We start from the raw sequence: 57,671 nt of genomic DNA, 5'->3' as shown, positions 1-57,671 counted from the left end.
GCTCACCGGGATCATCTACCTGTTCAAGCCGCAGCTCGACCCGCTGCTGTACCGCGAGCTGATGGTGGTCGACGCCGGCGAGCACCGGCAAAGCGCCGACACCCTGATGGCCAGGGTGCAGGAAACCTATCCACAGGCGCATATCGGCCAGTACCTGCCACCGGTCAACGCCGAGCGCAGCGCGCAGTTCGTGGTGCATGACGCAGGCCGCGAGCTCAACGTCTTCATCGACCCCTACAGCGCACAGTTGCTGGGCGAGCAGGACGGCAAGCAGAACCTGCAAGCCATCGCCCGCGCCCTGCACGGCGAGCTGATGGTCGGTACCGTCGGCGACCGGCTGGTGGAGCTGGCCGCAGGCTGGGGCATCGTGCTGGTGGTGTCGGGGCTGTACCTGTGGTGGCCGCGCGGGCGAAGCCGCGCAGGTGTGCTGTGGCCACGTTTCAGCGCCCGCGGGCGCGTGCTGTGGCGCGACCTGCACGCCGTTACCGGGTTCTGGGGCTCGGCGCTGTTGCTGTTGATGCTGCTCAGCGGCATGACCTGGACTGGCCTGTGGGGCAAGCAGTACGCCGATTTGTGGAACCGCTTTCCGGCGGCCATGTGGAATGCCGTGCCCAAGTCTGACAAAGCGGCGCGCGACCTCAACAACGCCCACCGCCAGACCGTGCCGTGGGCGGTGGAAAACACCCCGATGCCGGCCTCCGGCGCCCATGCCGAGCACGCTGGCCACCATGTGATGGACCAAGGCCCGGCAGCGCCTCAGGTGAGCCTGCAGCAGGTCGAGGATGTGGCAACCCGTGGCCAGGTCGAGCCCGGCTATAGCATCATCCTGCCGACCAGTGCCGATGGGGTGTTCACCATTGCCGTGTTCGCCGACGACCCGCGCAACGATGCCACCCTGCATGTCGACCAATACACCGGCAAGGTGCTGGCCGATGTGCGCTGGCAGCATTACAGCCCGGTGGCACGGGCCACCGAGCTTGGCGTGATGCTGCACGAGGGCAAGCTGTTCGGCCCGCTGAACCAGGTCATCATCCTGCTGGTGTGCCTGATGATCCTGCTGGGTTCGGTGAGCGGGCTGGTGATGTGGTGGAAACGTAGGCCCCAGGGCGGTTTGGGCGTACCGCCGCTGCGCCATGACCTGCCGCGCTGGAAGACTGCCGTTGCGGTGATGCTGGTGCTGGGTGTGCTGTTCCCGCTGGTGGGGGTGTCGATGCTGGTGATGTGGGTGGCCGACAGCCTGGTTGTGCGGCGCCGGGCGATTGCCAACGCCTGAGCACTTCCCCTTGTAGGAGCGGCCTTGTGCCGCGATGGGGCGCGCAGCGGCCCCAGCGATTGTGCATGATGCTCAGATCCCGGGGCCGCTTCGCAGCCCTTCGCGACACAAGGCCGCTCCTACACCCCAAAACCAGTGTCGATCTGTCACGCCCCTATCTGGAACGGGCGTGTTAGCCTTATCGGCTAGCTCGTACAAGAAGACTGACACTCAATGGAATGCAGCCAATGACCCAACCCTCTTCACCGCAGGCTGGCGACCAGCACCTGCAACGCAACCTGACCAACCGCCATATCCAGCTCATCGCCATCGGCGGCGCCATCGGTACCGGCCTGTTCATGGGCTCGGGCAAGACCATCAGCCTGGCCGGCCCGTCGATCATCTTCGTCTACATGATCATCGGCTTCATGCTGTTCTTCGTCATGCGCGCCATGGGCGAACTGCTGCTGTCGAACCTCAACTACAAGTCGTTCATCGACTTCTCCGCCGACCTGCTCGGCCCCTGGGCTGGCTATTTCACCGGCTGGACCTACTGGTTCTGCTGGGTGGTGACCGGTATCGCCGATGTGGTGGCAATCGCCGCCTACTCGCAGTTCTGGTTCCCCGACATGCCGCAGTGGATACCCGCGCTCACCTGCGTGGCGGTGCTGCTGTCGCTGAACCTAGTGACGGTGAAGATGTTCGGCGAACTGGAGTTCTGGTTCGCGCTGATCAAGATCGTCGCCATTCTGGGCCTGGTGGTTACCGGCCTGTACATGGTCATCACCGGCTTCCAGTCGCCGGGCGGCGCCACCGCGAGCGTGGCCAACCTGTGGAACGACGACGGCATGTTCCCGCACGGCATGATGGGCTTCTTCGCCGGCTTCCAGATTGCGGTGTTCGCCTTTGTCGGCATCGAGCTGGTGGGCACCACCGCCGCTGAAGCCAAGGACCCGGAGCGCACCCTGCCCCGGGCGATCAACTCGATCCCGATCCGCATCATCGTGTTCTATGTGCTGGCCTTGCTGGCAATCATGGCGGTAACGCCGTGGCGCGACGTGGTGCCGGGCAAGAGCCCGTTCGTCGAGCTGTTCGTGCTGGCCGGCCTGCCGGCAGCGGCCAGCATCATCAACTTCGTGGTGCTCACCTCGGCGGCGTCCTCGGCCAACAGCGGCGTGTTCTCCACCAGCCGCATGCTGTTCGGCCTGGCCCAGGAAGGCGATGCCCCCAAAGCGTTCGAGAAACTCTCGCGCCGCTCGGTGCCGGCCAACGGCCTGTACTTCTCCTGCACCTGCCTGCTGCTGGGCGCGGTGCTGATCTACCTGGTGCCTGATGTGGTCGAAGCCTTCACCCTGGTGACCACGGTGTCGGCGGTGCTGTTCATGTTCGTCTGGACGCTGATCCTGCTGTCGTACCTGAGCTACCGCAAAAACCGCGCGTCGCTGCATCAAGCCTCGAACTACAAGATGCCCGGCGGGCGCTTCATGTGCTACGTGTGCCTGGCGTTCTTCGCCGGCATTCTGGTGCTGCTGAGCCTGGAAGCCGACACCCGCTCGGCGCTGGTGGTGACGCCGATCTGGTTTGTGCTGCTGGCGGTGACCTACCAGTTTGTACGCAGCAAGCATCATGCGCGTACCGCAGTGCGTAATGGCTAAATTCAAGTAGGGCCGCTGTGCGGCCCCTCACTACGCTCTTGCAGGCGGGTATCGCGCCAGGAGGGTCGCGCGAGATATTCATACACGCGTCGCCCCTCACCACCTCAGCCTTTCAGATTCCGCTCAGGCATCGACCTGATACTTTTGCCAGTTGTCACCCTCGCGCTGCTCTCCCAATACTCCCAACAGTGTCGTATCGCAATGACGATCTGCATTCACCTGGGAGCACATCCGTATGAGCAAACAATCCGCCAAAGCCCACACCTACGCCAAACTGTTCCCAGAACAGTTGGCCAACCCCTGTGACCCCGATGCACCTGAGTCGAACACCGGGCCCATCGCCTACCTGCATGCGTTGTACCAGCAGGCCCTGGAGCTGGAGCAAACCAGCACCTCCAGCGCCCGCCAGTTACTGGCGCAACGCCGGCCGGACATCGGCGAACTGCTGCTCGACCCCGCGCAGCTGGAGCAACCGGCCAGCGCATTGGCCCTGGCCATCCGCAGCCTCGCACGCAATGCCCAGGCTCGCGCAGGCGCCACGGCCTATTTGCCCGAGGTGCTGGCGAACGCCGGTCAGCATGCCAACCTGCCGTATAACTATGCCCACGAACAGATCAAGGCACTGCTCAGGCACAGGAAGATCCCGCACTTCGAATTGCTGCAGAAGGCAACGTACAGCTACCCCGGTTTCTGTTACCAGAACCTGCGAACCGATGAGCTGCGCCAGACCATGCGCAACGCCAGCGGCTTCGGCCCGGCGCTACAGGCACTGCTGCTGGAGGAAAAAGCACTGCGTCTTACTGGCGATCAGTGGCGCAAATGGTATGGCATGGACGATCTCGACGCCGAAGCCGCGAAAGCCGCACTACTGGACGTCGAAACCTTCTGCCAGCGAACCGGCCTTAGCTTAGAGCAGGTGCTGGAGATGCTTACCGTGGCTGGGGTCGATGACAACGCGAAGTCCGCCAACACCCTCGTGCACGATGCCCGCGCCTATCGCCCCGCAAACGCCCCGACCATCAGCAGGTTCCACAACGGTGCGGCCTACATCAATGCGCGGAGAAAGACACGCCTGGCGATCAAAGATGCGAACACAGGGGCCGGCATCAAGGCGCAGTTCGACATGATCGATTACGACTGTTTGTCACGCATGTACCAGATGATCCACCTGCAAAGGGAACTCGGGTTGCCTTTCAGCGTTGTGGATCATTTGCTGATGTCGATCCTGGGTGCCATAGGACAAGTCAAGTTGTTCAAGGACTGGCATCTGACGCCTGCCGCCCTGCGCGCCTTTGGGGTGTATCGCTACCTGAACGAAACCTATGGCATCAGCGCCGAACAGTTCAGCGCCCTGGTGTGCGAGATCTGCCCATATGGCGTTGGCGATCAGGTCGCCATGCTAGACCGGGTGCTGGATGGCCCGGGGGCAGGCCGGCCCGACACGCTCGACACGTTGATACTCGACGGCCGAACGCTCGATCCAGCCGATGGTGCCGACGGCCAATTCAAAGTGCTACCCGCGTTTGCCAAGGCAGTGGGCGCAGACGAACAGACAACCCTGGCTTATCTGGCACGAGCCAAGCAAGCGCTTGGGGCAAGTGAACTTTCTGTATCACTGCCGCTGCTGTCCTCTCTATACCGCCAAAGCCGCCTGCATCGGCTGTTCAAACGCTCCCCCCAGGAAGCCAGCGCTTTGGCGGCATTGCTGGCCACCACGGGTTGCGACGTGATGGCCCAGCTGGCCGGAACCCCAGTTATCGACGATCAGGCAGCCACGGATATGCTGGATACCTTGGTCGCCTTGAGCAACCTCGATCAATGGCTGCGCGAGCAGCGCATCGCACCGAGTGCATTGTTGGAGGCCTTAGCACCTGTCCCGTCCGCGGAAGTGGCTCTGCACAGCAAGTTGCTGAACACCCTCAAAGAGCAGTCTCACGCCATCGAAGAAGTGCTTTCGCCCAGGAGCACGGCTAACCGGCAGCAGGAACTGGCTGCTCAATTGCTGGTAAGTGTGTTTGGCTCCCAACCCAAGAGTTCTGGGCTTACCACACAACATGCCCTGCCGCTCCTGCGTTGGGCCGATACCTGGGCAAAGAACGTTCTGGAGGCAGCCCGCGCAATTACCGATGTGAACAGCACGCCTGAAGCAAAGCGCACAGCGACCCAATTGTGGTTCAAGCTCGAGCGCCGCTGCGCATTGAGCATACTGTTACGCTTGAGCCCGGGTGCAATACATGCACTCTGTGACCATCCTGAGTGGTTCGACTTGGAGAAGGGCTCCTTAGACGATGTGAACCTGGACCTTTGTTATCAGCTCAGTCGCTTCGGCGAATGGGTTGAGCGGTGCAAGATAGCAGGCGCAGATGAACCTGATGCCATCGACTTTCTATCCAGGCATCGCGCCAGCACGGCAGAAACTAAAGTGGCAGAGGCGGCCAAAGCATTAGCGGTGTTGATTGACTGGGACGAAAGCGAAGTCAGGGATGCCTGCCCCTGCGTTCCGACCAAACAATGGGTCGAGGATAACAGGCCGACATTTAACGACTTCCTGGAAACATTGTCCGAAGCAGGGCTCAGTAAGTACAATGAATATGACCTCTCCTATCTGTTTGCTTTGTTCGTCGTTCGTCCGGCAGGCGCCTACCGTTACGCCAACGAAGGCACTCAAGACTTTATCGATAAACTGGCAGACTTCACCATCAAATACCCCGGGCCTCTCCTGCTAACCCAGGACCAATATAAAAGAGCTTACTTTCCGGAAAAATGGAAAGCACGAGCTAGAAAATTCCCTACTTATCGGTTTTCTCCACTTACCCTCGAAGCGCTGGCTGAACGCCCTCATACGGTCAAGCGCGAAGTCGGTATCCCTTGCGTGCCCTGCACGATCAGCGACATCGACTTCATCCTTCGCCTGAAAACACTCAGCAGCAGAACCGGCTTGGCATGCTCGTCACTACTGGGCCTTACCGAACTAGACGAAACAGCGCCCTACCTTGAGTACGAAAGCATCAGCCAATTGCTACTGGCGGGTGCCGATGACGGGCTTCGTGAATGCGTCGACAAGCAGACCCGCGAACACTGGCGCGATGCGCTTGCTGGTTACCTCATCGCATACTGGCCCACTGGCACAGCCACCACCGAGGCCACCTTCACCTCGCTGGACGACCTGTCGAGCTATTGCTTGTGCGATATCCGTGTCAGCAGCGCTGTCAGCACTACGCTGCTCAACCAGGCCATCAGCAGCCTGCAGTATTACCTTTCACAACTGTACGCAAAGTTGGAGCCCGGGTACGACGAAACCACACCTTCAGCTGCCAGCCTAGTGCAGTGGCAGAGCAAACTTGGGCTATACGCTACATGGAAGCGCGACAGGGACCAACGCAACCACCCGGCCAACCTCATCTACTACGCCAACCGGCCCAACAAGAGCGTGGCATTTCAAGAGCTGGAGGCCGAGCTCAACCAAGGCAGGATGGACACCGCTTTGTTGCAAACGGCCATTTTCAACTATCTGACCAAGTTCGAGCGAGTCAGCAACCTGCAGGTGGTCAGCGGTTATCTGGATGGTCATGACCCCAAGCGCGACACCTATCACTTGATCGCCAAGACCAATACCACGCCCTACGAGTATTACTGGCGAACTCTCGACATGGGGATGCGCGACAATAAGGAGCGGTTGAGCCCCTTGGCCTGGAGCGAATGGCAGAAAGTCGGGCTGGCTGCAACCGACGAACTCTCCAAAAGCACCGACAACTACGACGCCATACGCCCGGTGGTCATTGCCGGGCGTCGCTATGTCTTCTGGGTGGAACGTAGCAGCACTGACTTGCCGGACGGAGAAGATGCCACCAAAACCCTGAAGCAGAAACGCAAGTTTTCCGTGCGCTACGCATTCCAGAAAAGTGATGGTGCGTGGAGTACAAGCAATGAGCTGATGCGTCTTGATGGCTTCGACAGGGAAGGCAAGTGGAACCCTGATAACTTTGCGAAAAACATGGACTTCAAACCCGGCCTGATTGTAGTGGTCGACAATGCAGCCGCTCTTCGAGGTGACCCTTGGCTAGTCACGCTGCTGTACGACACTAGCAAGCCAGAGACAACCGAGTTGAAAAAGGGCGTTGACTTCTACATCGAAGCACGCGACCTGCTGCTTATAGAAGAAAAGCCAATTCACTCCCTCTACTCGGCGTCAACCATCAAGCATTTACTAAAACGCTATAAAAACAGGTCCACTCTTCAACACCCCTATACCGGTGCGCCCTTCAGCGTGAGCTGCGAACCATCCCCCCCGCTTCAGAACACAGACATATTAGTGGATGTGAAAGCAAGGGTTGCCTCTGACGCTGACAACATACTAGCTGTAACAGTGAACCGTAGCGCCAAAGACAAATCCGGATATTCCAATTATGCACAGCTCGCCATCTATCTCGCCAACGCCCCTGAAGCACCACTGAAATCCGCCGATTACAGACTGCAAGACCAAGGACACAATCAAGCACAAATATTCGAGTTAGACATTGAACGGGACACTGGATACATCCTTAAACTCACCATGGGCAAAGCTGACTCGCGGGTTTCCCTCGACTATAGCGTTACGGTCAAAGCGCTTAAAACCGATGAACTCTGGGCTGTATCCATCGCCAGCAACACGGCTCAAGCGCAATATCTGGATCTGACAAAAGCAAAAAGCCTCGCGCCTATTCTCAATACAGAAAAACTGCGTCTCAATACCCTGTTCGGCAAGCGTCTGGTCGCACGCGCCAGCCAAGGCGTGCAGCGAGTACTAGCCTGGGATACGCAGACACTTCAAGAACCCGGGTTGGATGCCCCGGCATCCACAGTTGAACTAGACTTTCATGGCGCCAACGCCCTTTACTTTCGCGAGCTGTTCCTTCATCTACCCGCAATGGTTGCCATGCGTCTTACTGAGCAGCAACAATTCGAAGAGGCGCAAGACTGGTACCTGCGTTACTTGTTTAACCCCTACCGAATCGCGTCCGACGAAGCGGGGCGCCCTGCACCGTGGTGCACGCGCCCCCTGTCGCAGGTGGGCACCCTGAGTTCGACGCTTCACCAGGGGGTAGACCCCATAAGCCATGTCTTCGTACTAGCCCGGCATTATCAGCAAGCGATCTATCTCGGCTTCCTCGAGAACTGGCTTGCGCAAGGCGACCACTACTACCGCCAACTTACGCTGAGCACGCTCAACCAAGCCTGGCTGTGCTACCAGCAGGCACTCAAGCTGCTCGGCCCGTTACCCGAGGGCCACAACGCATCGCGCTGGACAGCGACCACCTTAGCCTCACTCGACTCCAATGCATTCCGCACGCCGCTCAACCGTCGGGTACTGGAGCTGAGCAAGACACTCCAGAACAGGCTACACAACCTACGCCATGGGCTCACGCTGGATGGCAAGACACTACCGCCACTGGACTGGAGCAGCGAGGGCCAGGAGGCGTTTGACAGTTCGCAGGGCGGCGTAAGCAACCTGCCCATCACTTATCAAGACCGTAAACAACCAGTTCCCCACTATCGTTTCCGCCAATTGTTACCCAGCGCCAAAGCTGCGGCCCAGCAGTTGTCCGACTTTGGGCGGCACTACATGAAACTGATGGAGGATGAGTCCAACACCACCCTTGGGGCGCAGCTCAAGGAGCAGGACATCAAAATGGTCGACTTTACCATTCGTATGCAGAAAGAGGCCATCAGCGCAATCCAGGCCAGGAAGAAAGCATTGCTGCTCAGCCGAAACAAAGCCGCCGCACAGAACGATTATCTTAGTCATCTCATCGATGTCGGTCGCTCGCCAGAAGAGGAGGCCGCCACAGGGCTTACCTGGTCGGCAAACAGTGCCTTGCTGATGAGCATACCGTTCGAACTGGCATCAGGTTTGACGGAAGCCGCCGTGCCCACGATCTATGGGATGGCCATTGGCGGCAACAATGTGTCGGCACCAATGGCCAGAGCTGCCCAGGCGCTATATGCCACAGCGGATGCAGCGAGCATGATCGCTGATGAACTCCAGACCCAAGCCGGCTACAACCGCCGGGCAGCCGAGTGGGCATTCGACAAGAGCCAGGTTGAGTGGGATATCAAGATCCTTGACCAACAACTCGACGAAACCAATATCGAGCTCAAGGCCAGCACCATTGCCCTGGCCCAGTGCGAACAGGATCGGGTCAACCTGAAGGAAGCCTATGTGACCATGACCACCGGCTTTTGCATCATCCCGGTCTACAACTGGCTGGTGGCGCGCCAGGAGCATCTCTACGGTGCAGCGTACGATGCCGTCCGCTCCTTGTGCCTGGTGGTAGAAGCTGCGTGGCGCTACGAGATCGGCGACTATCGACGCACCAGTTTCATCAATACCACGGCCTGGCGGAACAATTACAAAGGCATGCTGGTAGGCGAATCCCTGCTGGTGAACCTGCAGCATATGGAAAATGAATACCTGCTCAAAAACGAGCGACGTCTGACCATCAAGAAATCGTTCAGCCTGAAGGCCCATGCGGGCGAGCCCGCATGGGCCAACGTGTTCAAAAAGCAGAACCCGCCCCCTGCATCGCTTGTATATAGTTTCGCGTTCTCGGCCAGTGACTTTGACAAAAATTACCCAGGCCACTACCTGCGCCAGCTCAAGTACGTGTCGGTGACCCTTGTGCTCAATACCAACGCAAGCCTCGACGAACTCTGCGCCACCCTGACCCAGACGGGCAGTACCATCTTGCTCGAGGCCGACAAGGATGCAGCCCGCTCGCTGTATCCAGCCAAGATCGGCGTATCCGAAATCGACCAGAAGGAAGTCGATGATGCCGGCAAGGATCACATGCGCGTCATGCGCAATCCGAGCGTGAACCAACAGATCGCACTTTCATCGACGGTGGCCGAGGATGGGTTGGGTTATGACCCAGGCACCTGGGTCTACGAACTGATGTTCCACGACGGCCGTTATCTGCCCTTCGAGGGCACGGGTGCCATTTCACAATGGACCCTGGAAATTTTAGGCAGCGAGAAACTGCTTGCCGACCCTACGGTGATTGCCGACATCAAGTTGAACATGGTCTATACGGCCAAGGCAGGCGATGACGATTTCAGGGCACATGCCAGCAAACTGCGCAGGTCTGAGTAGACACAAAAGATTCAGGACAACATCCCGATGCAGCCCCCTCCGTTGACTTACCAAGCCAAGGTGGACTTGGACAATGATCACGGCAGACGATGACGAAACCTGCGAGGGCCGCTGGTCGGCCCACCACAGCGCCCTAATACCTCGCACAACCCCCTCTACCACGCCCCTCCCGCCCCTCGGCACAGCCCTTGCAATCTCCGACTCAGCCATCACCACAACAATCACATCGCAGAGAGCACATATTGTTCATGTTCGTCTGAACGCTGATCCTGCTGTCGTACCTGAGTGAACTGGCCTAATGATCCCGGACACCTCTTAAGGGCGATATGATTCGCCCATTCAGGAGGTTCCATGCCAGAGAGAAAGACCTATACCCGTGAGTTCAAGCAACGTGCTGCAAGCATGGTTCTTGATGACAACTGCTCGATTCCTGACGTCTGTGCATCGATGGAGGTCGGCCGTACCGCCTTGCGTCGTTGGGTGGACCAGGTGAGAAAAGAGCGCCAGAAAGGGCAGCCAGTTGCAGGTACCAAAGCAATCAGCGATGAGCAGCGAGAACTTCAGCAGTTACGCGCCAAGGTAAAGCGCCTGGAGACCGAGGCCGAAATCTTAAAAAAGGCTACCGCTCTCTTGATGTCGGATCCCTATCGTTTTTCCTGATCGAGGAACTGAGAGAGTCAGGCTTTTATCCGACTAATCAGCTTTGCAGTGCTTTTGGCGTTTCCCGTAGCGCGTTTTACGACTGGGTCCATCGCCGCTCCAAACCTAATACCGAGCGTGATGCGCTGAGGGAGAAGGTTGTACAACTGCATACTGAAAGTAGAGAAAGTGCCGGTGCAAGAATGATCTCTCAGTGTTTGAAAGCGCAGCAACTCAAGGTTGGAAGGTATCTTGTGGGAAGGCTGATGGCCGAGGCGAATGTGGCTAGCAGGCAGCGTCGCCGCCACCAATATCGCTCCAGGGGCGTCGAGGCATTTGTGGCGAAGAATCTCCTTGAGCGCAACTTCCAACCTACAGCCGTCAATCAGGTGTGGTGCGACGATGTTACCAGCCTGATGGTCGGGAAACGCTGGTATCACTTGGCGGTGGTCATTGATCTGTTTGCCCGCCGAGTTGTTGGCTGGGCATTTTCTCTGATCAATGATGCCAACCTGGTTAGCAACGCGCTGACTATGGCGGTCGGCGTTCGGGGCGCACCTGCGGGTTTGATGTTTCATTCGGATCAAGGCTGCCAATACACCAGTCAGCGCTTCCAGTCCGAGCTGCTTAAACATGGCATAACTCAAAGCATGAGCCGCAGAGGCCAGTGTTGGGACAATGCGCCAACGGAACGATTGTTCGGCACGCTCAAGTCAGAATGGGTGCCTGCCAAGGGCTATTCAGAGATCGAAGAAGCTAGAAGCGACATGACTAACTTCTTCATGCGCTACAACCGAATCAGGCTCCACAGCTACAACGATTATCTGTCGCCAATAGCCAAGGAGCTGCAGGCGGCCTAAACACCGTAATCGGTGTCCGGAAAAACTTGACCAGTTCAAGGGCGGCTCCTCCAGAAAATGCCTCGTACCCTCCTTGTTGATGTACAAGGTGCCACGCCGCCCAGGCCGGTCGATGATTGCCGTTATCGCCCCGTCCTTGTCGCTGACCATCACCACCGAGCCCTCCACCAGCCCCTTGGCCGGCTCGATCAGATTGCCACTCTCGATCGTGTAACCCTGGGCATTTTCTTCTGAATGGCCGGATACATATTGGTAGGTACCCAACTCTTGCTGCACCACGCTCAACGGGCTTGCTCCTGCCTTGGGATCCTGCGCATGGGCCGTGGATATCAGCGGGCAGACGACGAGCAGCAATGAACAGAGTTGCACAAGGCGATGACGGAACATGACGAGTGTCTCCACACAGGGATGAACACTGTCGACGATAGGAAGGGCTCCGCCGCAGCGCTACTGGCAAAACTATCAGGTACCCATAGCGTGCAAGCGCCCGCCCCATCTTCGCGCAGCTCACATCAATGAGCGCGAAGATGGGGCAGGCGCACTGGCTCGTGCCCGGCGAATGCTCCGCGATAGAGCGCTTGCAGCCTTCGGCACAGCCTTTGCACCTGCCGTTCTGCGATTTGCCAAATCAACAACGATCTCATCGGAGAGAGCACATGAAGCGTCGCAGTCTGATCAAGGCCTTTACCCTCAGCGCATCGATTGCCGCGATGGGCCTGAGCTGGAGCATCCAGGCCGCCGAGACCATCAAGGTCGGCATCCTGCATTCGCTGTCCGGCACCATGGCGATTTCCGAGACCTCGCTCAAGGACATGGCGCTGATGACCATCGATGAGATCAACGCCAAAGGTGGGGTCAACGGCAAGATGCTGGAAGCGGTGGTGGTGGACCCGGCGTCCAACTGGCCGCTGTTCGCTGAAAAGAGCCGGCAGTTGCTGACCCAGGACAAGGTCGCGGTGGTGTTCGGCTGCTGGACCTCGGTGTCGCGCAAGTCGGTGCTGCCGGTGTTCGAAGAACTCAACGGGTTGTTGTTCTACCCGGTGCAGTACGAAGGTGAAGAGATGTCGCCCAACGTCTTCTACACAGGCGCTGCGCCCAACCAGCAGGCGATTCCTGCGGTCGAGTACGTGATGAGCGAGGACGGCGGCAGCGCCAAGCGGTTCTTCCTGCTGGGCACCGACTACGTCTACCCGCGTACCACCAACAAGATTCTGCGCGCCTTCCTGCACAGCAAGGGCGTGGCCGACAAAGACATCGAAGAGGTCTACACCCCGTTCGGCCATGCCGATTACCAGACCATCGTCGCCAACATCAAGAAGTTCTCGGCCGGCGGCAAGACGGCGGTCATCTCCACGGTCAACGGCGACTCCAATGTGCCGTTCTACAAAGAGCTGGCCAACCAGGGCCTGAAGGCCACCGACGTGCCGGTGGTGGCGTTCTCGGTGGGTGAAGAAGAGCTGCGCGGCATCGACACCAAACCGTTGGTTGGGCACCTGGCCGCATGGAACTACTTCGAGTCGGTGGATAACCCGGTCAACCAGAAGTTCGTCGCCGACTGGAAGGCCTACGCCAAGGCCAAGGGCCTGCCGGGCGCCGACAAGGCAGTGACCAACGACCCGATGGAAGCCACCTACGTGGGTATCCACATGTGGGCGCAAGCTGCGCAGAAGGCCGGCAGCACCGAGGTGGACAAGGTCCGCGAGGCCCTTGCCGGGCAGACTTTCAAGGCACCGTCCGGCTACACCCTGACCATGGACAAGACCAATCACCACCTGCACAAGCCGGTGATGATCGGCGAGATTCAGGATGACGGGCAGTTCAGCGTGGTGTGGGAAACCGAGCAACCGCTGCGGGCACAGCCATGGAGCCCGTTCATTCCGGGCAATGACAAGCGGCCGGATTATGCGGTGAAAGGCAACTGAGTGCATTGGGGCCGCTTTGCGGCCCATCGCAGGCTGTCGCCAGCTCCCACAGAGACAGCGCGCTGCCAGGCATTCACTAAACCTGTGGGAGCTGGCGACAGCCTGCGATGGGCTGCAAAGCAGCCCCCAAAAGCCCTAAAAAGGGATGACGTATGTTCAGACTGTTCCTGACCCTCCTGCTGCTGCTGCTGCCCCTGGCAAGCCAAGCCAGCGAGGGCGAATTCTTCCTGACCGCCAAGCCCGCCGAACAGGCGCGCCTGCTCGAAACCTGGGCTGCGCAACCCGATGCCGGGCGCCTGGCGCTGCTGGAAAACCTGCGTCAGGGCCGCATTGGCGAAGGTGACACGCGCAAGTTGCGCCTGAACAACCGCCTGCGCGGCCTGATCGACAACGCCCTGGCCAGCCATCAACTACTCAGCGAGCAAAGCGACACCCGCCTGGCCGCTGCAAGCCAACTGCAAAAAAGCGCACAACCCGCGCAAATGGCCTTCCTTGACCAGCGCTTCGCCGCCGAGACCGACCCCGCCGTGCACGCAGCCCTCGCCCTGGCCCTGGCCAACCTGCAACTGGGCGCAAGCGAGCCTGCGGTGCGCCTGGCCGCCGTGCGTTTGCTCGGCGAAACCGGCGATCCGCTGGCCCGCACCCGCCTGGAAGCCTTGCTGCAACCGGATGGCGAAACCGACGCGGCCGTGCGCACAGCCGCTGAAACCAGCCTGGCCCAGGTGCAGCGCAAGCTACTGATCGGCGAACTGCTGGGCCAGGCCTTCAGTGGGCTGTCGCTGGGGTCGATCCTGTTGCTGGCAGCGCTGGGCCTGGCGATCACCTTCGGCCTGCTCGGGGTGATCAACATGGCCCATGGCGAGATGCTCATGCTCGGCGCCTACAGCACCTACATGGTCCAGGTACTGCTGCAACGCTACGCGCCCGGCGCCATCGAGTTCTACCCGCTGATCGCGCTGCCGGTGGCCTTTGCCGTCAGCGCAGGTGTGGGCATGGCATTGGAGCGCACCGTGATCAGGCACCTGTACGGCCGGCCGCTGGAAACGCTGTTGGCCACCTGGGGCATCAGCCTGATCCTGATCCAGGCCGTGCGCCTGCTGTTCGGCGCGCAGAACGTCGAGGTGAGCAACCCGGCGTGGCTGTCGGGTGGCGTGCAACTGCTGCCCAACCTGGTGCTGCCGTACAACCGCATCGTCATCATCGGCTTCGCCCTGGCCGTAGTGCTGCTCACCTGGCTGCTGCTCAACCGCACCCGGCTGGGCCTGAACGTGCGCGCCGTCACCCAGAACCGCAACATGGCCGCCTGCTGCGGAGTGTCCACCGGGCGCGTCGACATGCTCGCCTTTGGCCTGGGTTCGGGTATCGCCGGGCTGGGCGGCGTGGCCCTGAGCCAGGTCGGCAACGTCGGCCCGGACCTTGGCCAGAGCTACATCATCGACTCGTTCCTGGTGGTGGTGCTCGGCGGCGTCGGGCAACTGGCCGGCACCCTCTGGGCAGCGTTCGGGCTGGGCATCGCCAACAAACTGCTGGAACCGCAAATTGGCGCGGTGCTCGGCAAGATCCTCATCCTTGCGCTGATCATTCTGTTCATCCAGAAGCGCCCGCAAGGCCTGTTCGCCCTCAAGGGACGGGTAATCGACTGATGAACCAGCCACTGATCGTCACCGCCTCGCAAAAGGCCGGGCCGCGTTTGACGCTGGCCCTCGGCGCCGCCGTTACCTTGGTGTTGCTGGCCCTGCCGCTGCTGTCAATGCTGCCCGAAGGCCACGCACTGCAGGTTTCGGCCTATACCTTGACCCTGGTCGGCAAGGTCCTCTGCTACGCCATCGTCGCCCTGGCCCTGGACCTGGTCTGGGGCTATGCCGGGCTGCTGTCGCTGGGGCACGGGTTGTTCTTTGCCCTGGGCGGCTACGCCATGGGCATGTACCTGATGCGCCAGGCCGCAGGGGATGGCCTGCCGGCGTTCATGACGTTTCTTTCGTGGAACGAGCTGCCCTGGTACTGGGCCGGCACCCAGCACTTTGCCTGGGCGCTGTGCCTGGTGGTGCTGGCGCCAGGGCTGCTGGCCCTGGTGTTTGGCTGGTTCGCCTTCCGCTCGCGGATCAAAGGCGTGTACTTCTCGATCATGACCCAGGCGCTGACCTTCGCTGCCATGCTGCTGTTCTTTCGCAACGAGACCGGCTTTGGCGGCAACAACGGGTTCACCAGTTTTCGCACCATCCTCGGCCATGACGTGGCGGCGCCCGGCACCCGCGCGGTGCTGTTCCTGCTGACCGTGCTGCTGTTGCTGGGCAGCCTGTACCTGTGCTGGCGGCTGACCCGCAGCAAGGTTGGCCGGCTGCTCACCGCCGTGCGCGATGCCGAGAACCGCCTGATGTTCTGCGGCTATGACCCGCGTGGTTTCAAGCTGCTGGTGTGGGTGCTCAGCGCCGTACTGTGCGGCCTGGCAGGCGCGCTGTATGTGCCGCAGGTGGGCATCATCAACCCCGGCGAGATGTCGCCGACCAACTCCATCGAGGCGGCCGTCTGGGTGGCGCTGGGTGGGCGCGGCACGCTGCTCGGGCCGCTGCTCGGCGCGGGGCTGGTCAACGGCATGAAGAGCTGGTTCACCGTGGCGTTCCCGGAGTACTGGCTGTTCTTCCTCGGTGCGCTGTTCATCATCGTCACCCTGTACCTGCCCAAGGGCGTGGTCGGGCTTGTGAAGAAAAGGAGCCAGCCATGAGAGGCATCCCCCCGGTGCACCCCGAATTCATGCTGGAGCCGGTGTTCGACCAGCTCGGCAGCGGGCGCGACGCCATCGGCCTCGGCCAGCCGCGCAAGGCAGGGCTCGACACCCGGCACGGCACGGTGCTGAGCCTTGAGGACATCAGCGTCAGCTTTGACGGCTTCAAGGCGCTCAACGCCCTGCACCTGTACATCGGCGTGGGGGAACTGCGCTGCATCATTGGCCCCAACGGGGCCGGCAAGACCACGATGATGGACGTGATCACCGGCAAGACCCGCCCCGACAGCGGCACGGCCTACTTTGGCGACACCCTGGACCTGACCCGCATGAGCGAGTACCAGATCGCCCAGGCCGGCATCGGGCGCAAGTTCCAGAAGCCCACGGTGTTCGAGGCGCTCAGCGTGTTCGAAAACCTGGAGCTGGCGCTCAAGGCCGACAAGTCGGTGTGGGCCAGCCTGGTGGCGCGGCTGGGTGACGCGCAGCGCCAGCGCATCGATGAGGTGCTGACGACCTTGCGCCTGCAGCCTTTGGCGCAGCGCCAGGCGGGGCTGTTGTCGCACGGCCAGAAGCAATTTCTGGAGATTGGCATGCTGCTGGTGCAAGAGCCGCAATTGCTGCTGCTCGACGAGCCGGTGGCGGGCATGACCGATGCCGAGACCGAGTTCACCGCCGAGCTGTTCCGCTCGCTGGCCGGCAAGCATTCGCTGATGGTGGTGGAGCACGACATGGGCTTCGTCGGCAGCATTGCCGACCATGTGACGGTGCTGCACCAGGGCAGCGTGCTGGCCGAAGGCTCGCTGGCCCAGGTACAGGCGGACGAGCGGGTGGTCGAGGTGTATCTGGGCCGCTAGCCAGCCAAGCAAACCTGTGCCGGCCTCTTCATGGGCATTGTGGGAGCGGGCTTTCCCCGCGATGAGGCCGGCACAGGCACAGCAACTTTTTCAGGACTACGCACATGCTCAAGATCGACACCCTGCACCAATACTACGGCGGCAGCCACATCCTGCGTGGCCTGTCCTTTGAAGCCAAGGTCGGCGAAGTCACCTGCCTGCTGGGCCGCAACGGCGTTGGCAAGACCACCCTGTTGCGCTGCCTGATGGGCCTGCTGCCCACCCGCGAAGGCCAGGTGCATTGGGAAGGCAAGCCGATCACCACGCTCAAGCCCCAGCAACGGGTGCACGCAGGCATCGCCTATGTGCCCCAGGGGCGCGAGATCTTTGCGCGCCTCACGGTAGAAGAAAACCTGCTGATGGGCCTGTCGCGCTTTTCTGCGCGCGAGGCTCGCGCGGTCCCGGCGTTCATCTACGAGCTGTTCCCGGTGCTCGAACAAATGAAGCAGCGCCGCGGCGGCGACCTGTCGGGCGGGCAGCAACAGCAACTGGCGATTGGCCGGGCCTTGGCCAGCCGCCCACGCCTGCTGATCCTGGACGAGCCCACCGAAGGCATTCAGCCCTCGGTCATCAAGGAAATCGGCGCGGTGATCCGCAAGCTCGCCGACCGTGGCGACATGGCGATTCTGCTGGTCGAGCAGTTCTACGACTTCGCCGAAGCGCTGGCCGACCAGTACCTGGTCATGGCCCGTGGCGAAATCGTCCAGCGTGGGCGTGGCGAAAACATGCAGGCCGAAGGTGTGCGCGGGCTGGTAACCATTTAATCTGCCGCCACTGCTATTGCGAGACGCTGCCATGACTTATCAGATCCGCGACGCCCAGCCTGCCGACGTGCCGGGCATCCTCGATATCTACAACGATGCCGTGCGCAACACCACGGCAATCTGGAACGAAACCCCGGTGGACCTGGCCAATCGCCAGGCCTGGTTCGATGCCCGCGCTGCGCAGGGCTACCCGATTCTGGTGGCGGTGGATGCCAGCGGCGTGCTCGGCTACGCCTCGTTTGGCGACTGGCGGCCGTTCGAGGGGTTCCGCCTGACGGTCGAGCATTCAGTGTATGTGCGTGCTGACCAGCGCGGCAAAGGCCTGGGGCCAGTGTTGCTGGCGGCGTTGGTGGAGCGTGCGCGGGCGTGCGGCAAGCATGTGATGGTTGCCGCCATTGAAAGCGGCAATGGGGCATCGGTGCGGCTGCACGAACGGCTGGGGTTCGTGGTGACCGGGCAGATGCCGCAGGTGGGGGTGAAGTTTGGCCGCTGGCTGGACCTGACGTTCATGCAACTGGTGCTCAGCCCAGAAGCTGACCCGACCTGACCACCGACGCGCATCGCCTTTGTGTAGGAGCGGCCTTGTGCCGCGAAAGGCTGCGAAGCAGCCTCAGGATATACGCCTCACGCAAGATTGCCGGGGGTGCTTCGCACCCCTTCGCGGCACAAGGCCGCTCCTACACTGATCGCGTGACGCCCAATGCCTCAGTACCGCGCGTCTACAGCTGGGTAAACCGCCCCAGCCGCTGCCTGAGCATGCTGTTCTCGCTGCGCAGGTGCTGCACTTCTTCGAGCAGCTCCAGCGCCAGCGCTACCCCTTCCCACTCCAGTTGCAGTTCCTGATGCAGCTTGACCGCCCGCTTGAGCGTTACCGGCGCGTGGTCGTCGAACACCCACTCCTCGGGCGTTCGCCCCGATGGTTCAACGATGCCGTGTTCGACGATTTCGATCACGCAGTCGGCCGTGAGGTCGGCTTCCTGGCAGAGGGTTCGCATGTCCAGTTGAACGATCAAGGTACTGCTCATGATTATTTGCTCCAGTGTGTCCTCGGGTCGAAAGCAGCTTTCTCGGAAAGCTTGGTCCACAACTCGCGAGTGGCCGCATCGGACTGCGCCGGCATCACCACTTTCAGCTGCGCGTACAGGTCACCGCGCTCGCCCTGTTTGTTCAACAGCCCCATGCCCTTGACCCGCAGGCGCTGGCCGCTCTGGCTGTCGGGGCGAATGGTCAGGTTGATCTTGCCGGTCAGCGTCGGCACCGCCACCTTGGTGCCAAGCGCGGCTTCCCACGGCGCCAGCGGCACGGTAATGATCAGGTCGTGGCCCTCGACATCGAACTGCGGATGCGGCGCCATGCGAATGGTCAGGAACAGGTCGCCGTTCTCCCCGCCGCCGACACCCGGAGCACCCTGGCCCTTGAGACGAATACGCTCGCCATCGGTTACCCCGGCCGGGATCTTCACGTTCAGCGTCTTGGTGGTGAACCCGGTGCGCTGCCCGGCGGCATTGGTTTGCGGCACCTGGAAGCTGATCTGCTTGGATTCCTTGTTGAGCGTTTCCTCGAGGAAAACCGCCAGTTCCAGTTCCACGTCCTGCCCCCGCCTGCCGGCGCTACGTTGTTGGCGGGCACCACCGAACGGGTTCGAACCGCCGCGGGCACCAAAGATGGAGCTGAAGAAGTCGGAGAAGTCACCGCCTTCAAAACCGCCGCCGGCATTGCCGCCACGGCCCTGCCAGCCAGGCGGTGCCTGGAACGGCCGGCCATGCTGGCCACCGTACTTGCGGATTTCGTCGTACTCGGCGCGCTTGTCCTTGTCGCCAAGCACCTCGTAGGCCTCGTTGGCCTCCTTGAACTTGTCCTCGGCGTCACGCTCCTTGCTGACGTCGGGGTGATACTTGCGCGCCAGCTTGCGGTACGCGGCTTTGATCGCCTTGTCGTCCGCGCCCGGGTCTACGCCGAGTATCTTGTAATAGTCTTTGAAGTCCATTTATGGATCACCGATAAAAAAGTGCGTGTTGCCACTGAAGATTGGGGTCAAGCATAGCCTTTCAAGGGGCGTCTGGCCTTGCGCCACGACAGACGACCGGTCTTGCTTTAGCCGCAAACTCGCATAAACTGCGCGGCCGTTTTGCCTCCGGAAGCTTTCGCTCATGTCTGACGTATCCCCGGCCCGTGCCCTTGGCATCGACTTCGGCACCTCCAACTCCACGGTCGGCTGGCACCGCCCTGGGGCTGAGTCGCTGATCGCCCTGGAAGACGGCAAGATCACCCTGCCGTCGGTGGTGTTCTTCAACCTCGAAGAACGCCGCCCGGTGTACGGTCGTCTGGCCCTGCACGAGTACCTGGAAGGCTACGAAGGCCGCCTGATGCGCTCGCTCAAGAGCCTGCTGGGCTCCAAGCTGATCAAGCACGACACCAGCGTGCTGGGCAGCGCCCTGCCGTTCAAGGACTTGCTCGGCATGTTCATCGGCGAGCTGAAAAAGCGCGCCGAGGCCAGCGCCGGGCGTAGCTTCGAGCAAGTGGTGCTGGGGCGCCCGGTGTTCTTCGTCGACGAAGACCCGGCGGCTGACCAGGAGGCCGAAGATACACTGGCTGACGTGGCGCGCAAGATCGGCTTCAAGGACGTGTCGTTCCAGTACGAACCCATTGCCGCTGCGTTCGACTACGAGTCGGGCATCAGCCGTGAAGAGCTGGTACTGATTGTCGATATCGGCGGCGGTACCTCGGACTTTACCCTGATCCGCCTGTCGCCGGAGCGCCATTCGCTGGACGAGCGCCAGGACGACATCCTTGCCACCGGCGGTGTGCATATCGGCGGTACCGACTTCGACAAGCAACTGAGCCTGCAAGGCGTGATGCCGCTGTTCGGCTACGGCAGCCGCATGAAAAGCGGTGCGCTGATGCCGACCAGCTACCACCTGAACCTGGCCACCTGGCACACCATCAACGCCCTGTATGGGCAGAAGACCCAGCTGGCATTGGGCAACATGCGTTACGACATCGAGGACACGCTCGGTATCGAGCGCCTGTTCAAGCTGATCGAGCAACGGGCCGGGCACTGGCTGGCCATGGAAATCGAGGCCAGCAAGATCGAGCTGACCGACCGCGACAGCCGCCGCATCGACCTGGGCCGTGTCGAGCCTGGGCTTGCCGCCGAGCTGACCCGCGCCGTGTTCGAGGACGCCATCGATGGCTTGCTGGAGCGGGTGCGCGGCAGTGTCAGCGAGCTGCTGGCCAAGGCTGGGGTGAGTGTCGGGCAGGTTGATACGGTGTTCTTCACCGGGGGTTCAAGCGGTATCCCGGCGCTGCGCAACAGCGTGGCGGCGATGCTGCCCAATGCGCGGCATGTCGAAGGCAATATTTTCGGCAGCATCGGCAGCGGGCTGGCAATCGAGGCACGCAAGCGCTACGGCGCCTGACGGGTGTGGGGGCTGCGGCGCAGCCCCCGGCGGTTTATCAGACCAATTCCATGCGCCGCAACTCGCTCTTCAGGTAGGCGTAATAAATCGGCCCGGCTACCACGCCCGGCAGGCCGAACGCGGCCTCGCACACCAGCATCGCCAGCAGCAATTCCCACGACTTGGCCCTGATCTGCCCGCCAACAATCCGCGCGTTGAGGAAATACTCGACCTTGTGGATAACGATCAGGTACCCCAGCGCCGCCGCCGCCACCCAGATCGACAACGACAGGCCGACGATGGTGATCAGCGTGTTCGACATCAAGTTGCCGATCACCGGCAGCAGGCCGAGCAGGAAGGTCAGCACGATCAGCGTCTTGGTCAGCGGCAGGTGCACACCGAACAGCGGCAGCACCACCGCGAGGAAAATGCCGGTAAACGCGGTATTGAGCAGCGAGATCTTGATCTGCGCGAAGACAATATTGCGAAACGCCTGCACCAGCAGGTTCAGGCGCTCGAACAGCGCCGCCGCCAGGGGCTTGCGCCGGGAAATATCAGGGATGCGCTGCAAGGCGATGATCGCCCCGAGGATCATGCCGATCAGCAAGGTCACGAACATGTGCGCCATACCCTTGCCGACCAGTTGCAGGTCGCTGAGGTGGCTTTTGATCCAGTCGCCAATGGCCACTTTGAACTCGGCAGCGCTGGCCGGCAGGTAGCCTTCGATAAACGGCGGCAACTGGCTGCGTGCACGCTCCACCAGCACCATGAACTTGTCCAGCGAGGCGCCGGGGTTCTCCGCTTCATGCAGCAGGAAGCTGAATGCGCCGGCAATCAGCAAGGTCAGGGTGCTGACCACCAGAGTGCCGAGCAACGCCACCGCCAGCCAGCGCGCGCGCTGCCCGGCAATCAAGGGTTGCAGGCGTGGGGTGAGCATGTTGACCAGCTCGAACACCAACAGGCCGGCCAGCAGGCTCGGCAGCAGTTTCATCGGCAGGGCCAGCAGCAGCCCGCCCATGACGATGATCAGACTGGCAAAGGAAATCTGGCGGGGGGTGAAGGTCATACAGCCTCGACGGCAGACAGCGGAAAGAACCGCAGTCTGCCAGCCTTCACGGCGCGGGTCACTTCTTCTTCAGGCAGTCGCTCATGAACGTCTTGCGTGCATCGCCCTTGAGCGCCTGGGTGGTGGCGTCGGCATTACAGGTTTTCATTTTTTCCTGCTGGGTCTGCGGCGCCTGCTTCTTCAGGCAAGTGCTCATGAACGCCTTGCGCGCATCGCCCTTGAGCGCTTGGCTGGTGGCGTCGGCGTTACAGGTTTTCATCTTTTCCTGTTGCGCGGTGGCGGCAAAACCCTGCCCGGCGATCAACAGGCCCAACACCAGCAATGGCACGTGCAGCATCTTCATGGCGTGAGCTCCAGAGGGGCGCGCCGGCTGCGCGCTCGTCGTGCTGAGTGTAGCCAACATTTGTGGCACTTCGCCGTCACCGGCCATCGGCCTTGAGCCGGGCGGCATGCTCGGTAAACAACCTTACCGGCGCAGCCCCCTTGCCCACCGCGCCAAGCGACTGGTTGACGATGTCCATATGGTCCAGCGGGTAGTCATCGCCGATCACCTGGCCCAGGTGCGAGCTGAAGCGCCCGACCATGCCGTCGCACTGGCCCTTTTCGCGCACGAAGGTGCGGGCGAACAGGCGGCAGAAGCGGTTGCTGCCATCGAAACGGTTGCGGCCACGGTCAGTCAGCCCCGGCTGCAAGGTGCCGGACCATGAGTAGTAGCGCACCCCGTTGACCTCGGCCGGCCCCTCCCCGCCCCACACCTCGGGCAGGCCCTGTGGATAAGCCTGGTTGAACAGGGCCACCCCGGCGCAGGTCAGCGACTGGTGCGAGGCATGCACGTCAATCGGCAGCCGTTCGCGGCGCCAGCCGGTTTCGAGCCAGCCCATCAGCACGGCCAGGCCATGCAGAATGGCCTTGAGCAGGCGGCCCCTGGCAGAGCCGCCGGGCGCAGTGCGCTCGATGTGGTCGGCAAGCTCCGAGCCATGGTTGGGCCCGGCTACCGAGGTCACCGAGGCGACCCGGTCGGGGCGTTTGGCAGCGGCGTAGCGGGCGCTGAGCGCACCTTGGCTGTGGCCGATCAGGTTGACCTTGGGCGCGCCGCTGCGCTGGCAGATGTCTTCGATGATGGCCAGCAACTGCTCGCCCCGCACTTCGCTGGAGTGCAGCGGCGATACCTGCACGGCAAACACCTGCGCGCCGCCACGGCGCAACGCCGGGACGATGCCGAACCAGTACGGGTACAGCACCAGGCGCACGAAACCCAGCATGCCTGGCACCAGCACCAACGGGTACCGCGTGGCCAATTCCTTGCCCATTGCCCCAGCCCTCATGCGTGGACGACCGGCCAACACTACCGCTGCGCTTGTTGGCTGCGCAATCGAACTCCTGCCGCGCCGTGCGGTTCCAAGCAAAACAGACCCTTGAGCAAGGAGCGGGACCATGTACAAGCAGACTCTGGCCATCCTTCTGGCAAGCGCCACCCTCGCCGCCTGCGGCAGCCGCCCGGAAAACCCGGTGGACTATGTCACCTATCGCGACGAGCCGCTGGTCAAGCAAGTGGAGCATGGCATGACCATGCAAAAGGTAATCGCCATCGGCGGCAGCCCGTCGAACGTGATCGACCTGCCACACGGCGGCACCTGCAATGACTACATCCTTAACCGCGATGGCCACCAGCAGCCTTATTACGTGCGTTTCGATGCTACCGGGCATGTCGATGCCAAGGGTTTCAAGACGTGCAAGCAACGAGAAGAAGACCGCGACGCTGCTAAAGGCGCGTAAGCGGTACGCAACCTACCCATGACCACCCTGATGTTTTCGGAGATGAACATGAGCGTTGAACTGACTGATGTAAAAACCCTGCGCGAACGCGCGCGCCAGCATGTCGAGCAAGGCGCGGTGACCGAGGGTTACAACGCTGACCGCGAGACGATCCTGCGCCTGCTGAATGAGTCGCTGGCCACCGAGCTGGTGTGCGTATTGCGCTACAAGCGCCATTACTTCATGGCCAGTGGCATCAAGGCCAGCGCGGCGGCGGATGAGTTCCTGGAGCACGCCAACCAGGAAGCCGAGCATGCCGACAAGCTGGCTGAGCGCATTGTGCAGCTCGGCGGCGAGCCGGACTTCAACCCCGATAACCTGACGCGCAACTCCCACGCCCAGTACGTGGCGGGTAATACGCTGAAAGAGATGGTGCTCGAGGACCTGGTGGCTGAACGGATCGCCATCGACAGCTATCGCGAGATCATTCAGTTCATTGGCGATACCGACCCGACTACCCGACGTATTTTCGAAGACATCCTGGCCCAGGAAGAAGAGCACGCGGACGACATGTCCGATTTGCTGCAGGGGCTTTAACGGGTGAAGGCGGTCACTCTGTAGGAGCGGCCTTGTGTCGCGAAAGGGCTGCGCAGCAGCCCCGGCACTTTTGCGTGAGACCGAGATACTGGGGCTGCTGTGCAGCCCTTTCGCGACACAAGGCCGCTCCTACAGGGACAGTGTCAAATTCGAAATGCGCCGCAGGCTTATCAGCCGGCTGGACCTTCCTGTAGCTCTTATTTCTTACCCTTCACCGCAGCCGGCGCCTTGCCGGCTTTCATTTGCTGCAGCAACGGCGTGCACTGGTTCGGCGCATCCCCGCTGCTCGGGGCAATCAGCGCCAGCAAGCCAGCAGCAGGCCCGGCCACCACGCCCAGCGCCACCATGCCCGCGCCGCGCAGCGCCAACGGCACCGCCTGCACACCGGCATTGGGCTTGGCGAACGGGCCGCGCACATACAGTGGCGAGCGCAGCGAGAACAACCGCACGCCCTTCGACTCCGGGGTCACCTTCAGGTCCAACTGCTCGCTGGCAAAATTAGCCGTACCGTTGATGTAGATGATCGCGTTCTCGGTATCGAACAGGAACAAGCGCGTAGTCGCCAAACCGTCCTTGATCCCCACATCGGCGGCCGCGCAGTTGATCTTCACGTCTTCATCACCGAACAGCTTGCCAATCACGTAGTTGCCAACGTTAAGCCCGGCGATCTCCATGAGGCTGCGGCTGATGGCGCCATCGTTGATCAGCAGGCGCAGGTCGCCGTTGGAGGAACCCAGCAGCGCCGCCACCGAGTTGCCACGGCCACTGATGTCGGCATCGCCATTGAGCTGGCCGAAACTGGTCTGCATCGGTGCGAAAGTGGGGAACAGCTCCTTGAGCTTGAAGCCGCGGGCGCTCAAGCGCGCACGGCCCTGCATGGGCGTTGCGCGGCCATCCAGGCGGATTCTGGAGGCCAGGTTGCCGCCCGCCACGCCGAAGCGCAGTGGCTCCAGGCGCAGCAGGCCGTCTTCCAGAATCACGTGGGCCGACAGGTCGTTGAACGGCAGTTGCGCACTGTGCACGATGCGTTTGCCAGCAAAACGCACATCGGCATCCATCGCGCGCCAGCGCTCGGTACGGAATTCCTCGACCGGCAGCACCTTGCCTGTCGGCTGCTTGCTGGCCCCACCCCGGGCTTTTTGTTCAGTATTGGAGTCGGCACCGATCAGCGGCGCCAGATCCTTGAACAGCAACTGGTTGGACACCAGCTCACCGGACAACTTCGGCCGTGGTTTGCTGGCCACGAATGACAAATCACCATGAATGTCGCTGTCGCCAATCTTGCCGTTGAAACCCTGGTAGCGGAACTGCGCGCCTTGCTCGGCGTGCAGGTTGGCGCTCAGGTGACCGTCGGTGGAATACGGCGGGGTGTCGGGCAAGGTGACGCCGGTCAGCGGGTAAAGGTTGCCCAGGCTGCTGCCGGAAAGCTTCAGGCGCAGGTCCAGGGCGCCGAGGTTGCGCGGGTCGGTCAGGGTGCCGGCCAGCGCCACCTGGGTATCGCCGATACGCGCATCGGCTTGCAGCGGGAACGGCTGGCGGGCGTCCTGCAGGGCCAGCAGCCCGCCGATCTTGCCGGTGGCCGACACCGCCTGGTCCTTGTAGCGGCCCTGGGCCTTGAGGCCAAAGGCATAGTCCTGCGCCCCGCCACTCTTCTCGGCGCGGGTCTTGCCGACGATATCGCTGAACGGGATCGGCTTGCCCAGTGGGTCGACCTGCACCTTCATGTTGGTTTTCAGCGTCTGGTCGTCGAAACTGATATTGCCTTGGTCAAAGCCGATGGCGCCGATGTCCAGCACCCACTTCGACGGCTCTGCATTCTCGTCCTTTGGGCCGAAATCAAAGGTCCAGTTGGCCCGGCCATCGGCCAGGCGAGTCAGGCTGGCGGTGGGCTTGACCAGGTCGATGCGCGGGATGCTGATGCGCTGGACGATCAGCGGCAACGGCGCCAGGCGAAACTCCACGCGCTCAAGGCCGACCATGCGCGGCTGCTTGAGCCAGTCGGGGTTGCCCAGCACCAGGTCCTCTGCCGTGAAATGCGGCCACGGCACGAACGCGCGCCAGCCGCCCTCTTCAGGTTCGGTACGCCAGTGCACCGCAAGGTTGCCGTTGATGGCGAAGGGCCGATGCAGGGCGGCGGACACCTTTTCATTGAGCAACGGCTTGACGCGGTTCCAGTCGAAGGTGGCGATCACCACGATAAGAATCGCCAGCAAGGTGACGAGGGTGGCGAAGGTCCAGATGAGGATTCTGACAGGGCGCGTCATTGCGTGATTCTCCTGACTGCAGGGCACGAGGCAGCTTAGCGGTGGCACTTATAAAGTCGGACTGGTTAAAAGCCGTCGGGTTTAATCCAAACGCCACAAAGCCTAAGTTTTTCCTGATGTGTTGCCCAGCTTTCGCCTGCACGAGCACCGCCCAGCCCCCTTCACGCGCAGTGCCAAACCGCCCTTCCCACCCCTGAAAACATTGGCCCAGAGGCCTCGCCGCCGAGTATCAACGGTGTCGATTGTTACCATTATCCAGATGAACTTCTCTGTGGCGGTACGCAGCGTAGCATTGGCTCCGTACCCACTTTCCAGCCCCCAGAGGAGCAACCCATCATGAAACGCAATCTGCTGCTTAGCCTGACCCTTTCCGTACTGGCCGCCAACGCTTTCGCATTGCCAGCCACCGACCAGCACCTTTCTGCAGAAGCGCGCTCCAGCGCTGCCAGCGTAGCCCAGCCCCTGAAAACCCTGGCTGAAGGTGGCTCGGACCGTCTGATCGAACGTAACGACCGTGTAGCCGAAGGTGGCTCGGATCGTCTGATCGAGCGCAATGACCGCGTAGCCGAAGGTGGCTCGGACCGTCTGATCGAGCGTAACGACCGTGTAGCCGAAGGTGGCTCGGACCGTCTGATCGAGCGCAACGACCGCGTAGCCGAAGGTGGTTCGGACCGTCTGATCGAGCGTAACGACCGCGTAGCAGAAGGTGGCTCGGACCGTCTGGTCGAACTTAGCCGCGTGAGCTGATCAGCATGGCCGAAAACAACAATCCACCGCCCTGCGCCTGTTACCCTCCAAGCCCGGTCCATTGACCGGGCTTTGTTTTTTTATCCAGAATGGCCAGCTTCAACCTCACAAGACGTTGCCCCATGCTGCCGCGCGCCGAACAGAAGCTGCAAACCCGCCAGGCCCTGCTGGATGCTGCCTGCCAGCTCATGGAGAGTGGCCGGGGGTTCGGCAGCATCAGCTTGCGCGAAGTCGCCAAGGCTGCCGGCATCGTGCCCACCGGTTTCTATCGCCATTTCCCTGACATGGACGCCCTCGGCCTGGCGCTGGTCGATGAGGTCGATAACACTTTCCGCCAGACCATCCGCCTGGTCCGGCACAACGAATTCGAGCTCGGTGGCATCACCGACGCTTCGGTGCGGATTTTCCTCGATGTGGTCAACGCCCACCGCGCCCGCTTCCTGTTCCTGGCCCGTGAGCAGTACGGCGGCTCGCAGGCGGTGCGCCAGGCCATCGCGCGCCTGCGCGAGCACATCAGCGACGACCTCGCCACCGACCTTGCGCGCATGCCGCGCTGGCAACACCTGGACGGCGCCGCGTTGGCAGTGATGGCCGACCTGGTGGTCAAGACCGTGTTCGCCACCCTGCCGGAACTGATCGACGACGCGCCGGCCAGCCCCCAGGCCATGAGCGCCCAGGAAAAGATCACCCAGCAGTTGCGCTTCATTTTTGTCGGTGCGCGGCACTGGCAAGGGCTGGGCAGTCCGAGCTAAGCGGTTCTGCTAACATGGCGCCCTGCCCGACCGTCCACGAGCGCCGCCATGTCCGCCCCTTGCCCCGCCCTGACCCGCTTCAACCAGCATTTCGCCGAAGGTATCGTGCCGCTGTGGCAAGGCCCGGGGTGGAACGCCGACATGGCACTGCCCTACGAAGCACTCGACGCCCAGCATCAGCCCATGCCGGTACAACGCTACCGCGCCATGGCCTGCGCCCGGCAGTTGTACCTGTTCAGCAGCCGCATCGGCCAGCCGGGGGCCGCCGAGCGCGCAGCGGCGCTGTTTCGCTCGCTGCAACGGCACTTCCATGATGCCGAGCATGGCGGCTGGTTCTACAGCATCGACGCCGACGGCAAGCCGCTGGACCGGCGCAAGGACCTCTACACCCACGCCTTTATCGTATTTGCCTGCGCGCATTACTGGGGCAAAGTGCGCGAAGGGCTGGTCGAATCCGCGCTCAACGCCGCGCTGAGCATCGTCAACGACCAGTTCGCCCGCGATGACGGCCTGTTCGAGGCCAGCCTCGCTGAAGACTGGTCGGACCTGGCCAGTGGCCCGCTGCAAAACCCGCAGATGCACCTGGCCGAAGCCTTCCTGCAGGTATTGGCCGTGCGCGAAGACCCGGCCGTTCAGCAGGCCCTGCTGCAATTGTGCGATGCACTGCAAACGCACTTCATCGAGCCCGAACACGGCCTGATGCTGGAAAAACCCCGCGGCGCTGTGGATAACTGGTTCGAGCCGGGCCATCAGTTCGAGTGGTTCTACCTGCTCGACACTTCGCCACTGTTGCGCGGCACACCGTTGCACAGCGCTATCGACCGCGCGTTCGCCTACGCGGAGCTGACTGGGGTAAAGGGTTCGGCGGTGCTGTCGATGCTCAGTGTGGACGGGCGCGTGCTCGACGCCACCCAGCGCATCTGGGCACAGGCCGAGTACCTGCGGGCGCTGGCGCTGCGGCCAGGCAGCGAGGCCAAGCTGCGCGCGCAACTGGATGCCCTGCTTGCGCGGTTTCTGCATGACGGTGGCTGGCACGAGTGCCGCGACGGCGCCGGTGTAGTGAGCCGCCACGATATGCCCTCAACCACGCCCTACCATCTGGCGACTTGCCTGGAAGGCTTGCAGCGGCTGGCGAACTAACGCTGCCGTCGCGGAGCAAGCTCGCACGCCGAGTTATGTGCAGGCCTGTCACGACCTCATCGCAGGCTGGCGCCAGCTCCCACAAAGACCGCGCACAGCCCCAATATCGAGGCCTGGCGCTGATCCTTGTGGGAGATTCTATGGTTTTGTACAAGCCTGTTACCGCCAGATATATCTCCTTGTGGCGAGCGGGCTTGCCCCTTGGGTTTTCAGGGCTGCTGCGCAGCCCAACCCGGGACAAGCCCGCTCGCCACAACTAACTATCGTTTCCCACAGGATTGGGGCCAGCCAGCAATGTTGCGGTTGGGCACCACCTCCGTGGCTGGCGCCAGCCTGCGATGAGGCCGGTGCAGGGCTGCACATAACCTACGCGCGAGCCGACAGGCGTATGCCTTAACCCTTGGCCGACCGGTCGATGGAGAACCCTGCCCAGTCCTGGCTCACCGGCATCAGCTCAAGGCTGTTGATGTTGATGTGGGCCGGCTGGTTGAGGACCCAGAAGATGGTGTCGGCAATGTCCTGTGGCTGGATCGGCTCGGCGCCCGCGTAGGTGGCGTCGTACTTGGCCTGGTCACCGCCGAAGCGCACCAGCGAGAACTCGCTCTCGCAAAGGCCCGGCTCGATATTGCTGACCCGTACCCCAGTGCCGCGCAAGTCACAGCGCAGGCTCAGCGAGAACTGGCCGACAAACGCCTTGGTGCCGCCATACACGTTGCTGCCTGGGTAGGGGTAATTGCCAGCCACCGAGCCTACGTTGAGAATCGACGCACCGCGGCCGTGGGCAATCAGCCGTGGCAGCAGCAGGCGGGTGGTGTACATCAGGCCTTTGATGTTGGTGTCGACCATGGTTTCCCAGTCGTCCAGGCTGCAGTTCTGCGCGGCATCAACACCCAGGGCCAGGCCTGCGTTGTTGACCAGCCCCTGCAGTTTGTCGAACGCAGGCGGCAGGCTGGCGATGGCCGCTTCCATGGCCTTGCGATCACGCACATCGACCACCAGGCCGTGGACTTCGGTCTTGGCCGACAGCTCCGCGCACAGTGCATCCAGGCGCTCCTTGCGGCGCCCGGTGAGGACCAGCTTCCAGCCCGCATCAGCGAAACGGCGGGCCGTGGCCTCACCGAAACCGGAAGTTGCACCCGTGATGAAAACGGTGGACGTCATGCTTTGCTCTCCTCGCAGTGGATAATCGTCGGCCGGCCTCGCAGCATGCCCGGCGCAGGCTTTTCCGACAACCGTTTCAGCGATTGATCAATAAATGACCATACCCATGAAACCCTTGTGGCAGAGGGGCTGGATCAGGCTATGCGCATGTTATCCACAAGGCTTTCCCCACGGATTGGGGGCAACTTGGGAGCGCTCGACTGCGCGTGGAGCACTGCACATCACCTCAGTGATGGCGCAAGGCTTTCAGGCATGCCGCCTAGGCGGTTGTGTCCAAAGGTTTTGCACAGAGTTATCCACAGAAAATTCAAGCTGTGGAAGCCTCGTCGTGACGTTGAAAAGCTTCACGAAGTAATCCACAAAGGGGAATTGATCAAATAATAACCACAACCCTACAGGCCCCGCCGAACAAGGCCTAGAGCAACATGCCACCATGTTTTCCACAGGCGGTTCCACATATTCCGTGGAAAGTTTCTGCCTGTGGAAACAACGGCTTGCGAGGGGGTTATGGAGTGCTTCCAGAAAGATGTGCGACAAGTTGTCCACATGTGCCTGGCAGCATAAAAAGCATCGCGGGGCAAGCCCGCTCCCACAGATTATCTAGATGTCCGTGGGAGATTCTATGGTTTTGTACAACCCTGTTCCCGCCAGACATATCTCCTTGTGGCGAGCGGGCTTGCCCCGCGATCAGAACATCAGTGCCCGCCCAGGTAGGCGTTGCGCACTTCTTCGTTGACCAGCAGTTCCTGGCCGGTGCCGGTCATGCGGATCTGCCCGTTGACCATCACATACGCGCGGTCCGAGAGCTTCAGCGCATGGTTGGCGTTCTGTTCCACGAGGAAAATGGTCATGCCGGTCTTGGCCAGCTCGCGCAGGGTGGCGAAGATCTGCTTGACCACAATCGGTGCCAGCCCCAGCGAGGGCTCGTCGAGCAGCAACAGCTTGGGCCGGCTCATCAGGGCGCGGGCGATGGCGAGCATCTGCTGCTCGCCACCCGACATGGTCATCGCCCGCTGGTTGCGCCGCTCCTTGAGCCGTGGAAACAGCTCGTACATGCGCTGCATGTCCTCATCGGCGTGTTTGTCGCCGATGGGGATGGTGCCCATCATCAGGTTTTCCTCAACCGTCATGTCCGGGAACACCCGGCGGCCTTCCGGCGACTGCGCAATACCGTTGGAGGCGATGTAGTGCGATGACTTGCGGGTAATGTCGGTGCCGCGGTAGAGAATCTGCCCGGACGCTGCGCGCGGCTGGCCGAAGATCGACATCAACAGCGTCGACTTGCCCGCGCCGTTGGCGCCGATCAGGCTCACCGTCTCGCCCTCGTTGATATGCATCGAAACCTTTTTCAGCGCCTGGATCGGCCCGTAGAACACATCCAGGTCCTGCAATTGGAGAATGGGCGCTGTCATACCAGTTCCTCTTCGTCGGCACCCAGGTAGGCGGCGATCACCGTCGGGTTGTTGCGGATTTCCTGCGGCGCGCCCTCGGCGATCACGTTGCCATGGTCAAGCACGACGATATGGTCGGAAATGCTCATGACCATACCCATGTCGTGCTCGATCAGCACCACGGTAATGTCGTGCTCGTCGCGCAGCACGCGGATCATGCGGCTGAGCGCCTCGGTTTCCTGCGGGTTGAGGCCAGCCGCTGGCTCATCCAGGCAGATGATCTTCGGCCGCGTGCACATGGCCCGGGCAATCTCCAGGCGCCGCTGCTGGCCGTACGACAGCTCGCCCGCCAGGCGGTTGGCGCAGTCCACCAGGTCGACGACTTCCAGCCAGTAGAACGCATGGTCCAGCGCATCGCTTTCGGCCTTGCGATAGCCTTTGGTGTTGAGCACCCCGGCCAGCAGGTTGCGGTTGACCCACATGTGCTGGGCCACCAGCAGGTTTTCCACCACCGACATTTCCTTGAACAAGCGAATGTTCTGGAAGGTCCGCGCCAGCCCCGCGCGGTTGACCAGGTGGGTGCCGCCGAACATCTTGTAGTACACCCGGCTGGCAAAGCGTGCCGGCGACACGAAGTCGGCGGCCTGGAAGCGCTCGCCGAGCAGTTGGATGACGTTGGTGCGGCTACCGCGCAGGTTCAGCTCGATGCGCCCGCCGCTGGCCTTGTAGAAGCCGGTCAGGCAGTTGAAAACCGTGGTCTTGCCGGCGCCGTTGGGGCCGATCAGGGCGAAGATCTGGTTGCGCCGCACTTGCAGGCTGACATCGCTCAGCGCCTTGATGCCACCGAACTGCATCATCAGGTTGTCGACCGACAGAATGATATCGTCGCTCATGGCGCCACTCCTTTACGCGGGACCACACCGGTACGGCTGATGCGGATCAACCCGCGCGGTCGCCAGATCATCATCAACACCATCAACACGCCAAACAGCAGCACGCGGTATTCGGAGAAGCTGCGCAGCAGCTCCGGCGCCACGGTCAGCACGAACGCTGCAATCACCACGCCCACGGTCGAGCCCATGCCGCCGAGCACGACGATGGCCAGAATCAGCGCCGATTCGAAGAAGGTGAACGACGAGGGGTTGACGAAGCCCTGATAGGTGGCGAAGAACACCCCTGCAAGCCCTGCCGTAGAGGCGCCCAAGGTGAATGCCGAAAGTTTGACCAGCACGTGGTTCAGGCCCATCGAGCGGCAGGCGATTTCATCCTCGCGCAGCGCTTCCCAGGCGCGCCCGACCGGCATGCGGGTCAGCCGGTGCTTGATGTACAGCACCGCCAGCACCACCATGAACAGCACCGCATAGATGAACACGAACTTGAGGTTGGGGTTGTAATCGAAGCCGAAGAACTCATGGATCGGCACCCCGCCGTCCTTGGCCCGGCGGCCGAACTCAAGGCCAAAGAAGGTCGGCGACGGCGCCGGCATGCCGTTGGGGCCGCCAGTGAACGACAACCAGTTGTTCAGCACCAGGCGAATGATTTCGCCAAAGCCCAGGGTCACGATGGCCAGGTAGTCACCGTGCATGCGCAACACCGGGAAGCCCAATATGCACCCCGCCAGCGCGGCGGCAATGGCCGCCAGCGGCAGCACACTCCAGAAGCCCAGGCCCAGGTACTGATAACCCAGCGCCAGGCCATAGGCGCCAATGGCATAGAACGCCACGTAGCCCAGGTCGAGCAACCCGGCCAGGCCCACCACGATGTTCAGCCCCAGCCCCAATAGCACATAGATCAGGCCGAGGATCACTACGGTCAACAGGTACTTGTTGGCAAAGATGGGGAACACGATGGCGATCACGATCAGCGTCGGGATGATATAGCGCAGCCGGGTCTTGTAGTCCGGCGCCAGCACATGCACACCCGAGCCGCCGTTATCGAAGCCCGACTGCAGACGTTGGCCGACCGAGCTTTGCAGGAACAGGCTGAGCACGAAGCGCCCCACCATCACCGCGCCGACCAGCCAGGCCACGCGCATGGGCTGTGCATTGAAGCTGTAGCCGTCGAGGACCACACCGACCACCGGGCCGAACACGATCAACGCCAGCAGCCCGGCGATGACTGTTTCTACCAGGCTGCGCTTGAGGTCGATCCCTTTGTTTTGTGTCATTTGGGCAGTATTGGCAACAGACATGATCACACCTTGGCCACGAGTGGGCGGCCGAGCAGGCCTTGTGGGCGGAAAATAAGGATGATCACCAGCAGCGAGAAGCTGAACACGTCCTTGTAGTCGGAGTTGATCGTGCCGGCGAACAGCGACTCGGAAATCCCCAGGATGATCCCGCCAAGCATCGCCCCAGGCAGCGAGCCGATGCCGCCCAGCACTGCGGCGGTGAACGCCTTGATGCCGATGATGAAGCCTGCGTAGAAATCGAAGGTGCCGTAGTTCATGGTGATCAGCACGCCGGCCAGTGCGGCCATCACCGCGCCGATGACGAATACGTAGGAGATCACCCGGTCGGTATTGATGCCCAGGATCGAGGCCATCTTGCGATCCTGCTGCGTGGCCCGGCACATGCGCCCGAGCTTGGTGTACTTGATGACGTAGGTGAGCAGCGCCATGCCGGCGAATGCCGCTATCAGAATGAAGATCTTGGTGTAGGTCAGTTGCACGAAGCCGCTGCCGACCTCGACGCGCATGGCGCCTTCAAGCAGCGTAGGCACACCCTGCTGGCGCGCGCCCTGGCTGATCTGTGCGTAGTTCTGCAGGATCAGCGAAATGCCGATGGCACTGATCAGCGGTGCCAGCCGGGTAGAGTTGCGCAGCGGCTTGTAGGCGATGCGCTCGATGGTGAAGCCGTAGACACCGGTGACTACGACGGTAAACAACAGCGTGCCGAGCATCAGCAAGGGGAAGGATTCAACGCCGAAATAGGCCAGCAATGCCAGGCTGATTGCCGCCAGGTACGCGGAAATCATGTAAACCTCGCCGTGCGCGAAGTTGATCATGCCGATGATGCCATAGACCATTGTGTAGCCGATGGCGATCAGGCCATAGACCGACCCGAGGGTCAGGCCATTGACCAGTTGCTGCAGGAAAATACCATCCATAACGCAATCTCACCTGATTGAGACTGCACCAGCGCCGGCCACGGCGGCCTGGCGTGCAAAGGCCCTGGCGGCGCAACGGGGTGCAGATCTTCTGACAAAGACAGGTACCGCAGGGGCTTGGGCCCGGGCGTAGGGCCCGGGCCGGTTGCCGTTATTATTTTTGTTTGTCCAGCTGGTGGTACTTGCCGTTGGCATCCCACTGGTAGACCACGTAGTCGGACACGGTCAGGTCACCCTTGGCGTCCCATTTCTTCTCGCCCATGACGGTCTTGACCGGGTTGGCCTTGAGCCACTTGGCGGCATCTTCGCCTTTGTTCGACTTGGCGCCGTTGAAGCCTGCGGCCAGGGCTTCGAGCGAAGCGTAGGCGTACAGGGTGTAGCCTTCAGGTTCGGTGCCGTTCTTGCGGAACTCCTCGACCACCGCCTTGCTTTCTGGCAGCAGGCGCGGGTCGGCGCCGAAGGTCATGTACACGCCGTTGGTGTATTGCGCACCGCCTGCGGTGGAGACCAGCTCATCGGTGACGATGCCATCATCGGACATGAACGCCACGTCCTTCAGGCCCTGCTCGCGCAGCTGGCGTACCAGCGGGCCGGCTTCAGGGTGCAGGCCACCGAAGTAGACGACATCGGCACCGGCAGCGCGGATCTTGGTGACCACGGCGCTGAAGTCTTTCTCGCCGCGGGTCAGGCCTTCGTACAGCACCGGCTTGACGCCACGTTTTTCCAGCTGCGCCTTGGTCGCGTCGGCCAGGCCCTGGCCGTAGGTGTCCTTGTCGTGCAGCACCACCACCTTCTTGCCCTTGAGCACATCGACGATGTAGTTGCCGGCAACGATGCCTTGCTGGTCGTCACGCCCGCACATGCGGAACATCGCTGACAGGCCGCGTTCGGTGACCTGCGGGTTGGTGGAGCCCGGGGTGATGGCGATGACGCCGGCCTCGTCGTACACCTCGGAGGCGGGGATGGTGTTGGAGGAGCAGAAGTGCCCGACCACGCCGATTACCTTGTCCTGGTCGACCAGGCGGTTGGCCACGGCCACGGCCTGCTTGGGCTCGCAGGCATCATCGCCCTTCACCAGGACGATCTTCTCGCCGTTCACGCCGCCGGCTGCGTTGATCTTGTCGGCCGCTGCCTGGGCACCTTTCATGTATTGCTCGCCAAACGCTGCGTTGGCACCGGTCATCGGCCCTGCAACACCGATCTTGACGTCGGCCTGGACATACGAAGAAACACCTAACGCGGTGGCTACAGCCAGTGCCAGGAAACCTTTCTTGTAAAACGTCTGCGACATGAGGTGGTGCTCCTAGAGTTTTTTTTGGTTGGCACTACAACTTCTCAACCCTGTGCTCTGAGCAAGGGCCGTGCCATCGGTTTTGTCTTCTGGGAAAACACAGGGTAAGGCGCGATAACAGGCGACCAGCGGCCTTTTCTTTATTGAGCGTGCAACCGTCTGCGACGCGTGTAGCGCCACCGCATGCATAGACAAGTCGCAACCAGCCGGTGCCATCATTGCAACCCTTGGCAGTGTTAACGTGCAACCGTCCTGTAACAGCATGCGTCACCGAACTGCACACCGCTGGTGCGCAATTGCTACAGGGGGCACTGTTTCAAGGCTAGCGGGTGCACGGAAAAACACCTCTGCCGGCTGGCTATCACAGGTTCAAGGCAAGGCCTCGATATTGCGGCTGTGCGCGGTCTCTGTGGGAGATGCTATGGTTTTGTACAAACCTGTTCCCGCCAGACATATCTCCTTGTGGCGAACGCCTTTGTGGCGAGCGGGCTTGTCCCGCGTTGGGCTGCGCAGCAGCCCCTGGGGTTTTCAGGGCTGCTGCGCAGCCCAACGCGGGACTAGCCCGCTCGCCACGACTCTCTATCATTTGCCAAAGGATTGGGTCCCGCCAGCCATGTTGCGGTTGAGAGCGGCCCCTGTGGGAGCTGGCGCCAGCCTGCGATGAGGCCCCGACAGGCCTGCACAAAACCATAGAGCGGCCCCAGGGCCTGGCAGCAGACGCCTGTCCATGCCTGGCGCACCTCAAAATTCCCCCGCCAACGCAAAGTTGGAAAGCTTCTTGCACAAGCAGCGCCAGGCGCCACGCAGGCGTCAAAGTTTTGCTTGAAGAGGAAACCCGGTGGACCGCACCCAGTTAATCAGCAACGCCCGTAACAACCTGGCCGGTCTCGGTCGGGGCAACCTCGGCGTGCCGCTGCTTCTGCTGATCATGTTGGCAATGATGATGTTGCCGATCCCGCCGTTCCTGCTCGACGTCTTCTTCACCTTCAACATCGCACTCTCCATCGTCGTCCTGCTGGTCTGCGTCTACGCCCTGCGCCCGCTGGATTTCGCCGCGTTCCCCACTATTCTGCTGGTCGCGACCCTGCTGCGCCTGGCCCTGAACGTCGCCTCCACCCGCGTGGTCATGCTCCACGGCCAGGAAGGCCACGGCGCCGCAGGCAAGGTGATCCAGGCCTTCGGTGAAGTGGTCATCGGCGGCAACTACGTCGTCGGTGCGGTGGTCTTCGCCATCCTCATGATCATCAACTTCGTCGTTGTGACCAAAGGTGCCGGGCGCATTTCCGAGGTGAGCGCACGCTTTACCCTCGACGCCATGCCCGGCAAACAGATGGCCATCGACGCCGACCTCAACGCCGGCCTGATCGACCAGGCCCAGGCCAAGGCTCGCCGTACCGAGGTTGCCCAAGAGGCCGAGTTCTACGGCTCGATGGACGGTGCCAGCAAGTTCGTGCGCGGTGACGCCATCGCCGGCCTGCTGATCCTCTTCATCAACCTGATTGGCGGCATGCTCATCGGCATGCTGCAGCACAACATGTCGTTCAGCGATGCCGGCAAGGTATACGCCCTGCTGACCATCGGTGACGGTTTGGTGGCGCAATTGCCATCACTGCTGCTGTCCACCGCCGCCGCGATCATGGTGACCCGTGCTTCGGGCTCCGAAGACATGGGCAAGCTGATCAACCGGCAGATGTTCGACTCGCCCAAGGCGCTGGCGGTATCGGCAGGCATCATGATCGTCATGGGCCTGGTGCCGGGCATGCCGCACGTCGCCTTCCTCGGCCTGGGCGTGATCCCTGGCGGTGCGGCGTACCTGGTGTGGAAAAAGCAGCAGAAGGCCAAGGCGGTAGCGCTACAGGAAGTGCAGCGTCAGCAGGACCTGCTGCCCTCGCCGCAGCGCGCCCAGGAAACCAAGGAGCTTGGCTGGGACGACGTGACCCCGATCGACATGATCGGCCTTGAAGTCGGCTACCGCCTGATCCCGTTGGTGGACCGCAACCAGGGTGGCCAGTTGCTTGCGCGTATCAAGGGGGTGCGCAAGAAGCTGTCCCAGGACCTGGGCTTCCTCATGCCCACCGTGCACATTCGCGACAACCTCGACCTGCAGCCCAGCGCCTACCGCCTGACGCTGATGGGCGTGATTCTGGCCGAGGCCGAGATCTACCCGGACCGCGAGCTTGCGATCAACCCGGGGCAGGTGTTCGGTACGCTCAACGGCATCGCCGCCCGGGACCCTGCGTTCGGCCTGGAGGCGGTGTGGGTGGATATCGCCCAGCGCGCCCAGGCGCAGTCGCTCGGCTACACCGTGGTCGATGCCAGTACGGTTGTAGCCACGCACCTCAACCAGATCCTGCAAAAGCACTGTCACGAGCTGATCGGCCACGAAGAAGTGCAGCAATTGCTGCAAGTGCTGGCCAAGGCCTCGCCTAAGCTGGCTGAAGAGTTGGTGCCGGGCGTCATTTCCTTGTCGGGGCTGTTGAAGGTTTTGCAGGCGCTGCTGTCAGAGCAAGTGCCAGTGCGCGATATCCGCAGCATTGCCGAAGCCATCGCCAACAACGCGGCCAAGAGTCAAGATACCGCCGCGCTGGTCGCTACGGTGCGCGTCGGCCTGTGCCGCGCAATCGTGCAAAGCATTGTGGGCGTTGAGTCCGAGCTTCCTGTGATCACCTTGGAACCAAGGTTGGAACAGATCTTGCTCAATAGTCTGCAAAGGGCCGGGCAGGGTCAGGAAGATGGTGTTCTTCTTGAACCGAGCATGGCCGAGAAGCTTCAGCGTTCGTTGATCGAGGCAGCCCAGCGTCAGGAGATGCAGGGCCAGCCAGCCATCCTTCTGGTGGCCGGCCCGATCCGGGCCATGCTGTCGCGCTTCGGCCGCCTGGCTGTACCGAATTTGCATGTTTTGGCGTATCAGGAAATACCTGACAACAAGCAAGTCACCATCGTTGCCACCGTGGGCCCAAATGGCTGAGGTAGTGGGTTATGCAAGTTAAGCGTTTTTTCGCCGCCGATATGCGTCAGGCCATGAAACTGGTCCGCGATGAGCTTGGCGCCGATGCCGCGATTATCGGCAACCGGCGCATTGCTGGCGGTGTCGAGCTGACGGCCGCGCTGGACTACAAGCTGTCCGCGCTGGCGCCGCGCGTGCCCAACGTCGAACTCGAAGACGAACTGCGCAAGACCCAGTCCCGCATCGTCACTGCCCAGGCCGAAATCAGCGGCCGCAACGAACTGGGCGACGGCAACCGTCAACTGTTCGCCGGCCAGTCGCTGACCGCCTCCGAGCCGCTGGTAGAGCCGCATGTGGAAGCGCCGCAAGCGGCACCTGCGCCGGCACCGGCACCGGTCGAAGCGCGCCTGCTGGACGCCATGCGCTCAGAGCTTTCGGGCCTGCGCGAACTGCTTGAAGTGCAGCTCGGCTCGCTGGCCTGGGGCCAACTGCAAGGCAGCAAGCCGCAGCAGGCCAACCTGTGGCGCCGTTTGCAGCGCCTGGGCTTGTCCGGCGGGCTGGCCCGTGAACTGCTTGAACTGACCGCTGGCATCGAAGAGCCGCGCCAAGCCTGGCGCATGGTGCTTGCGCACCTGGCGCGGATGATCGAAGTGCCGCAGATCGAGCCGATCGAGGAGGGCGGGGTCATCGCCATGGTCGGCCCGGCCGGCATGGGCAAGACCACCACCCTGGCCAAGCTGGCTGCACGCTACGTGCTCAAGTACGGCGCCAACAACCTGGCCCTGGTGAGCATGGACAGCTTCCGTATCGGCGCCCAGGAGCAGCTCAAGACCCTTGGGCGCATCCTCAACGTCTCGGTAACCTACGTCGACCCGGGCGAGTCCCTGGCCCAGGCGTTGGAGCCGCTGCTGCGCAAGCGTGTGGTGCTGATCGACACCGCCGGCCTGCAAGCCAGCGACCCGGCACTGCGCATGCAGCTCGAAACGCTGGCAGGGCGAGGCATTGCCTCGAAGAATTATCTGGTCATGGCCACCACCAGCCAGAAACAGGTGCTGACCGCCGCCTACCACAGCTACAAGCGCTGCGGCCTGGCCGGTTGCATCCTGACCAAGCTCGATGAAACGGCCTGCCTCGGCGAAGTGCTGAGCCTGGCCATCAGCCATGAGTTGCCGATTGCCTATCTGACCGATGGCCCGCGCATCCCTGAAGACCTGCAACTGCCGCGCAAGCACCAGCTGGTAAGCCGCGCGGTCAGTGTGCAGATGCAAGACGAGCCCAGCGAGGAGGCCATGGCCGACATGTTCGCTGATCTCTACCACAACCCTGGCAAGCGGGTGGGTTGAGGTGAAAACGGTAAAAAGTACCTACATCATGGGGTTGCCCGGCAGATCCGTGGCGTCGAGCGTTCAGCCCCCTGAGTGGCCTGGGTTCAAGCGAGACAAGGTAATCAGAAGACATGGGTAGCATGCATCCCGTACAGGTGATCGCCGTCACCGGTGGTAAAGGTGGCGTCGGCAAGACCAACGTTTCAGTGAACCTGTCCCTGGCACTGGCCGAGCTCGGCCGCCGGGTCATGCTGCTTGATGCCGACCTGGGCCTGGCCAATGTCGACGTGCTGCTCGGTCTGACCCCCAAACACACCCTCGCCGATGTCATGGAAGGGCGCTGTGAGCTGCGCGATGTGCTGCTGCAGGGGCCAGGTGGGGTACGTATCGTCCCTGCCGCCTCCGGCACGCAGAGCATGGTGCACCTGGCGCCGGCCCAGCATGCTGGCCTGATTCAGGCGTTCAGCGATGTTGGCGACAACCTCGATGTGCTGGTCATCGACACCGCTGCCGGCATTGGTGACTCGGTAGTCAGTTTTGTGCGCGCCGCGCAGGAAGTGCTGCTGGTGGTGTGCGACGAGCCCACCTCGATCACCGACGCCTACGCCCTGATCAAGCTGCTCAACCGCGATTACGGCATGAACCGCTTCCGCGTGCTGGCCAACATGGCACAAAGCCCGCAGGAAGGGCGCAACCTGTTTGCCAAGTTGACCAAGGTCACGGACCGCTTCCTCGACGTCGCCCTACAATACGTCGGCGCCGTGCCTTACGACGAATGCGTTCGCAAGGCGGTGCAGAAGCAGCGGGCGGTCTATGAGGCCTTCCCTCGGTCCAAGTGTGCGCTGGCTTTCAAGGCCATCGCGCAGAAGGTCGATAGCTGGCCGCTGCCTGCCAACCCGCGTGGGCATCTGGAGTTTTTCGTCGAGCGTTTGGTGCAGCCGACCAGTGCGGGGCCAGTACTATGAATTCGAGCGGTTTCAAGATGTACAGCAAGGCGTCCAAGGACGCGCAGTACGAGCTGGTTGAACGCTACGCGCCACTGGTCAAACGCATCGCCTATCACCTGCTGGCGCGTCTGCCGGCCAACGTGCAGGTTGAAGACCTCATCCAGGCCGGCATGATCGGCCTGCTGGAAGTGGCCAACAAGTATGACGCCAGCAAGGGCGCCAGCTTCGAAACCTACGCCGGTATCCGCATCCGCGGAGCGATGCTCGACGAGGTCCGCAAAGGTGACTGGGCGCCACGTTCGGTGCATCGAAATACGCGCATGGTCAGTGATGCAATGCGTTGTGTTGAAGCAAGAACTGGCCGTGACGCTAAAGATCACGAGGTTGCTGCCGAACTCCAATTGAGTCTCGATGATTACTACGGGATTCTGAACGATACCTTGGGCAGCCGACTGTTCAGTTTCGACGACCTTTTGCAGGACGGCGAACATGAAGGGTTGCACGAGGATGGAGTGAGCGGACAGCTTGAGCCATCGCGTGATCTGGAAGACGAGCGCTTCCAGCGTGCCCTGGCCGATGCGATCGCCAACCTGCCGGAGCGCGAGCGCCTGGTACTGGCGCTGTACTACGACGAAGAGCTGAACCTCAAGGAAATCGGTGAGGTCCTGGGGGTCAGCGAATCGCGTGTCAGCCAGTTGCACAGCCAATGTGCAGCTCGGCTGCGCAGCCGCCTTGGGGAATGGCGCGCGCGTTGAACCCAGGTTCAGTGCAGTCGTTTATTTTTGTAGTGCCGAATTGATTGAGCGCGCGCTCGGCGCCGAGCGCGTTAAAGACTGCTTGGAGGTCTAATTGAACAAAGACATGAAAATCCTCATCGTTGACGACTTTTCGACGATGCGGCGGATCATCAAGAACCTGTTGCGTGATCTGGGCTTCACCAATGTCAAGGAAGCCGATGACGGCAACACGGCACTGCCGATGCTCCATAGCGAGAACTTCGACTTCCTCGTGACCGACTGGAACATGCCTGGCATGACCGGTATCGACCTGTTGCGCGCAGTGCGCGCCGACGAGCGCCTCAAGCACCTTCCCGTGCTGATGGTGACCGCCGAAGCCAAGCGCGAGCAGATCATTGAAGCGGCCCAGGCCGGCGTCAACGGTTACGTGGTCAAGCCTTTCACCGCCCAGGCGCTGAAAGAAAAGATCGAAAAGATCTTCGAACGCGTCAACGGCTGAGCCACGTCAGGGGGCGCAAGCAATGGAGTCAACCAACAACTCTTTGGGTGAGTTTGAAACGACCCTGAAGAAGCATGCCCAGGAACTGGTCGAGAGCCTCGAGCGCGGCCGGTTCGGTGATGCCGTGCAGCTTATCCACCAACTGAACCAGACCCGCGACCGCGGGCTGTATCAGGAAGTCGGCAAGCTCACACGCGAATTGCACAGCGCAATCGTCAACTTCCATATCGACCCGGCAACGCCGCAGGCCGAGGAAGTGTCGCAGATCACTGACGCCACCGAGCGCCTCTCCTATGTGGTTCGCCTCACTGAAGGCGCGGCCAACCGCACCATGGACCTGGCCGAGGCGTGCACCCCGGTGCTCAACGACCTGGCCAGCGAGGCGCGCAGCTTGTCCACCGACTGGCAGCGCTTCATGCGCCGCGAAGTGGAAGCGACGGAGTTCCGTGAGTTGGTCAAGCGTGTCGACAGTTTCCTGACGCATAGCGCTGAAGGTAACCAGAAAGTCGCCGGCCACCTCAACGAGATAGTCCTGGCTCAGGACTATCAGGACCTCACCGGTCAAGTGATCAAGCGCGTCACTGCGCTGGTTACCGAAGTTGAAAGCAACCTGCTCAAGCTCGTGCTCATGGCCAGTCAAGTCGACCGGTTTGCCGGTATCGAACATGACCACGAGCAGCTGCGTGCTGAAAAAGATGAAGAAAAACATCCAACTCGGGGTGAAGGTCCGCAGATTCATGCCGATAAGCGTGAAGACGTCGTGTCCAGCCAGGACGATGTTGACGATTTGCTGTCCAGCCTGGGTTTTTAAGGAGCACGTTTAATGAGCTTCGGCGCCGATGAAGAAATCCTTCAGGATTTCCTGGTAGAAGCCGGCGAAATCCTCGAGCTTTTGTCCGAGCAGCTGGTCGAGCTGGAAAGCCGACCGGACGATGCGGACTTGCTCAATGCGATTTTCCGCGGTTTCCACACTGTTAAAGGGGGCGCCGGCTTCCTTCAGCTCAACGAGTTGGTGGAGTGCTGCCATATCGCGGAGAACGTCTTCGACATCTTGCGCAAAGGTGAGCGCCGGGTCGACGCCGAGCTGATGGACGTGGTGCTCGAAGCACTCGACACGGTCAACAGCATGTTCAGCCAGGTGCGCGAGCGCACCCAGGTTACCCCCGCTACCCGTGAGCTGCTGGCGGCGCTGTCGCGCCTTGCCGAGCCGGGTAGCGCGGCACCTGCACCTGTGGTCGAGCCTGAACCTGTGGTCGAGGCCGCTGCTGAGGCGGACATCACCGACACCGAGTTCGAGCAATTGCTCGATTCGCTCGACGCGGTCAAGGCCCAAGCTGCCCAAAGCGAGCAGGCGCAGGGCCAGGCAGTCAGCGCCGAAGGTGACGAGATCACCGATTCGGAGTTTGAATCGCTGCTTGACCAGTTGCACGGCAAAGGCCAGTTCTCGGCACCCGCCGTGGCCAGCGCTCCCGCTGCCGCCCCGGCCGCTGGCAGCGATGAAATCACCGATGACGAGTTCGAGTCGCTGCTCGACCAGTTGCACGGCAAAGGCACCTTCGCCGTTGACGCGCTGCCGGCTGCAAGCGCAGCGCCTGCTGGCGCCACCGCCAGCGGTGACGAAATCAGCGAGCACGAATTCGAAGCGCTGCTGGACCAGTTGCACGGCAAAGGCAAATTTGCCGCTGACGCCGTTGCCGCCGAAGCGCCTGCCGCCGCAGTGGTAGCCGCAGCGCCCAAGGCTGAAGCCAAGCCGGCACCGGCTGGCGCACCAGCACCGGCCCCGGCCCCAGCTGCCAAACCTGCCGCCGCCGCCGCGCCTGCTGCAGCCCCGGCCCGCGCCCCGGCACCTGCTGGCGATAAACACGGTGCCAGCGAAGCGGAAACCACCGTACGGGTCGATACCGCACGCCTGGACGAGATCATGAACATGGTCGGCGAACTGGTGCTGGTGCGTAACCGCCTGGTGCGCCTGGGCCTGAACAGCGGCGACGAGGCCATGTCCAAGGCCGTGTCCAACCTCGATGTGGTCACTGCCGACCTGCAGACCGCGGTCATGAAGACGCGCATGCAGCCGATCAAGAAGGTCTTCGGGCGCTTCCCGCGTCTGGTTCGCGACCTGGCGCGCCAGCTCAAGAAAGAGATCAACCTGGAGCTGGTCGGCGAAGAGACCGACCTGGACAAGAACCTGGTCGAGGCCCTGGCCGACCCGCTGGTCCACTTGGTGCGTAACGCGGTCGACCACGGTGTCGAGATGCCGGACGAGCGTGAAGCGTCTGGCAAGGCCCGCACTGGCCGAGTGGTGCTGTCGGCCGAACAGGAAGGCGACCACATCCTGCTGTCGATCTCCGATGACGGCAAGGGCATGGACCCAAGCGTGCTGCGTGCCAAGGCCGTTGAAAAAGGCCTGATGGACAAGGATGCAGCCGACCGCCTGAGCGAGTCGGACTGCTACAACCTGATCTTCGCCCCGGGCTTCTCGACCAAGACCGAGATCTCCGACGTGTCCGGCCGTGGTGTCGGCATGGACGTGGTGAAGACCAAGATTTCCCAGCTCAACGGCTCGATCAACATCTTCTCGGCCAAAGGCCAAGGTTCGAAGATCGTCATCAAGGTGCCGCTGACCCTGGCGATCATGCCAACCCTGATGGTGATGCTGGCCAACCAGGCGTTTGCCTTCCCACTGGTCAACGTCAACGAAATCTTCCACCTCGACCTGTCGCGTACCAACGTGGTCGATGGCCAGGAAGTGGTGATCGTTCGCGACAAGGCGCTGCCGCTGTTCTACCTCAAGCGCTGGCTGGTGCAGAACCAGGAGCACGAAGAGCAGCACGAGGGCCATGTGGTGATCCTGTCGGTCGGCACCCAGCGTATCGGCTTTGTGGTCGACCAGCTGGTAGGCCAGGAAGAAGTGGTGATCAAGCCGCTGGGCAAGATGCTGCAGGGAACGCCAGGCATGTCCGGCGCCACCATTACCGGTGACGGCCGTATTGCGCTGATTCTCGATGTTCCGAGCATGCTCAAGCGTTACGCCGCACGGCGTATTTGATTCTGGTGGCGCGCCCTTGCGGGTGCGCCACTTAATGGAGTGTTTATGGCAGTCAAGGTCCTGGTGGTGGATGATTCCGGTTTCTTCCGCCGCCGTGTCTCGGAAATTCTCTCGGCCGACCCGACCATTCAGGTCGTAGGTACTGCAACCAACGGCAAGGAAGCGATCGAGCAGGCACTGTCGCTCAAGCCCGATGTCATCACCATGGACTATGAAATGCCCATGATGGACGGCATCACCGCCGTACGGCACATCATGCAGCGTTGCCCGACCCCGGTCCTGATGTTCTCCTCGCTCACCCATGAAGGCGCTCGCGTCACCCTGGACGCGCTGGATGCCGGTGCCGTCGACTACCTGCCCAAAAATTTCGAGGACATTTCGCGCAACCCGCAAAAGGTCCAGCAGATGCTCTGCGAGAAGGTTCACACCATCTCGCGCAGCAACCGCCGTTTCAGCGCCTACTCAAGCCCGGCACCTGCCGCAGCGCCGGCTGCCAGCACCCCGGCCGCCGCCAGCAGCCTGCACAGCAGCGCCCCGGCCCCGCGCGCAGCCGCGCCGGCACCTGCCGCCCGTGCGGCTGCGCCCGCCCAGGCGCATTCGCCTGCGCCCAAGCGCAAACCTTACAAACTGGTTGCCATCGGTACCTCCACCGGCGGCCCGGTGGCGCTGCAACGGGTGCTCACGCAACTGCCCGCCAGCTTCCCGGCGCCTATCGTGCTTATCCAGCACATGCCGGCTGCGTTCACCAAGGCTTTTGCCGAGCGCCTCGACAAGCTGTGCAAGATCAGCGTCAAGGAAGCCGAGGACGGTGACGTACTGCGCCCGGGCCTGGCCCTGCTGGCCCCAGGCGGCAAGCAGATGATGGTCGATGGCCGTGGCACGGTGAAAATCCTGCCCGGTGACGAGCGCCTTAACTACAAGCCTTGCGTTGACATCACTTTTGGTTCGGCCGCCAAGTCCTATGGCGACAAGGTGCTCTCGGTGGTACTCACCGGCATGGGCGCCGATGGCCGCGAAGGCGCACGCCTGCTCAAGCAGGGCGGCAGCACCGTGTGGGCACAGGATGAAGCCAGCTGCGTGATCTACGGCATGCCCATGGCCATCGTCAAAGCCAACCTTGCCGACGCCATCTACAGCCTGGATGAAATCGGCAAGCACCTGGTCGAGGCCTGCGTCTGATGGATGTGCTCAGCCTGATAGGCCTGATCCTGGCGTTCGTCGCCATCGTCGGCGGCAACTTGCTCGAAGGCGGCCACGTCGGCGCGCTGGTCAACGGCCCGGCGGCGCTGATCGTGCTCGGCGGCACCCTGGCGGCAGCGCTGCTGCAGTCGCCGCTGTCGTCGTTCAAGCGCGCCTTGCAGATCGTGCGCTGGATCTTCTTCCCGCCACGGGTGGACCTGGCTGGCGGCATTGACCGCGTGGTCAACTGGAGCCTGACGGCGCGCAAGGAAGGCCTGCTGGGCCTGGAAGGGGTGGCTGATGCCGAGCCCGACCCCTATGCGCGCAAAGGCCTGCAGTTGCTGGTGGACGGCGCCGAGCCCGAAGCCATCCGCAGCATCCTTGAAGTTGACTTCATTACCCAGGAAAGCCGCGACATCCAGGCCGCCAAGGTGTTCGAGTGCATGGGCGGCTACGCGCCGACCATCGGCATCATCGGTGCGGTCATGGGCCTGATCCATGTGATGGGCAACCTGGCGGACCCTGCGCAACTGGGCGGCGGCATTGCCGTGGCGTTCGTGGCCACCATTTATGGTGTGGCCAGTGCCAACCTTATCCTGTTGCCGATTGCCAACAAGCTCAAGGCGCTGACCCTGCGCCAGTCGCGTTACCGGGAAATGCTGCTCGAAGGCCTGCTGTCGATCGCCGAAGGCGAAAACCCACGCTCTATCGAGTTGAAGCTGCAAGGCTTCATGGAGTAAGCATGGCTCGCCGTCGTCATACCGAGGAACATGAAAACCACGAGCGCTGGCTGGTGTCGTACGCCGACTTCATCACCTTGCTGTTCGCCTTCTTCGTGGTCATGTACTCGATTTCCTCGATCAACGAGGGCAAGTACAAGCAGATTTCCCAGGCGCTGGTCGGGGTCTTCAATGACCCTGAGCGCAGTGTCAGGCCTATTCCTATCGGTGATGAGCGGCCGCTGACGACAAAACCGGTCGAGCCGTTGATCAAGGACAGCGAACAGACCGACGCAGCCCTTGGCCAGGCCAGCATCGACCCGCTCAAGAGCATTGCCGATGACGTGCGCAGTGCCTTTGGCGACCTGATCAGCAGCAACCAGATGACCGTGCGCGGCAACGAGTTGTGGGTGGAAATCGAACTCAACTCGGCATTGCTGTTCGGCAGTGGCGATGCCATGCCCAGCGATGTGGCCTTCGAGATCATCGAAAAGGTCGCCAATATTCTCAAGCCGTTTGCCAACCCGGTGCACGTCGAAGGCTTTACCGACAACCTGCCGATCCGCACCGCGCAGTACCCGACCAACTGGGAGCTGTCTTCGGCGAGGGCGGCGAGCATCGTGCGCTTGCTGGCCATGGAAGGGGTGAACCCCGGGCGCATGGCGTCGGTGGGCTACGGCGAGTACCAGCCGGTCACCACCAATGACACTGCCGAAGGCCGTGCGCGCAACCGCCGCGTAGTGCTGGTGATTTCACGCAACCTTGAAGTGCGCCGCAGCCTGACCGGCAGTGGCAGCGCCAATGCCACGCCAGATGCTGCGTTGCGCAGGGCTGGCACACAAAGTGCACCAGCCACGCCAGCAGGGTCGACCGGGGGCTGAAGCCGTCAATTCCCCGTCACCGAATATTCAACCGTTCCCGGCAGGGCAGGCGGCCATCCCGGGAGGAAGCAACGCACGATGAGAGTCTGGGCAGTAGCCAATCAAAAGGGTGGCGTTGGCAAGACCACCACCACGATCGCCCTGGCCGGCTTGCTGGCCGAGGCGGGCAAGCGTGTGGTCGTCGTCGACCTCGACCCGCATGGTTCGATGACCAGCTATTTCGGGCACAACCCCGATGCGCTGGAACACAGCTGCTATGACCTGTTCCTGCACAAAGGCGTGGTGCCCGACGGTTTGCCGGGGCAACTGCTGCTGCCGACCAGCGACCAGCGCATTTCCTTGCTGCCTTCAAGCACCGCCTTGGCCGTGCTCGAGCGCCAGTCGCCGGGCCAGAACGGCCTGGGCCTGGTGATCGCCAAGAGTCTGGCGCAGCTGTGGCAGGATTTTGATTTTGCCCTGATCGACAGCCCCCCGTTGCTGGGTGTGCTGATGGTCAACGCCCTGGCTGCGAGCCAGCAGTTGGTGGTGCCGGTGCAGACCGAATTCCTTGCCGTCAAAGGCCTGGAACGCATGGTTGGCACCCTGGCCATGATCAACCGCTCGCGCAAGCAGGCGCTGCCCTACCAGATTGTTCCAACCCTGTTCGACCGCCGCACCCAGGCCTCGCTCGGCACCCTCAAGCTGGTGCGCGACACCTATGGCGAGCAGGTCTGGCAAGGCTACATTCCGGTGGATACGCGCCTGCGTGACGCCAGCCGCAACGGCGTTACGCCGTCGCAGTTCGACGGCAAGAGCCGCGGGGTTATCGCCTACCGCGCCTTGCTCAAGCACCTGCTCACTTACCGTTCTGCATTGCAGGTAGCCTGATGAATAGCGCCCCACACATCGCCACCAAGCCGCAGATGGCCTTGCAGTCCTACCTAGATGGCCTGCTGCAAGAGGCTACCGAGACTGTCGAGGAACCCGTTGCGGCGCCGGTTGCGCAAGCTGTGGTCGACGATTTCGAAGCGGCCGTGCGCGAAGAACAGGCAGCCGATGCCCGCCGCCAGGCCGACCCCGCGCCGGTACAGGCCGCGCCGCGCCCGTTTGCCGAGCCACAGCCGCAGGTATTGCCGACCGTGCTGGCACCGGCCCGCGCGGTCGAAGAGCCCGTGGTCAGCGTGGTCGACACCCAGGTAGTGGCCGAGGCGAGCATTCCGGTACTCACCGACGTACAAACTGCCGAGCTTGTCGCGCCGCTGGTCGAGGTGCACCTGCCGGCGCCCGCCGCACCGGTACCGCCAGCGACTGTCGACGGCCGCCCGGAGTGGGCTGCCGAACCGTTCGAATGCCTGTTGTTCGATGTTGCCGGGCTGACCTTGGCGGTGCCTTTGGTGTGCCTGGGCTCGATCTACAACCTGGCTGGCCAGGAGTTGACGCCGTTGTTCGGCCAGCCGGACTGGTTCCTCGGCATCCTCAGTTGCCAGGCGGGCAACCTCAAGGTGCTCGACACGGCGCGTTGGGTGATGCCCGATCGCTATCGCGATGACTTCCGCCAGGGCCTGCAATATGTGATTTCGGTGCAGGGCTACGAGTGGGGGCTGGCGGTGCATCAGGTCAGCCGCTCGCTGCGCCTGGACCCAAGCGAGATCAAGTGGCGCAGCCAGCGTGGCCAGCGCCCGTGGCTGGCCGGTACGGTTATCGAGCACATGTGCGCATTGCTCGATGTCGCCGCCCTTGCCGAGTTGATCGCCAGTGGTGCGGTCAAGCAAATGAACAGCAAACCCAACTGAATCAACGCCGCTACTGCCGCGGCTAACAACGAGCACACCGCCAAAGGCGGATTTTGAGGGATAGGGGAATGAAAAAGTCGTCTGCACAAGGTTCCGAAGATCCGATCCTGCAGTGGGTAACCTTCCGTCTGGACAACGAGTCCTACGGCATCAATGTCATGCAGGTGCAGGAAGTCCTGCGCTACACCGAGATCGCCCCGGTACCGGGCGCCCCTAGCTATGTACTGGGTATCATCAACCTGCGCGGCAACGTGGTGACGGTCATCGACACCCGCCAGCGTTTCGGCCTGATGCCAAGCGACATCAGCGACAACACCCGTATCGTCATCATCGAAGCGGACAAGCAAGTGGTCGGCATTCTGGTCGACAGCGTGGCTGAAGTTGTCTACCTGCGTCAGTCGGAGATCGAGACTGCACCAAACGTGGGTAACGAAGAGTCGGCCAAGTTCATCCAGGGCGTTTGCAACAAGAACGGCGAGCTGCTGATTCTGGTTGAGCTGGACAAGATGATGACCGAGGAAGAGTGGTCTGAGCTGGAGAACATCTGAGTTGATTTTCGAGGTTGCTGTCATCTTCCTGGCGCTGCTGTGGGCGCTGAGCCTCTGGTTCTTCCTCAATTACAGCAAGCGCCAGCGCGAACTCGCGGCCCAACAGGCCGTGGGCGATGCGCTGCGTGACCAGCGTATCAAGGACCTGGCCAAGCGTCTGGATGACTACCAGAACGTGACCGTGCGCATGGGTGATGCCATCCACGAGCTGCGTGCGGCGGTAGCGCCGTTGCCGGAGAAGCTGCAGCAACTGGAGCAGCGTGACCCTAACAGCGTCACGTTCGCTCAGGCTGCCAAGCTGGTGGGTATGGGGGCGAGTGTTCAGGAACTGACTCAAACCTGCGGTTTGACCCAGGCTGAGGCGCAGTTGATGAGCAAGTTGCACCGCGGGGATTGAGAGGGGTTTTGTGCAAGCTTGTTCAGGCCTCATCGCAGGCTGTCGCCAGCTCCCACAGGGTCCGCGTCAGCTGGTTAGGGGGCGCTGGCCTGATCCCCGTGGGAGATTCTATGGTTTTGGGCAAGTCGCTTTTGATTGTGTAGGAGCGGCCTTGTGTCGCGAAAGGGCTGCGAAGCAGCCCCAGCGATTCTGGTGGGTGCTCAGATCCTGGGGCCGCTCCGCAGCCCTTTCGCGGCACAAGGCCGCTCCTACACTGACCGCGTAGACGGCATCGATATGTGGATGGGCGAGCTCTGTGGGAGCTGGCGATAGCCTGCGATGCGCCGCGCCAGCGGCGCTCGATCTTATAGGCGCCGGATAGTTTCCGGCGGACACCTCGCAGCCTTCAGCCACCCCCGTCGGCCTCGGTATAGCGCTGGATGATCCGCTCGATCTCCCCCGACTGTTTCATCCGCACCAACGCCCTGAGCACTGCCTGAGTCGGCAGTGCCGGGTCGCTGCGCACCATGCACCCCAACGACTGCTCCTCAAGCACCGCCACCGCTGGCAAACGCTGCTGCGCCGGCAGTTGCCGGTTGAACCACTGCAATGACAACTGGTTGCTCACCGCATGCTGGTAGCGTTCGGCCTGTAGCTTGCGCAACACCAGCAGTTGGTTGCGGCTGTCCTCGCGCTGCAGGTGACCGCGTGCAAAAAGCCCCTCCAGGGTAGGGTAGTGGTAACCCAGCACTGTGCCGATGGCCTGGGCCTGCAGACCCTCGGCGCTTGCTTTGGCGGTCTCGCCTGGGCGCCCGACCAACAGGTCGCGCTGCTCGATCAGCGGGATGCTCCAGATATAGTCACCCGGGCGGTTGGTCAGCCACTGGCTGGCAACATAACAGCGCACGTCGATGTCGCCGTTTTCCATGGCCTCTTGCAGGCGCAACCTGGCCATCACGTGATAGTGCGGGGTGATGCCGGTTTCCCGCGCGATGCCCTGGATAATGTCGAAAACGATACCCTCGACCGGTTGCTCGGCCTCGATACGCACCAGCGGCATGCTCCAACTTTCGGCGATGGAAAAGCGCAGCGCTGGCGGCTCGGCCAGGCTGTGGCTGCTGCATAACAACAGAATGGCCAGCAGTCGGCGCACGCTCATCCTCCTTGATCGGCCTGCTCGGTGCCTGCATTGAGCGTAGACGAGAACCGCTGGGTGCAATTTTTCCCCCGCTCCGCTAGCATTAGCGCTCTTTCCGCCCGCTCCGGTCACGATGGTTTTTTGATGAGTTATCAGGTTCTTGCACGTAAATGGCGCCCGCGCTCGTTCCGCGAAATGGTCGGCCAGGCCCATGTGCTCAAGGCTTTGATCAACGCCTTGGACAACCAGCGCCTGCACCATGCCTATCTGTTCACCGGCACCCGTGGCGTGGGCAAGACCACCATCGCGCGCATCATTGCCAAGTGCCTGAACTGTGAGACCGGCATCACCTCCACCCCGTGTGGTAGCTGCTCGGTGTGCCGCGAAATCGACGAAGGCCGCTTCGTCGACCTGATCGAGATCGACGCCGCCAGCCGTACCAAGGTCGAGGACACCCGCGAACTGCTCGACAATGTGCAGTACGCCCCCAGCCGTGGCCGCTTCAAGGTCTACCTCATCGACGAAGTGCACATGCTGTCCACGCACTCGTTCAACGCCTTGCTCAAAACGCTCGAAGAGCCGCCGCCCTACGTCAAGTTCATCCTCGCCACCACCGACCCGCAGAAGCTGCCGGCTACCATCCTGTCGCGCTGCCTGCAGTTTTCGCTGAAGAACATGAGCCCGGAGCGGGTGGTCGAGCACCTGAGCCACGTGCTGGGCGCCGAGAACGTGCCGTTCGAGGACGATGCCCTGTGGCTGCTCGGCCGGGCTGCCGACGGTTCGATGCGCGACGCAATGAGCCTCACCGACCAGGCCATCGCCTTTGGCGAAGGCAAGGTGCTGGCTGCCGATGTGCGGGCCATGTTGGGCACTCTCGACCATGGCCAGGTGTACGGTGTGCTCCAGGCGTTGCTCGATGGCGATGCGCGGGCGCTGCTGGAAGCGGTGCGTGACCTTGCCGAGCAGGGCCCGGACTGGAATGGCGTGCTCTCGGAAATGCTCAACGTGCTGCACCGCGTGGCCATTGCCCAGGCGCTGCCAGAGGCGGTCGACAACGGCCAGGGCGACCGTGACCGGGTGCTGGCACTGGCTCAGGCGCTGCCGGCCGAGGACGTACAGTTTTACTACCAGATGGGCCTGATCGGCCGCCGCGACCTGCCCTTGGCGCCAGACCCGCGGGGCGGCTTCGAGATGGTGCTGCTGCGCATGCTGGCGTTCCGCCCGGCAGACAGCGAAGACGCGCCGACACCGGTGCTAAAGCCAGTGGGGATCAGCCAAGCCACAGCTGATCCGGCAACTCCGGTGGCAGCGCCGGCCGCTGCTGCCCCCGTCCAGGCGGCTACGCGTGTCGTAGAGCCTGCGCCTGTCGTCAGCGAGCCTGTGCCGGCAGCAGTAGTGCAACCTGAGCCTGAGCCAGAAACGCAACCTGAGCCGCAAATTGTGGCGCCTGCACCGGAACCGGAACCGGACGCTGATGCCAGCGACCTGCCATGGGACGAACCGGCAGCCCCGGCGCCCGCGGTGCCTGACCCGGTTGTCAGCCAGGCTGAGTACGACGCGCCGCCGTTCGACCCATCGGCCTACAATCCGGTGGGCATGGAGCGCGACGATGAACCGCCAGCGGACGAAGATTACTACGTGCCGGACAGCGACCCGGTGGGCTTCAGCTACCTGGACGAACTCGCCGAGCATGTCCAGGAAGACACACCCGCTGCGCCGCCTGAGCCGCTGCCGGCCTTGAAGCCCGCCACCGGTCTTGCCCTGCAATGGCTGGAATTATTCCCCCAGCTGTCGGTCTCTGGGATGACCGGTAATATCGCCGCCAACTGCACGCTGATTGCCGCCGATGGCGACGACTGGCTGCTGCACCTGGACCCAGGGCAAGGCGCGCTGTTCAACTCCACCCAGCAGCGGCGCCTGAATGACGCACTCAATCAACAGCTTGGCCGCGAGATCCGCCTGAAGATCGAGCTGATCCGCCCCGAGCAGGAAACCCCGGCCCAGGCCGCAGCGCGCAAGCGTTCCGAGCGCCAGCACGAGGCAGAAATGTCGATCGAGAACGACCCGCTCGTCCAGCAGATGATCAGCCAGTTCGGTGCGACGGTGAAGCAAGATACTATTGAGCCAGTAGCGGCCCTGGCGAGCCAGGAATAATCCACGGATAACCATGCGGTGGGCGTTGAGCCGGCCGTATCACATGACCCATATCGAGGTACTTTCCCATGATGAAAGGTGGCATGGCCGGCCTGATGAAGCAGGCCCAGCAGATGCAGGAAAAGATGCAGAAGATGCAGGAAGAGCTGGCCAACGCTGAAGTCACCGGCCAGTCTGGCGGTGGCTTGGTCAGCGTGGTGATGACCGGTCGCCACGACGTCAAGCGCGTCAGCATCGACCAGAGCCTGATGTCGACCGAAGAGGACGACAAGGAAGTGCTCGAAGACCTGATCGCAGCGGCGCTGAACGATGCCGTGCGCAAGATCGAGCAGAACAGCCAGGACAAGATGGGCAACATGACCGCCGGCATGCAACTGCCGCCGGGCTTCAAGATGCCGTTCTGACCGCAACCGTGCTGCACAGGGGGAGTAACGGCCATACGGTCGTTGCTCCCTTGTTCATTCTGTCATTCAAGATTGCAGGCCTGCCTACATGAGCTTCAGCCCCCTGATCCGCCAACTGATCGACGCCTTGCGCATTCTGCCGGGTGTCGGCCAGAAAACCGCCCAGCGCATGGCCCTGCAATTGCTCGAGCGTGATCGCAGCGGTGGCACGCGCCTGGCCCAGGCCCTGAGCCAGGCCATGGACGGTGTTGGTCATTGCCGCCAGTGCCGCACCCTGACCGAGCAGGAGCTGTGCCCGCAGTGCGCCGATGTGCGCCGTGACGATACCCAGCTGTGCGTCGTGGAAGGGCCAATGGATGTGTATGCGGTCGAACAGACCGGTTACCGCGGCCGTTACTTCGTGCTCAAGGGGCATCTGTCGCCGCTCGACGGGCTCGGGCCTGATGCCATCGGCATTCCGCAACTGATGGCGCGGATCGAAGAGCAGGGCACCTTCAACGAGGTGATTCTGGCCACCAACCCTACGGTTGAAGGTGAAGCGACAGCGCATTACATCGCGCAGTTGCTGGCCGAGAAGGGCCTGGCGGCGACCCGTATTGCCCATGGCGTGCCGCTGGGTGGCGAGCTTGAGCTGGTTGATGGCGGCACCCTAGCCCATGCGTTTGCCGGGCGCAGGCCTATTGCGCTGTAGCAGTCTGTACTGGCCTCATCGCAGGCTGTCGCCAGCTCCCACAGAGATCGTGCTCAGCCGCAACATTGCTGGTTGGACCCAATCCTGTGGGAAATGATAGACAGTTGTGGCGAGCGGGCTTGCCCCGCGTTGGGCTGCGCAGCAGCCCTGAAAACCCAAGGGCTGCTGCGCAGCCCAACGCGGGGCAAGCCCGCTCGCCACAAGGCAATATGTCTGGCGGGTCCAGGCTTGCACAAAACCATGGGATCTCCCACGGCCCGCGCTACTTCGGATAAAGCGGCGGCAGGTTGCCGGTTTCTCCTGTCGGCGCCAGCACCTGTTCGGCAGGTGGAATAGTGCCAATTGCCCGCCACAGTTCATCCCCGTGCCAGTTCTGCCCACTTTCGCTGTACAGCGCCCCATTCAAGCCATCCAGCGCATCCGACAGCGGCACGAAGCGCGCTGCCATTTCGGCCAGTGTCTCCGGCTGCTGCCTGGCCCAGGCGTCGAGCGCCTGGCGAGTGGCCTGGGTGTCATTGGCCTGGCAGGCGCGCTTGAGGTCGTCGAGCAGGGTACGCGGGCTCGGGCCCGCCTGCGCTGCACGCAGCACCGCAGGGCGCGAGCGGGCGCGCCACCACAGGGTAAAACCGAGCAGTGTGGTCAGCGCGAACACTAGCGTAGACAGCTGCCACGGCCACAGCGCATACGGGCGGGCGTTGTTGTCGCCAACCGGCGTTTCGGCGCTCAGCGCCGGGTTGTCCTGCACGCTGATGGTACGGGCCGGCAGGCTGGTTTGCTCCAGATGATCCTGCAGGGTATTCCACCAGGTGACCTCCAGCGCCGGCAGCGCCAGTTCGCCGCTGTGGGTGGGCACCAGCGCTTCGCGTTCCTCGCGGTTGGCAATCATGCCGCGCTCGCTGATCTCGTTGCGTAGCAGCGGTTGGTCGGGGTAGCGGCGCAGGCCGATGGCTTCGGTGGCAGGGAGCGGGGGCAGTTGCGGGCTTGAAAGCCCTTCGGCGCGCAGTGTCACGTTGCGCGTCAGCGAGTCGCCGATCTGCGTCGGCTGCGTGGTTGGGTCCGGGTTCCAGCGCTCTTCCAGCGTCAAGCTACGGGCCGGCAGCCACGGCCGGTCCTTGGGGTAACTGGCCGGGATCGGCTTGATGCTCAAATGCAGTGCCTGCGAGCTGACCTGGACCTGGCGGCCGACCCGTGGGGTGCCGGCCGGCTGCTCGCCGTTGTCGGCGGCAGTGGCGGTGAAGGTCAGCGGCGGAATATCCAGTGCCCCGCTTTGCTGCGGGTAGATCGCATAGCGCGTCTCGATGACGCCGTGGCGCACGCCATTGATGTCTTTTTCGTAGGTGCGCGACTCGCCCAACGGGTCGACCTTGGCGTTTTCCAATTGCAGCGGGCTCAGGCTGCTGTCGTCGTACAGCGCCACCGAATGGTAGATGCGCAGGGTCAGTACGGCCTGGGCCTGGACATACACTTCAGTGCTGTCGAGGGTCGCCTCGATGAACACCTGCGAGGCTATGTCTGGGCGCTGCGCGTCAGCCTGCTGGACCTGCAGTTCAATAGCCTGGCTGTGCGACTGCCCCAGCTGCAGCTCGGGGATGCGCAGGCTGCCGCTGCGTTTTGGCAGCAGGGTGATGATCCAGCGGGTGCTGGCGCGAGTCTCGCCGTCCAGGCTGTGCAGGCTGTTGAGCTGGCGCGTGCCTCGCACTTCGAAATCGCCCTCCAGGGCGCGCAGGTCGGGCTTGCCGAACTGGGTGACATCCTGGCTTTCAAGGGTCAGTTCCAGGCTTTCGCCGGCCTCCAGCCGAGTG

Annotated in this window: 49 protein-coding genes (2 of these 49 cut by a window edge); 34 read left to right on the top strand and 15 right to left on the bottom strand. The window is 62.2% G+C overall.

What is annotated here, in order from left to right; genetic code table 11:
• The 5 genes from HU719_RS23245 to HU719_RS23230 all read left to right on the top strand — a co-directional run.
• Positions 1-1,273 carry the 3' portion of a PepSY-associated TM helix domain-containing protein gene (locus HU719_RS23245; protein WP_186536244.1) on the top strand. Its footprint begins 92 nt before the window's first position, so the window shows 1,273 of its 1,365 coding nt (coding positions 93-1,365); its start codon lies beyond the left edge, outside the window; its stop codon occupies positions 1,271-1,273.
• A 227-nt stretch (positions 1,274-1,500) separates the two neighbouring features.
• Positions 1,501-2,907, top strand: coding sequence for a D-serine/D-alanine/glycine transporter (gene cycA / locus HU719_RS23240; RefSeq protein ID WP_186520521.1), 1,407 nt, complete (start codon positions 1,501-1,503; stop codon positions 2,905-2,907).
• Positions 2,908-3,142: 235 nt separating this feature from the next.
• Positions 3,143-10,036: a Tc toxin subunit A-related protein gene (locus HU719_RS23235; RefSeq protein ID WP_186536243.1), complete on the top strand. Its 6,894-nt coding sequence runs from the start codon at positions 3,143-3,145 to the stop codon at positions 10,034-10,036.
• Positions 10,037-10,387: 351 nt separating this feature from the next.
• On the top strand, positions 10,388-10,696 hold the full coding sequence (locus tag HU719_RS23675) for a transposase (RefSeq protein ID WP_225917406.1): 309 nt from the start codon (positions 10,388-10,390) through the stop codon (positions 10,694-10,696).
• Positions 10,693-11,535 (top strand): IS3 family transposase, encoded by an 843-nt coding sequence (locus HU719_RS23230; RefSeq protein ID WP_225917411.1) that lies wholly within the window; start codon positions 10,693-10,695, stop codon positions 11,533-11,535. Before HU719_RS23675 ends, HU719_RS23230 begins: the two co-directional genes overlap by 4 nt.
• Here the strand turns inward: HU719_RS23230 and HU719_RS23225 are convergent.
• Positions 11,416-11,922 carry a hypothetical protein gene (locus tag HU719_RS23225; protein ID WP_186520519.1) on the bottom strand — a complete coding sequence of 169 codons (507 nt, stop codon included), beginning with the start codon at positions 11,920-11,922 and terminating at the stop codon, positions 11,416-11,418. The genes HU719_RS23230 and HU719_RS23225 overlap by 120 nt on opposite strands.
• 269 nt (positions 11,923-12,191) lie before the next feature.
• Between HU719_RS23225 and urtA the strand changes: the two genes are divergently transcribed.
• The 6 genes from urtA (at position 12,192) to HU719_RS23195 (ending at position 18,383) form a co-directional block, all read left to right on the top strand.
• Complete coding sequence (gene urtA, locus HU719_RS23220) at positions 12,192-13,457, top strand: urea ABC transporter substrate-binding protein (RefSeq protein ID WP_186536242.1); 1,266 nt, start codon at positions 12,192-12,194, stop codon at positions 13,455-13,457.
• A gap of 152 nt (positions 13,458-13,609) precedes the next feature.
• Complete coding sequence (urtB, locus tag HU719_RS23215; RefSeq protein WP_186536241.1) at positions 13,610-15,100, top strand: urea ABC transporter permease subunit UrtB; 1,491 nt, start codon at positions 13,610-13,612, stop codon at positions 15,098-15,100.
• Complete coding sequence (gene urtC, locus HU719_RS23210) at positions 15,100-16,179, top strand: urea ABC transporter permease subunit UrtC (protein WP_186536240.1); 1,080 nt, start codon at positions 15,100-15,102, stop codon at positions 16,177-16,179. Before urtB ends, urtC begins: the two co-directional genes overlap by 1 nt.
• Entirely contained in the window at positions 16,176-17,033 is an 858-nt protein-coding gene (gene urtD / locus HU719_RS23205; protein WP_186520515.1) for an urea ABC transporter ATP-binding protein UrtD, read from the top strand. Before urtC ends, urtD begins: the two co-directional genes overlap by 4 nt.
• A 104-nt stretch (positions 17,034-17,137) precedes the next feature.
• Positions 17,138-17,836 carry an urea ABC transporter ATP-binding subunit UrtE gene (gene urtE, locus HU719_RS23200; protein WP_186520514.1) on the top strand — a complete coding sequence of 233 codons (699 nt, stop codon included), beginning with the start codon at positions 17,138-17,140 and terminating at the stop codon, positions 17,834-17,836.
• Positions 17,837-17,867: 31 nt separating this feature from the next.
• Entirely contained in the window at positions 17,868-18,383 is a 516-nt protein-coding gene (locus HU719_RS23195) for a GNAT family N-acetyltransferase (protein WP_186520513.1), read from the top strand.
• A 172-nt stretch (positions 18,384-18,555) separates the two neighbouring features.
• Here the strand turns inward: HU719_RS23195 and HU719_RS23190 are convergent, their stop codons facing one another.
• Both HU719_RS23190 and cbpA read right to left on the bottom strand, forming a co-directional pair.
• Entirely contained in the window at positions 18,556-18,861 is a 306-nt protein-coding gene (locus HU719_RS23190) for a chaperone modulator CbpM (protein WP_186520512.1), read from the bottom strand.
• A gap of 2 nt (positions 18,862-18,863) precedes the next feature.
• Positions 18,864-19,823, bottom strand: a complete 960-nt coding sequence (cbpA, locus tag HU719_RS23185; protein ID WP_186536239.1) for a curved DNA-binding protein — start codon at positions 19,821-19,823, stop codon at positions 18,864-18,866.
• 163 nt (positions 19,824-19,986) lie between these two features.
• Between cbpA and HU719_RS23180 the strand changes: the two genes are divergently transcribed.
• Positions 19,987-21,255, top strand: a complete 1,269-nt coding sequence (locus HU719_RS23180) for an Hsp70 family protein (protein ID WP_186520510.1) — start codon at positions 19,987-19,989, stop codon at positions 21,253-21,255.
• A gap of 37 nt (positions 21,256-21,292) precedes the next feature.
• Here the strand turns inward: HU719_RS23180 and HU719_RS23175 are convergent, their stop codons facing one another.
• From HU719_RS23175 to HU719_RS23165, 3 genes are all read right to left on the bottom strand, one after another.
• Entirely contained in the window at positions 21,293-22,300 is a 1,008-nt protein-coding gene (locus HU719_RS23175; protein WP_186520509.1) for an AI-2E family transporter, read from the bottom strand.
• Positions 22,301-22,358: 58 nt separating this feature from the next.
• Entirely contained in the window at positions 22,359-22,643 is a 285-nt protein-coding gene (locus tag HU719_RS23170) for a PsiF family protein (RefSeq protein WP_186520508.1), read from the bottom strand.
• Positions 22,644-22,719: 76 nt separating this feature from the next.
• On the bottom strand, positions 22,720-23,610 hold the full coding sequence (locus tag HU719_RS23165) for an esterase/lipase family protein (RefSeq protein ID WP_186536237.1): 891 nt from the start codon (positions 23,608-23,610) through the stop codon (positions 22,720-22,722).
• Positions 23,611-23,734: 124 nt separating this feature from the next.
• Between HU719_RS23165 and osmE the strand changes: the two genes are divergently transcribed.
• Complete coding sequence (gene osmE, locus HU719_RS23160; protein WP_186520506.1) at positions 23,735-24,076, top strand: osmotically-inducible lipoprotein OsmE; 342 nt, start codon at positions 23,735-23,737, stop codon at positions 24,074-24,076.
• A 48-nt stretch (positions 24,077-24,124) separates the two neighbouring features.
• Positions 24,125-24,652: a ferritin-like domain-containing protein gene (locus HU719_RS23155; RefSeq protein WP_225917405.1), complete on the top strand. Its 528-nt coding sequence runs from the start codon at positions 24,125-24,127 to the stop codon at positions 24,650-24,652.
• Positions 24,653-24,849: 197 nt separating this feature from the next.
• Here HU719_RS23155 and HU719_RS23150 read toward each other — a convergent pair whose 3' ends face one another.
• Positions 24,850-26,916, bottom strand: coding sequence for an AsmA family protein (locus tag HU719_RS23150; RefSeq protein ID WP_186537477.1), 2,067 nt, complete (start codon positions 26,914-26,916; stop codon positions 24,850-24,852).
• 336 nt (positions 26,917-27,252) lie between these two features.
• On the opposite strand from HU719_RS23150, the gene HU719_RS23145 reads away from it, so the two are divergent.
• From HU719_RS23145 to HU719_RS23135, 3 genes are all read left to right on the top strand, one after another.
• Entirely contained in the window at positions 27,253-27,663 is a 411-nt protein-coding gene (locus HU719_RS23145; RefSeq protein WP_186523549.1) for a phage infection protein, read from the top strand.
• A 122-nt stretch (positions 27,664-27,785) separates the two neighbouring features.
• Complete coding sequence (gene fabR / locus HU719_RS23140; protein WP_186523551.1) at positions 27,786-28,415, top strand: HTH-type transcriptional repressor FabR; 630 nt, start codon at positions 27,786-27,788, stop codon at positions 28,413-28,415.
• Between the two features lie 48 nt (positions 28,416-28,463).
• On the top strand, positions 28,464-29,555 hold the full coding sequence (locus HU719_RS23135; protein WP_186537476.1) for an AGE family epimerase/isomerase: 1,092 nt from the start codon (positions 28,464-28,466) through the stop codon (positions 29,553-29,555).
• 393 nt (positions 29,556-29,948) lie between these two features.
• Here HU719_RS23135 and HU719_RS23130 read toward each other — a convergent pair whose 3' ends face one another.
• From HU719_RS23130 to HU719_RS23105, 6 genes are all read right to left on the bottom strand, one after another.
• Entirely contained in the window at positions 29,949-30,716 is a 768-nt protein-coding gene (locus tag HU719_RS23130; protein WP_186523447.1) for an SDR family oxidoreductase, read from the bottom strand.
• Positions 30,717-31,411: 695 nt separating this feature from the next.
• Positions 31,412-32,128: an ABC transporter ATP-binding protein gene (locus HU719_RS23125; RefSeq protein ID WP_186523449.1), complete on the bottom strand. Its 717-nt coding sequence runs from the start codon at positions 32,126-32,128 to the stop codon at positions 31,412-31,414.
• Positions 32,125-33,000, bottom strand: a complete 876-nt coding sequence (locus HU719_RS23120; protein WP_186537444.1) for an ABC transporter ATP-binding protein — start codon at positions 32,998-33,000, stop codon at positions 32,125-32,127. Before HU719_RS23120 ends, HU719_RS23125 begins: the two co-directional genes overlap by 4 nt.
• Positions 32,997-34,274, bottom strand: a complete 1,278-nt coding sequence (gene livM, locus HU719_RS23115) for a high-affinity branched-chain amino acid ABC transporter permease LivM (RefSeq protein ID WP_186537445.1) — start codon at positions 34,272-34,274, stop codon at positions 32,997-32,999. Before livM ends, HU719_RS23120 begins: the two co-directional genes overlap by 4 nt.
• 26 nt (positions 34,275-34,300) lie before the next feature.
• On the bottom strand, positions 34,301-35,215 hold the full coding sequence (locus HU719_RS23110; protein WP_186523452.1) for an ABC transporter permease subunit: 915 nt from the start codon (positions 35,213-35,215) through the stop codon (positions 34,301-34,303).
• A 154-nt stretch (positions 35,216-35,369) separates the two neighbouring features.
• Positions 35,370-36,506 (bottom strand): branched-chain amino acid ABC transporter substrate-binding protein, encoded by a 1,137-nt coding sequence (locus tag HU719_RS23105; protein WP_186537443.1) that lies wholly within the window; start codon positions 36,504-36,506, stop codon positions 35,370-35,372.
• An 838-nt stretch (positions 36,507-37,344) separates the two neighbouring features.
• Here HU719_RS23105 and flhA point away from each other — a divergent pair.
• The 14 genes from flhA (at position 37,345) to HU719_RS23035 (ending at position 51,503) form a co-directional block, all read left to right on the top strand.
• Positions 37,345-39,474 (top strand): flagellar biosynthesis protein FlhA, encoded by a 2,130-nt coding sequence (flhA, locus tag HU719_RS23100; RefSeq protein WP_186537317.1) that lies wholly within the window; start codon positions 37,345-37,347, stop codon positions 39,472-39,474.
• An 11-nt stretch (positions 39,475-39,485) separates the two neighbouring features.
• Positions 39,486-40,796, top strand: coding sequence for a flagellar biosynthesis GTPase FlhF (gene flhF / locus HU719_RS23095; protein ID WP_186520807.1), 1,311 nt, complete (start codon positions 39,486-39,488; stop codon positions 40,794-40,796).
• Between the two features lie 113 nt (positions 40,797-40,909).
• On the top strand, positions 40,910-41,743 hold the full coding sequence (gene fleN / locus HU719_RS23090; protein WP_186520808.1) for a flagellar synthesis regulator FleN: 834 nt from the start codon (positions 40,910-40,912) through the stop codon (positions 41,741-41,743).
• On the top strand, positions 41,740-42,480 hold the full coding sequence (gene fliA / locus HU719_RS23085; RefSeq protein ID WP_186520809.1) for an RNA polymerase sigma factor FliA: 741 nt from the start codon (positions 41,740-41,742) through the stop codon (positions 42,478-42,480). The genes fleN and fliA overlap by 4 nt, the downstream gene beginning before the upstream one ends.
• A gap of 106 nt (positions 42,481-42,586) precedes the next feature.
• Positions 42,587-42,961, top strand: a complete 375-nt coding sequence (locus HU719_RS23080) for a chemotaxis response regulator CheY (protein ID WP_186520810.1) — start codon at positions 42,587-42,589, stop codon at positions 42,959-42,961.
• Positions 42,962-42,983: 22 nt separating this feature from the next.
• Complete coding sequence (locus HU719_RS23075; RefSeq protein WP_186520811.1) at positions 42,984-43,772, top strand: protein phosphatase CheZ; 789 nt, start codon at positions 42,984-42,986, stop codon at positions 43,770-43,772.
• A 12-nt stretch (positions 43,773-43,784) separates the two neighbouring features.
• Entirely contained in the window at positions 43,785-46,007 is a 2,223-nt protein-coding gene (locus HU719_RS23070; protein WP_186537318.1) for a chemotaxis protein CheA, read from the top strand.
• Between the two features lie 45 nt (positions 46,008-46,052).
• Complete coding sequence (locus tag HU719_RS23065) at positions 46,053-47,186, top strand: protein-glutamate methylesterase/protein-glutamine glutaminase (RefSeq protein ID WP_186520813.1); 1,134 nt, start codon at positions 46,053-46,055, stop codon at positions 47,184-47,186.
• Entirely contained in the window at positions 47,186-47,926 is a 741-nt protein-coding gene (locus tag HU719_RS23060) for a flagellar motor protein (RefSeq protein ID WP_186520814.1), read from the top strand. Before HU719_RS23065 ends, HU719_RS23060 begins: the two co-directional genes overlap by 1 nt.
• A gap of 2 nt (positions 47,927-47,928) precedes the next feature.
• Complete coding sequence (motD, locus tag HU719_RS23055) at positions 47,929-48,786, top strand: flagellar motor protein MotD (protein ID WP_186520815.1); 858 nt, start codon at positions 47,929-47,931, stop codon at positions 48,784-48,786.
• 78 nt (positions 48,787-48,864) lie between these two features.
• The gene (locus HU719_RS23050) at positions 48,865-49,653 is read left to right on the top strand and encodes a ParA family protein (protein WP_186537319.1); all 789 of its coding nucleotides are present in this window, start codon (positions 48,865-48,867) and stop codon (positions 49,651-49,653) included.
• Complete coding sequence (locus HU719_RS23045; RefSeq protein ID WP_186537320.1) at positions 49,653-50,558, top strand: CheW domain-containing protein; 906 nt, start codon at positions 49,653-49,655, stop codon at positions 50,556-50,558. Before HU719_RS23050 ends, HU719_RS23045 begins: the two co-directional genes overlap by 1 nt.
• Before the next feature lie 68 nt (positions 50,559-50,626).
• Positions 50,627-51,106, top strand: a complete 480-nt coding sequence (locus HU719_RS23040; RefSeq protein WP_186520818.1) for a chemotaxis protein CheW — start codon at positions 50,627-50,629, stop codon at positions 51,104-51,106.
• A gap of 1 nt (position 51,107) precedes the next feature.
• Positions 51,108-51,503, top strand: coding sequence for a DUF2802 domain-containing protein (locus tag HU719_RS23035; protein ID WP_186520819.1), 396 nt, complete (start codon positions 51,108-51,110; stop codon positions 51,501-51,503).
• A gap of 385 nt (positions 51,504-51,888) precedes the next feature.
• On the opposite strand, the gene HU719_RS23030 is transcribed toward HU719_RS23035, so the two are convergent.
• Positions 51,889-52,635 carry a substrate-binding periplasmic protein gene (locus HU719_RS23030; RefSeq protein ID WP_186537480.1) on the bottom strand — a complete coding sequence of 249 codons (747 nt, stop codon included), beginning with the start codon at positions 52,633-52,635 and terminating at the stop codon, positions 51,889-51,891.
• Between the two features lie 129 nt (positions 52,636-52,764).
• On the opposite strand from HU719_RS23030, the gene dnaX reads away from it, so the two are divergent.
• The 3 genes from dnaX (at position 52,765) to recR (ending at position 55,869) form a co-directional block, all read left to right on the top strand.
• Entirely contained in the window at positions 52,765-54,774 is a 2,010-nt protein-coding gene (gene dnaX / locus HU719_RS23025; RefSeq protein WP_186537479.1) for a DNA polymerase III subunit gamma/tau, read from the top strand.
• A 68-nt stretch (positions 54,775-54,842) separates the two neighbouring features.
• Positions 54,843-55,178 carry a YbaB/EbfC family nucleoid-associated protein gene (locus HU719_RS23020; protein ID WP_145189127.1) on the top strand — a complete coding sequence of 112 codons (336 nt, stop codon included), beginning with the start codon at positions 54,843-54,845 and terminating at the stop codon, positions 55,176-55,178.
• Positions 55,179-55,266: 88 nt separating this feature from the next.
• A complete protein-coding gene (gene recR / locus HU719_RS23015) occupies positions 55,267-55,869 on the top strand; it encodes a recombination mediator RecR (protein WP_186523565.1) in 603 nt (200 codons plus the stop codon).
• Between the two features lie 262 nt (positions 55,870-56,131).
• On the opposite strand, the gene HU719_RS23010 is transcribed toward recR, so the two are convergent.
• A protein-coding gene (locus HU719_RS23010) for a BatD family protein (protein ID WP_186537355.1) crosses the window boundary here: on the bottom strand, positions 56,132-57,671 show its 3' portion. It continues 86 nt past the right edge of the window; 1,540 of the gene's 1,626 nt are visible here — the last part of the coding sequence; its start codon lies beyond the right edge, outside the window; the stop codon is at positions 56,132-56,134.

Source organism: Pseudomonas farsensis (assembly GCF_014268805.2).
Taxonomy (GTDB): domain Bacteria; phylum Pseudomonadota; class Gammaproteobacteria; order Pseudomonadales; family Pseudomonadaceae; genus Aquipseudomonas; species Aquipseudomonas farsensis.
The sequence above is the reverse complement of the archived record's forward strand: the minus strand, read 5'-3'. Positions and strand labels throughout refer to the sequence as shown.

Bases quoted from the DNA above. Each gene is read 5' to 3' on its own strand.
- HU719_RS23145 (WP_186523549.1), top strand. From the start codon at position 27,253: ATGAAACGCAATCTGCTGCTTAGCCTGACCCTTTCCGTACTGGCCGCC.
- osmE (WP_186520506.1), top strand. From the start codon at position 23,735: ATGTACAAGCAGACTCTGGCCATCCTTCTGGCAAGCGCCACCCTCGCC.
- HU719_RS23045 (WP_186537320.1), top strand. From the start codon at position 49,653: ATGAATAGCGCCCCACACATCGCCACCAAGCCGCAGATGGCCTTGCAG.
- fleN (WP_186520808.1), top strand. From the start codon at position 40,910: ATGGGTAGCATGCATCCCGTACAGGTGATCGCCGTCACCGGTGGTAAA.
- recR (WP_186523565.1), top strand. From the start codon at position 55,267: ATGAGCTTCAGCCCCCTGATCCGCCAACTGATCGACGCCTTGCGCATT.
- dnaX (WP_186537479.1), top strand. From the start codon at position 52,765: ATGAGTTATCAGGTTCTTGCACGTAAATGGCGCCCGCGCTCGTTCCGC.
- urtD (WP_186520515.1), top strand. From the start codon at position 16,176: ATGAGAGGCATCCCCCCGGTGCACCCCGAATTCATGCTGGAGCCGGTG.
- HU719_RS23110 (WP_186523452.1), bottom strand. From the start codon at position 35,215: ATGGATGGTATTTTCCTGCAGCAACTGGTCAATGGCCTGACCCTCGGG.
- cycA (WP_186520521.1), top strand. From the start codon at position 1,501: ATGACCCAACCCTCTTCACCGCAGGCTGGCGACCAGCACCTGCAACGC.
- HU719_RS23165 (WP_186536237.1), bottom strand. From the start codon at position 23,610: ATGGGCAAGGAATTGGCCACGCGGTACCCGTTGGTGCTGGTGCCAGGC.
- flhF (WP_186520807.1), top strand. From the start codon at position 39,486: ATGCAAGTTAAGCGTTTTTTCGCCGCCGATATGCGTCAGGCCATGAAA.
- HU719_RS23070 (WP_186537318.1), top strand. From the start codon at position 43,785: ATGAGCTTCGGCGCCGATGAAGAAATCCTTCAGGATTTCCTGGTAGAA.
- HU719_RS23020 (WP_145189127.1), top strand. From the start codon at position 54,843: ATGATGAAAGGTGGCATGGCCGGCCTGATGAAGCAGGCCCAGCAGATG.
- fabR (WP_186523551.1), top strand. From the start codon at position 27,786: ATGCTGCCGCGCGCCGAACAGAAGCTGCAAACCCGCCAGGCCCTGCTG.
- HU719_RS23080 (WP_186520810.1), top strand. From the start codon at position 42,587: ATGAAAATCCTCATCGTTGACGACTTTTCGACGATGCGGCGGATCATC.
- HU719_RS23060 (WP_186520814.1), top strand. From the start codon at position 47,186: ATGGATGTGCTCAGCCTGATAGGCCTGATCCTGGCGTTCGTCGCCATC.
- HU719_RS23175 (WP_186520509.1), bottom strand. From the start codon at position 22,300: ATGACCTTCACCCCCCGCCAGATTTCCTTTGCCAGTCTGATCATCGTC.
- urtC (WP_186536240.1), top strand. From the start codon at position 15,100: ATGAACCAGCCACTGATCGTCACCGCCTCGCAAAAGGCCGGGCCGCGT.
- urtE (WP_186520514.1), top strand. From the start codon at position 17,138: ATGCTCAAGATCGACACCCTGCACCAATACTACGGCGGCAGCCACATC.
- HU719_RS23675 (WP_225917406.1), top strand. From the start codon at position 10,388: ATGCCAGAGAGAAAGACCTATACCCGTGAGTTCAAGCAACGTGCTGCA.
- HU719_RS23125 (WP_186523449.1), bottom strand. From the start codon at position 32,128: ATGACAGCGCCCATTCTCCAATTGCAGGACCTGGATGTGTTCTACGGG.
- HU719_RS23050 (WP_186537319.1), top strand. From the start codon at position 48,865: ATGAGAGTCTGGGCAGTAGCCAATCAAAAGGGTGGCGTTGGCAAGACC.
- livM (WP_186537445.1), bottom strand. From the start codon at position 34,274: ATGACACAAAACAAAGGGATCGACCTCAAGCGCAGCCTGGTAGAAACA.
- HU719_RS23135 (WP_186537476.1), top strand. From the start codon at position 28,464: ATGTCCGCCCCTTGCCCCGCCCTGACCCGCTTCAACCAGCATTTCGCC.
- urtA (WP_186536242.1), top strand. From the start codon at position 12,192: ATGAAGCGTCGCAGTCTGATCAAGGCCTTTACCCTCAGCGCATCGATT.
- HU719_RS23040 (WP_186520818.1), top strand. From the start codon at position 50,627: ATGAAAAAGTCGTCTGCACAAGGTTCCGAAGATCCGATCCTGCAGTGG.
- HU719_RS23120 (WP_186537444.1), bottom strand. From the start codon at position 33,000: ATGAGCGACGATATCATTCTGTCGGTCGACAACCTGATGATGCAGTTC.
- cbpA (WP_186536239.1), bottom strand. From the start codon at position 19,823: ATGGACTTCAAAGACTATTACAAGATACTCGGCGTAGACCCGGGCGCG.
- HU719_RS23235 (WP_186536243.1), top strand. From the start codon at position 3,143: ATGAGCAAACAATCCGCCAAAGCCCACACCTACGCCAAACTGTTCCCA.
- HU719_RS23150 (WP_186537477.1), bottom strand. From the start codon at position 26,916: ATGACGCGCCCTGTCAGAATCCTCATCTGGACCTTCGCCACCCTCGTC.
- HU719_RS23190 (WP_186520512.1), bottom strand. From the start codon at position 18,861: ATGAGCAGTACCTTGATCGTTCAACTGGACATGCGAACCCTCTGCCAG.
- fliA (WP_186520809.1), top strand. From the start codon at position 41,740: ATGAATTCGAGCGGTTTCAAGATGTACAGCAAGGCGTCCAAGGACGCG.
- HU719_RS23195 (WP_186520513.1), top strand. From the start codon at position 17,868: ATGACTTATCAGATCCGCGACGCCCAGCCTGCCGACGTGCCGGGCATC.
- urtB (WP_186536241.1), top strand. From the start codon at position 13,610: ATGTTCAGACTGTTCCTGACCCTCCTGCTGCTGCTGCTGCCCCTGGCA.
- HU719_RS23170 (WP_186520508.1), bottom strand. From the start codon at position 22,643: ATGAAGATGCTGCACGTGCCATTGCTGGTGTTGGGCCTGTTGATCGCC.
- HU719_RS23180 (WP_186520510.1), top strand. From the start codon at position 19,987: ATGTCTGACGTATCCCCGGCCCGTGCCCTTGGCATCGACTTCGGCACC.
- HU719_RS23225 (WP_186520519.1), bottom strand. From the start codon at position 11,922: ATGTTCCGTCATCGCCTTGTGCAACTCTGTTCATTGCTGCTCGTCGTC.
- HU719_RS23105 (WP_186537443.1), bottom strand. From the start codon at position 36,506: ATGTCGCAGACGTTTTACAAGAAAGGTTTCCTGGCACTGGCTGTAGCC.
- motD (WP_186520815.1), top strand. From the start codon at position 47,929: ATGGCTCGCCGTCGTCATACCGAGGAACATGAAAACCACGAGCGCTGG.
- HU719_RS23075 (WP_186520811.1), top strand. From the start codon at position 42,984: ATGGAGTCAACCAACAACTCTTTGGGTGAGTTTGAAACGACCCTGAAG.
- HU719_RS23155 (WP_225917405.1), top strand. From the start codon at position 24,125: ATGAGCGTTGAACTGACTGATGTAAAAACCCTGCGCGAACGCGCGCGC.
- HU719_RS23065 (WP_186520813.1), top strand. From the start codon at position 46,053: ATGGCAGTCAAGGTCCTGGTGGTGGATGATTCCGGTTTCTTCCGCCGC.
- HU719_RS23130 (WP_186523447.1), bottom strand. From the start codon at position 30,716: ATGACGTCCACCGTTTTCATCACGGGTGCAACTTCCGGTTTCGGTGAG.